We start from the raw sequence: 57,671 nt of genomic DNA on the forward strand, positions 1-57,671 counted from the left end.
CCTTAAAAGCGGTCAATGAGGTTGGCGATAGCGATATGATTTTTGATATCGGCCCCGACAGCGCAGAAGCCTTAGCGAAAATCATTGAATCTGCGGGCACTATCGTGTGGAACGGCCCAGTGGGGGTGTTCGAGTTTGACCAATTTGGTGAAGGCACTAAGCGTATCGCAAAGGCGATTGCGGATTCAAAAGCCTTCTCTATTGCTGGCGGTGGTGACACTTTAGCTGCGGTGGATAAATACGGTATTGCCGATAAGGTCTCTTATATTTCCACTGGCGGCGGCGCTTTCCTCGAGTTCCTCGAAGGTAAAGAATTACCCGCTGTGGCTATGCTTGAAAAGCGCGGTGCCTAAGCAAAGATGAATAACGCGGCGCATAAGACGCCGCGAATAAGCTAACTAGGCTGTTATAAAAGTAAAAGAATTATAAAAAACCGTCCGTCTCTCTAAGGAATTAGCGGGGGCGGGCATAAAAATCCATCCAAACGATAGCGACCTCGGTGACCAAGCGTTGCAGAATGTGACAGTCACCCTATTATTGGAGTTAAAAAATGGCGTTAATTTCCCTACGACAACTACTCGACCACGCGGCAGAACATGGATACGGTGTGCCAGCGTTTAACGTAAACAACTTAGAACAGATGCGTGCGATCATGCAGGCGGCGGAAGCGACCGACAGCCCAGTGATTGTGCAAGCCTCTGCGGGTGCGCGCAAATATGCCCGTCCTCAGTTCTTAAAATATCTGATGACCGCTGCCCTTGAGCAGTATCCCGATATCCCCGTCTGTATTCACCAAGACCACGGTACTGACCCTGATATCTGTCAGCGTTCTATTCAATTAGGCATGTCATCGGTGATGATGGACGGCTCGTTAATGGCGGATGGTAAAACTCCAGCGTCTTACGAGTACAACGTCGATGTGACTCGCAGAACAGTTGCCTTCGCCCATGCTTGTGGTGTGTCTGTTGAAGGTGAAATCGGCTGTTTAGGTAGCCTAGAAACGGGCCAAGCGGGTGAAGAAGATGGCATCGGTGCCGTGGGTACATTAAGCCACGACCAAATGCTGACTAGCCCAGAGGAAGCGGCGCGTTTCGTAGCCGATACCCATGTGGATGCCTTAGCCATCGCTATCGGTACCAGCCACGGTGCTTACAAGTTCAGCCGTAAACCTACGGGTGATGTACTGCGAATCGATCGCATCAAAGAAATCCATGCCCGCATTCCTAACACTCACTTAGTGATGCACGGTTCATCTTCAGTGCCGCAAGAATGGCTACAGATCATCAACCAATACGGTGGTCAAATTCCAGAAACCTACGGCGTGCCATTAGAAGAAATCGTTGAAGGCATCAAACACGGCGTGCGTAAAGTGAACATAGATACCGACCTACGTTTAGCGTCGACTGGCGCCGTGCGTAAATATTTGGCCGAACACCCAAGCGAGTTCGATCCACGTAAGTTCCTAAAAGCCTCTATGGATGCGATGGCAGATATCTGTACGATTCGTTACGAAGCCTTCGGTTGTGCAGGTCAAGCATCTAAGATTAAACCATTGTCTTTACAGGCAATGTATAAAGCTTACCAATCGGGTGCCTTAGATCCTAAGATCAACCTCTAAGCTTAATGATTGTCAGAAGAAGCCCGCTTTTTAGCGGGTTTTTTTATGCAAAAAATCGCTGAATTTTCATTTTTTAATCGTCAATGTTAATATTGCGCAGATTTTTTAGTGGATTAAACGGAACAGGAACGGATAAACATGAAGAAAGTACTGACCGCAGCGATATTAATGACTGCTCCTTTTATGGCGCATGCAGGTGCCGATTTTGTAAAAGGGGATAAGACATTTGCTGGTGAAGCTGAACTAGGTGCGACGTTAACCACAGGTAATACCGAAACCTCATCCTATAAGGGCCGTTTAAACTTGAAGCATGAGCTGGGAGATTGGGAAAACCAGTACCTATTAGAAGGTTTATACAAAGAAGATACGGGGGCTGTCACGGCTAAACGTTATTTTGCGGGCGCGCAGGGTAACTACAAGATGACGGAACGTAGCTACTTGTTTGCCAATGCTAACTATGAGGTTGATCCTTTCACTGGTTATGACTACACCTTATCGGGTGCTGCGGGTTATGGTCATAGACTCTATGACACCAGCAAGACCTTTTTAGATGTTGAAGTCGGTCCGGGTTATATCTATCAGCGCCTCGATTCGGAGCAAGCCCTGTTAGAAGGCACTGATTCGAATGACAGCGTCGTTGCCCATGGCGTGATCAACTTCGAAACAGAAATCACCGATACCTCTAAGTTTCAACAACGTTTTGTTGCCGACTATGGCGATAAATTAGATGCGCGTTCAGAAACCTCGTTAACGGCGAATATCATCGGTGCATTGGCGATGAAGTTTGCCATCATAGTGCGTTATAACAGTGAGCCATTGGACGATAAAAAGAGCACTGATACCGAAACCAACATGACACTGCTCTACGCATTCTAATGTGTAATGTACAAATGCGACTGATATAAAAATAAAAGCACCGAGAGGTGCTTTTTTATTAGCTATTTTTGGACTAAGTTGACTGTACCTGCATTGATTCTTTATTAGCGAGATCTGTAGTTATATAAAAATTAATGTTTTAAGCGTCTGTAGTTATCGGGTAATGCATAGAAAATTGCGTTTTATCAACATTTGCTATCCCTAAGCTATGGTAATTTTTGAATTGATTTTCCACCAAGAGATGAACTTTGATGAAATTACTGCAGTTGTTTAAAAACAGTGGAGTGGCTTTTTTAAGCTTGTTCTGCGTTGCAATATTGAGCGGATTCTCACCTGCAGCTTGGGCTGCAACAGAAGGAATTGAACGACTTAATTTAACCGCCGCAGCCGTTGGCTATATTGCCCTATGCGTGTTTGTTATTGCCTATTTATTGGTCATGGCGGAGGAGGCATTACACCTGCGTAAATCTAAGCCGGTGCTGGTGGCGGCGGGGATTATCTGGGGCATGATAGGTTTTGTGTATGTACAAAACGGAATGTCAGAGATTTCGGAAACGGCATTCAAACATAACTTGTTGGAATACGCCGAACTCTTACTCTTCTTGCTGGTGGCGATGACGTATATCAATGCCATGGAGGAGCGCAATCTATTCGATGCTATCCGTAGTTGGTTAATCGGACGGGGTTTTAGCCTGAGGACAGTGTTTTGGTTAACAGGGTTTATGGCCTTCTTCATCTCCCCCGTTGCGGATAACCTTACCACGGCACTGCTAATGTGCGCCGTGGTGATGAAGGTCGGCGCAGGGCAACGAAAGTTTATTACCCTAGCCTGTATTAACATTGTCGTTGCGGCAAACGCGGGCGGCGCCTTTAGTCCCTTTGGTGATATCACGACGTTAATGGTGTGGCAAAAGGGTCTAGTGCACTTTGGCGATTTCTTCCATTTGTTTATTCCTGCCCTTGTGAACTTTGTCCTGCCGGCGGCCATTATGAGTGTGTTTATCCCGCACTTTGTGCCTGAGCCTGAAAAAGAGCATGTTTACACTAAACATGGGGCGAAACGGATAGTGGCTTTATTCCTACTGACGATTGCGAGTGCGGTGTGTGCCCATTCCTTCCTTGGCATGCCACCCGTACTCGGCATGATGACAGGTCTAGGCTTCCTGCAATTCTTTGGTTTTTATCTGCGTAAAACCTTCGATCGTTCGGTTGCCCGTGAACGTGAAAAGGCCGAGTTAAGGCAAGACAAATTGCGTCTGCAGCAGCTTGGCAGTGTGGTGCCCTTCGATGTCTTTAGCCGAATTTCTCGCGCCGAGTGGGATACCCTACTGTTCTTTTACGGTGTGGTGTTGTGTGTGGGCGGCCTTGGCTTTATGGGGTATTTGAGCTTAGTGTCTGAGGCCATGTATTCGCACTGGGATGTGACCTATGCCAACATCGCCGTGGGCCTATTGTCATCGGTTATTGATAACATTCCCGTGATGTTTGCTGTGCTGACCATGAATCCCGATATGGCCTTAGGCCAATGGCTATTAGTGACATTGACTGCGGGAGTCGGGGGCAGTTTGTTGTCTATCGGCAGTGCAGCTGGGGTGGCACTGATGGGCCAAGCCCGTGGGATCTATACCTTCGGAGCACATTTACGCTGGACACCTGTCATCGCCCTAGGTTATATCGCGAGCATTTGGATCCATATGTGGATAAATTCGGCGATGTTTTAGGATTAATGGATCAAAAATAGAGGCATCCTAAGGATGCCTCTATTGATATTAAGCTCCGCTGAGCAGGGTTATTGGGGTAACACTTGGATTAAATCTAGGTCGTTACTCGCTTTAGCACCGTAGATTTGAATCGCGACCTTAACTTGGGCGACTGAGCCGCTTGGATCCTGCTGCTGCCAATCTAGGGCGGCTATTTCAAACTGATATTGACCTTCGGAAACTTCGGTTAACTTGCCACCGCATTCCTGCAGGCTATGGCATCGATAGTTTTGCGTCACATGCCAGCGTTTCCATGCCTTTGGATTGGTAGAGGTTTTATTCTTATCGGGAAAACCGAAATAGTAAATGTCATAATCTTTTGCCGCCGTGATGGCGTTTTTTTCGGCATCGGTTAATGCAAATACTAAGGTGCCCGTGTTGGGGTCAAACTGCTCCAGCGTTAGATTGATTTGCGCCGCCTCATCGATAGCCACAGTGTTTTCAACTGGGGGAGGCGGTGGTGGAGGCGTCACATCCTCGGATTGATTATCGTCGCCGCCACAGGCAGCAAGGGTCAGCGTCGCTAAGGTTAACGTGAGTAATGGGTATTTCATCACCGCCTCCTTAATTGAAATGTCCAGTATGGCAAGTCGTACATTCCATGTCCGTTTTCACGCTCGCCGCCGAACCTAAGGTGCTGGTGCTACCATGGCAAGTTTGACAATCCTGGGCCTCGGGGGAAGGTTTGCTGCCCAATAATCCCGCGATATTCTCACCCTGATAAGCGCGGTTGAGCAGATCAACGAGGTAATAGGTCATAGAGGCCGATAGGCGATAGCAGCGTTCTCCTTTGCTAGCGAAGGGCAGTCCAGATGCCTTTGACCAGTTACTGATAGAGGAATGACATAACACACTCATGGCCTTAGATGAACTGCCTACTAGGGCGGTTTTTTCTGCGGTTGAGCCGATACCGCTCACAAACTCAGGGGAGGAAAGCGGCAAAGTGGTGTTTTCATAGTAGCGGAAGGTATTTGCAATCACGGCGTTATTCTGGCCATTAATATCATCTAAGATATTGACCAACATACCGATAGCATTGAGGTTGCCGCAGAGGGTGCCCTGGCCTGTCACCCCTGCAAAACCGTAACCCGCTAATGCCGTTGGTATACTGCTAAATTTGTCGGCATCGGCACTATTAGATTGCGCTAGCATAGTGATAACGGAGTGAAACACTTGATGCATGCAGCCGCCGCCCGTTTCATAGGCGAGTTTGGCTGTGGCCATAGGATCGAGTGGTACGTATTTGAGTTTTTCACCTAGTGCGAGTTGATACTGTCCATCCGCAGTTGTGGCTGCGAAGGCCGAAGTCCCCATCAGGGTTGCGCCAGCGGCGGCGGTGCTAATACCAATAATGCGGCTAAGTGCTTGGCGTCGATTAATGCTCATTTTATCTATCCTCTCTTGGTCATTATTTTTATTTATCAAACGGTAAACTTAAGTTGATGGACTAGATTCTAGGGGGGAGGGGGATAAATATTGTGATTTGAGGCGGGGGATATACGCTTGACTGTTTGGTATCAACAAAGCGTAAAAACAATCGATTTATAGGATTAAACGATTGTCATATCAGTTATTCATGCGATTAAAGTGTGATTTATGTCCTGCAATTTATGGTATTTGTGTAGATTTATGCTCTATCTCCGTTTCCTTTAAGACCATTTATTCCTGTGAGCTTACGCAGATTTTCACTTGTTTTTAGGCTCTAGGGTGCCGCATCACGAAATTTAACTAATTGCGTCCTTGGGTTAGCAAGATCACAGTAATTATTAGTAATCTTGCATAGATTCCCATCAGTGTGTTGTCAGTTTGAGGAAAGGGATATGCAGTTGGGCGGTTGCTGGTTTGATCGTGAGCGAGGCTTGCTGACCGAACAGGCCCACAACGAGTCTTGGCACCTTCCCCGCGCCGAGTTGCAGGTGCTCAGTTTGTTAGTAGATCACCGAGGGAAACTTGTTTCAAAGCATGCGCTTAAAACTGGTGACGGCGAAAGTCCGCCCTTGACTGATACGTCATTGGCGCGGGCCGTGTTTATGATCCGCTCCTTTCTAGGTCCCCAATATGAAGGTCTTATTGAGACGGTGAAGGGGCAAGGCTATCTACTGCACAGTGCCCATGGGCAGCGGGTTAAGAGCTTTCATTATCTTGGACTGCAATCCTGGCCTTGGTGGAGTGTATTGCTCGTCTTTGGATTTATGCTGGCATTCACTGTTTTCTATCTCAACCGAATTGATCACAGTGTGCCGACCGAGCCGTTGATGTCGACTGAGTTGCCATTGGCCTCGGGTCAGCATGTGCGCCTGCACCTCTATGCCAATTCGAAGACCAATAATACCTTACTGTTTGAACTGGGTGAGCGTCTGGGTCAAGGGTTAATTGCCTGCGGTAGTAGTGATTGGTCTGAGGTTTACTCTTCTTTATCCCATGATAAACAAGTGCTTAACATTACCATGCGAGGTGATAAGCTTGGGCAGTCTGTCATTCGAAACCTCAAGATCAGTGACTTTAGACGGCCGAAGGAGTTTATCGATGTGAAGTGGCTGTTGGAGGTGGGGATCTGTGGCTAAATGGCTAAAATGGACGATTAATTTGACTATCCTATCGGCCTTAATTGCGGCCTGCGGGGTGATCTATCTACAGTCGGTTTCCAATAAGGCGGTGATCCTCAATTGCAGCTCTGAACTGTTCGACCGCCATGGACAACATGAGGACGATGGTAAATTTTATCTGTTAGTGGATGTGCTTATCTCGTCGGGTAACGCCCAGATTAACTATCGCTATTTTAACCTCGACGGTAGCAGTGCGGGCATGATCTTAATGCAGGGTGAAGTGCAGAGCATGGAGCCTAACAGTATGACCTATAATGTCTCGGTCAAGACTAAGACTGAATCAGAGGGGGTGGATAAGAAGGCTTGGCCTGAGCATATGAAGTACCTCTCATATATCAGCAGTTTACACTTTAGCAAATCTGGCAAGCACAATATGAGTATTGAAATACTCCACAGTGATACCAGCAAAGATTATGCCGTCGTCTTGTTTCAGCCAAGCAATACTGTCTGCGGCTGTCGAATCGTAAATAGCCGAATTTAATCAGTGTATTTAGGTTAGTTTCAGTTTAGATTATGTTTTATCTCCACAGTTTTACCGCTATGGATCCATTTAGTGAGGGGCGTAACAGGTTTTTGTGTCTAAGATCCGAGTAAAGCAAGAAGAATCCCTGTCGATTAAGTTCAGTCATCAGATGGAAAAGGGTGATAATCGCCAGCTCGACCTCTATTTCTTTCTGCCAAAGGAAATGGGCATAGGTTCCCATACCTTAAACGAAGAAGAATATTACTACAGCTCGATTGTCGGACGGCGTTCCTATTATTCCGAAGGTCTGCACTTGCCCTTAGTGCAAGGTCGATTTGCCAGTCTTAACCGGCGCACCGTCGAAGAGTTTAGATTGTACTTAAACTTATTTGCCTATCAGTTTGCGGTCGCGGTTGAAAACGATGTTAAGGAACTGGGCCAACTTACCGATGTAACCCACTTTTATTTCGCCCTCGATGAGCTGCGCGAGCAAATTACTCAGTTACTTAAAAAGTTTCGCCGCAATGAACCCGGCGATCCTAAGTGGAAATCCTACTTCGAAAATGCAGATAACTACCTGTCATGGTTTTGTGAGCAGCAATTGCTTAAAGTGCTCGCCTATGCGACGCGCAGCAGTGATTTCAATGATATTCAAGAGCGGGTGTTGACCCTCTGTCGGAATGAATGCGCCTATCGGGACGCGAACAATTACAACTCGGCTCAAACTAAGCAAGATCCTAATCGTATTTCGAATAAGATGTTGCTGCTACGCCGTTTGATCCAGCAAGGGGTGGTGCTGAAGGAAGAGTTAAAGCCGCTGGGCATTGGCCTTAAGAAATTCACCACGGGCTTGGCGACGGCCCTAGTGATGCTTGTCGTCTCGGCACTTATCATTGAGGCACAGGGCGCATTCAGTGGGTTTACGATCGCACTGGTGTTGACACTCGCGGTAATTTACGGTTTTAGGGAAATCTTTAAGGATGACGTACGCAATGCGATGTGGCGTTTTATCCAACGTGGTCGCCCCCGTTGGAGCCGTATTTTGCGGGATACGACCAGTCAGGCCGTTATTGCTAAGCAATTAGTATGGCTAGAATTTATGCGTCAGCAGGATTTACCCGATAAGGTCAGTGAGATCCTAAAGCACAGGCATAGCCAAAATAAGGTCGACGCCGAGATCCTGCATTATAAGATCGCCACTAAAGTGAATCAGAGTGAGTTCCAGGCGGGTTATTCGACTATTCAAGAACAAGTCAATTTCAGTTTTGTGCCCTTTGCCCGCTATCTAGAGCGGGGCAAGGCCAAAATTTATAAGGAAATAGAGGGCAAGATCAGCCATGAGTCCGTGGAGCGGCGCTATCAAGTGAACTTGATTTTAGTGCTGCGGGATGGGCGAGAGGCGCCGCAATATTTCCGCTATAAGATCACTATGAACCGTTCGACCATCATTGAAATTACCCAGAGTCAGTTGCCTGACTCGATAAATCCCTCAACCCCTAAGGATGATGACGAGTAAAGGCTTGACCGATATTTTGATCGTTATTCTGCTTCGCCCGCTTGAGCGCCACTTCGGCATTGCTAAGGTATTGCTCTAAGGTTTGGCCTTCCTGATAGCTGGCGATACCAATGCTAATGCCTTCCCCTAGGCCATTGCTGTTAAGCTTTTCCATGGTACTGAGGGCGAAGTGATGGGCTTGGATCGCATCCGTATCGGGCAATATCACAATCAACTTACCCAGTTGCCAATGCAAAATCTGGAAATGGGCGGGGATCTCGAGTAGTAGCTGAACTTCCACTTCCTGTTGGCGAGTCTCGAGTTGATCGATATCGCTCATATGGCTCAGCATTCCCTCTGGATTTATGTCCATAAGTAGTAGGCTGGAGTGATTGCGACTCTGGGCCGCAAGGGAAGTGAAGTAGCGTTCTAAATCCGGCAAATTGAGTAAAATAGTGCTGCGATGGGGGACAAAGCTGCGTTGCTCAGTGCCTCGAATTCGCTCGGCCGCTTGTTCTAGGGTACAGATGATATAGTCAATTTCACCATCGGCTGCCACATGTCCCTTGAGTGTTGCCTGCAAACAGTTGGAATGACGTAGGTTAGGTGAGCAGAGTATTTGCCCTTGCCACTGGCCTTGCATACTGATCTGCGCCGTAATTCTCGGCCATTGATTACCTAGATCGTTGGCGAGCAGTGAGGCTAAGTCATGGTTTAAGTCGCCGTTTAGCTGCATCAGTTGGTCGAATACGGGATTAATTTTGATGAGCTTTCCTGTTGCATCCGTCAGCGCCGTCGCCACAGTATTATCGCAGAGCAAGTCGCTTAAAAAGGCCTGTTGTCTACTGCTGATAAGCTCGCTGATATTTTCTAAGGTCACTAATAAATGTGGCAAGCCTCGGCTAATTCGTGGCGCTTGACGCACATGGGTTTTGAGCGTCGGAGCATCGATACTGCCGAGTGACAATTGGGCAGACCATTCGCCGTCTCTGTACACTTGATCCATCATTTGGGCATGGGTGACATCGTCCAAGTTGAGGGTGCGTTGCAGACTACGGTCAGTCAGTTCATCCAGTGGCACTAAGGTGAACTCGGCGGCTTTAGGATTGGCGCTAATAATACGCGCATGTTCATTGGCTAGAATAAAGCCCATATCGTTGTTAAATAAGCTATTGGCGACATCAATACTGTATTGACGAGAGCGGTGCTGTAGCCGGTACATATGGCTTAGTAAAACCACCCAAGCCGCAAGCATAGTGATGGTCAGGGCTGCAACTATCACAATATTTTGCCATTGGGAAAAACGTGCGGCTATGTCTCCATTACGGATATAGGACAATAAAAAGTATTCGCGATGCAGTTCAGGTTGAGTGGTTAACTCCACTTTGAGGTAGACAAAAGTGGCATTATCACCGTGGAATTGGCCAAAGTTACTCATGGACATTTCTCGCCAGAGTGCAGGATAACTCTGGCGTAAACTGGCGCCTAAGGTTTCGGGCATATGGGGAAGTGGGGCAAGGTTACTGACCCCCGCATAGAGTAATCCTTGGGTGTCGAGCACTAGCATGGGCGACTTATTACTCGAAAATGCGGGTTTTATAGCCTCCAACATTTGTACCATAGAATTGTAAGTAATGAGGTAACCCATTGAACTTTGATCGGGCTTTTCTAGCCAAGCCAGTTGGTACATATAGGGTTCGAGTATGCCCTCTAGGGGGACGAATTCTAGGGGGGATGTGTAAATTTCTTTACCACCTAAATTACGACTCGAACCTAACAGCGTCGGAGGTAAGGCATCTTTGCTAAAATTGGAGGCCGTTGAAAATTTATAATTCCCTTGGGGATCGAACAGGGCAATACCCAATAGCTCGGGGATATGTTGTACCAGTTCCTGCCAACTGTCTTGCAGCTTCTGCTGTTGTGATGAGGTTGGATTTTTGAGGTACTGTTTGAGTAACTCATCCTTAGCGAATAGCTGGGTCCTAAATTGCTGAAAAGCGACTTTATCCGTGATCAGTGTACCTATCGTTTGTAGTTCGCTATACCTCTGTGTTGCCCACTCTTCCTGTAGCCGACGTTCACCTAAGGTGATAATAAGATTTGTTAAAATGATCATGCCAATCACTAGCATCGACAACTGGCTTGCGACCGCCAACAGGCGCTGGTGGGACCAATGTAGCCCTTGAGTCAGGGAAAGCAGCGGAGCTAGGGGATGTATGCTTGATTTTTTCTTCAGCATGGGCCGATTTTGCGTTGGTGATCTGTTAATTTGGCTATGTTAACACGAATGAAATGTTACGACAGTGGCAAGTTGCTTGGGCAGCTTAGGGGCCTTAAGTTATTTTGGGAGTCAATCTAGGCTGTTCGGGCGGTTGGCTTCTACCCAAGCGTACCTAAAACTCTATGTTTAAACTCACAGCCATAGGCCAGCACTTGCTCGCGGCACAGATCGATATCGACACCTGCTAATCCTTCGATGGCCGAGACTTGCACTCTTTCAATATAGTGGGGCGCTAGGCTGATAAAGGCATTCACCGCCGCGTAGGAGTCCGCCAGTTTCGGGCGGCAATGTTGATTATAGGCCGTTTCGTTATCGGCATTGAGGGAAATCGATAAGCTGTCAACCCATTGGGCAAGTTCGGGCAGAATGTTGCGTCTATGGACTAAATTAGCTAATCCATCGGTATTCACGCGTACACGGCCGCCCCTGTGTTTAATTTCCTTCGCAACGGCGATCAGGGTTGGCAGATTCAGTGTGGGTTCGCCATAGCCACAGAAAACATATTCCTCAAAGTCGTCCGCGCTCCCCAGTAGCGGGATAATCTCCTCGGGTTTAGGTTGATGGGTCAGTGCCAGTTGATATTCATGGAGCTGTTTGCTGCCATTATGCTTTGGACAAAAAGTACAGCGCAGGGTACAACGCCCGGTGATATTGAGGTAACGACTTCTGCGGATATCGTAGACTAAGGTTTCAGTGGCGCAGGTTTCATTCGTGCACACTTCTTGGGTGATATGCCCATTGGGTAAGGTTTCAGTGGCTTTGAGCTGTGGCTCTTGCTTAGTCATGGCATAGTGTGAATTTGGCATACTGTAGGTTTTATTGCGCTGCAGGATAACTGGTAGTCAGTGTAACTAATGCCCTTTGGGATAACTGCCACCTAGATCGCACTCCGAGCTTAAGCCGTATCTGTACAGATCCCTAAGTTAAGCCGATAAAAAAGAGAGCCGAGGCTCTCTTTTTATTGGATCTAGTAATCCTGTTTGCAGTCTTGATCACTTAGGGTATTAAGTTTCACCCTTTGTCGTTACCCGGGAATGTCAGCGGGTGAGTGTAGCCAGGCTTAAACCCGGCACCAGACCTTAGGGGTTGGACCAACGTCCGGGCAGAGACAAGTCACCGGAAGCGATATCATAGACATTCACTACACACAGGAGTGGATTATGCAGGTTGGCATTGATTTTCAAGGCTGCGGTCACGCCGTCGTAGTTGAAATCCGTCGGGAAACCCACTTCTTTCAAGGGAACCCTGATGGCGACCGTGTTCTGCTTGAGGCTGAAATCATAGCCGGGTGAATCTATGTATATGGGGGCGCCAGGCCAGGTCTTGGGGACCTTGGGGGTTTCGCCTGCGGGAATATCCCTGACTTTTAGCCCTTTGGGGCCACAGGCCTCATCCGGGGTCAATACCACCCAATGGGCGTGCCAGTCATCCCCGTCATTGGTCAGATTGCCGTCGTTATTCTCATCATATAAGGGGGTGTCATCGAAGTCCGGATGGGCCGTCAGCGCCAGGGCGACTATGCCTTTCTTACCCTCGAAGCCTATGACTTCCGAGTCCAGAGCCGTAGGCCAGACGTAACTGAAGACATCGGCGGTGGCGAACTTCTTGCCATTGCTCTTGGGTTTATCGGCCCCGGCCATGCCTGTTACTATCTGTTCAAATACCAGATGGGTGCCGTCTTTGAATACCCGGGTATGCACCAGATCGAAAGCGGCCTGGGTATCAGATTTCTCGGTGTGAATACCGCCGGGACCGTGAGCCATGGCCTGTGAACTCCCTAAAGCTATGAGCATACTCAGCATAAGTTTTTTCATGGTTAACCTCGTTATTGGTGATAGGTTGGGGTGATAGATGTTTACTGCCGCGGCTGCAGCCAGAGTGTTGTCAGTGGCGCACTTGAGTCAAATACTTCAATATGTTCAATTAGTTGTAGTGGCACCTCGAGCAGGTCTCCGGCCGCATGCAATTGTAAATATTCTTCACCAGCGCCGGTGCGGGTGTTAACGGCCGTGCCGCTTATCTGGCTGCCGTCCATCCGCCGGACCCGAATCGGGTAGCGTCTCATACAGATGATCTCGACATGATCATGCAGATCACAGGCAATAATGGCTGGGGTCATATTGGCGTCTCAGTATGGCGTGAATTAACAGCCTTGCAGTTTGAGAATGAAATGCTCATCGGCATCGATGGCGGCCATTACCTCTGGGGTGGCGATTTCGTTATGGCAAAAATTGCAGCTCTGTTGCTGTATATCGGCGGCGTCTATGCCCTGTTGCTGTAAGAAGCGCTGAGCGTAGAAATTAGCCTGGGCCGCATTTTTCGGCTCCACCAGTACATCAAAATGCAAGTAGTGGCCGGCCTGGGTTTTTACATGTGTGTCAAATACCTGAACTTTCATTCCTGTCTCCTTGGATGGCTTGTCGTTTAGCTCAATTCAATTTTGTTTCGATTCGATACTAATTCTTTGGTGGTCGAGATAATAGTTTCGTATCGACACTATGTCAATGTATACTGCAAGAAATAGCGATAACTTTGATGAGCTGGAAATGACGCCGACTTTTTTTGATTATGTGGAACGGCTCAACAGCCTGTTACGCAGTTGGCAAAGAGATGATCTCCAAGTGTCTACCGTGCCTGCGGTGCAACTGAGTGCGCTGCGCTATCTGAGCATCTGCAATCACTACTCGGATACGGTAACCGGGGTGACAGAATATCTGGGACTGACCAAGGGCACTGTGTCTCAGTCTCTCAAGGCGTTGGAAGAGCGGCAATGGCTGGTTAAACGTTTGGATTCAAGGGATAAGCGCATAGTGCATTTAAGGCCCACACAGACAGGACTGGCGCTGGTACAGCGGCTGGCCACACTGCAGGTGCTGGAGAATGCCTTGGCGCAGTTAGGCGCCGAAGCCGAGCAACAGTTGACCGCCTTGTTGCATGAGCTGCTGACCCAGATACAGCAACAGGAGAGCCGCAAGAGTTTCGGCATCTGCAGCAGTTGCCGTTTTCATCAGCACAGGGATGGCCAGCCTTTCTGTGGCTTGACCCGAGAACCCTTGCCGGATGATGCCATCGAGTTGATTTGCCGGGAACACCAGGCTCCGGCTTAGGCTACGGTTTGAACTCTACCGAACATCGACAGCGCTGAGAGCAGACCGCAGTAATTGACTGGATAGATGAGTTTGAACTCAGTGGCAGGGATGGCCAGCCTCCGTGGGGCAGCAATGAAAAGGGCTTAAGCCGACAGCTTAAGCCCTTTCTGATCTCATCTCTATCGAGATTAACGTTCCGTTTGAGGCGGCGTCGGCTCCTCGAGAGTAGCCTCTGCCTTGGGCCGCCACCACCAATGGAAAAACCGACCCGTAGTGCGCCTTAGATCATCGAGGATAATGTAAAGCAGCGGTACTAAGATAAGAGTCACCACCGTTGAGAACAGGATACCGAAGGCGAGGGATGTGGCCATTGGGATCACAATCTGCGCCTGTAGGCTGCGTTCCAGAATGATAGGTACTAGCCCCACGAAGGTGGTCAGTGAGGTCAGGATAATCGCCCTAAAGCGATAACAGCCCGAATCCACCGCCGCCTGTTTTACCGATTGCCCTTGCTCGCGCGCTCGGTTCACAAAGTCCACTAAAATCAAGGAGTCATTCACGACTACTCCGGCCAGTGCGACAATACCGCAGAGGCTTAGGACGCTCATGGCGAGCCCTTGAACTAAGTGTCCAAATAGGGCACCGATTATCCCGAAGGGGATCACCGACATGATGATCAGCGGCTGACTGTAGGATTTGAGCGGCACCGCCATTAGGGCATAAATGGTAAACAGGGCAAAGAAGAAACCTTGCATTAACCCCACCATGGCATTCTGTTCATCCAAACTGCCGCCATCCAGTGCGGTTTGGATTTTCGGATACTTAGCCTGTAGTTGCGGCAGATAATCCTCTTGGATTTCCTGTACTACCTTCGAAGGTTCAACTTTGTTTTTGTTCGCATTGGCAATAATGGTGATCGCCCGTTTACCATCGACCCGGGTAATTGAGGCGTAGGATTCGCCCTTTTCGACTTCGGCCACGGTGGAGAAAGGCACTGATTTGCCCTGCGGCGTGCGGATCAGCATATTCTCGAGGTAGCCAACGGTACGGCGCTGCTCTAATGGATAGCGCACCATGACTTTGATTTCCTCTTTATTACGCAAAATCCTTTGTGCTTCATAACCATAAAAGCCATAACGTACTTGGCGGGCTAAATCGGACAAGGTTAAGCCTAATGCTTCGGCTTCTGGGCGGATCTTGAGACGGATTTCATGGCTGCCCGAGGAGAAGTTATCGGCAATGTCGTACACGCCCTCATAGGTGGCAAGCTTTTGTTTAAGCTCGCGGGCGGCTGCAGATAATTCTTCTAAATCGCTCGAGGTCAATCTAAAGGAAATATCACCACCACCTCCTCCGTTACCGCTGGCGTTAAAGTCGAGTTTCTTCACGGACAGTAATTCGGGGAGTTGTTCACGCCATGCGGAAGCAATGCTTTCGCCATCTACATCCCTATCTTCACCCTTAGTCAGTTCGGCAAAGATAAAGGCGGAGGTGCGGGAACTCATATTGATAAAACTATGTTTTACCACTTCGCTGCCCTTATCTTTCTCCATCTTGGCGTTCATCTTGTACAGGGCTTCTTCGATACTCTGTACGACTTTTAAGGTGTTTTGTTCCGAGCTGCCCTCATCCATCTCCAGTTGCACTTGAATAAAGTCCGACGGAATATCCGGGAAAAATACCCAGCGCACTTTACCGCTGACCACTAAGGCAATCGATAGGATCAGCACACCGATAAAGGCGGCGACCACGTTGTATCTGTGTTGGATGCAGCGCTCGAGGAAGTTACGGTAACTGTGGTGGATAAAATGCTGCACCCTATCGTTAAACTTCGCCTTGAGGCGACCAAACAAACCCGTGACTTCACCCGGTTTTTTGAACTTCATATGGGCCAAATGCGCAGGTAGGATAAATTTGGATTCCACCAGTGAAAACGCCAGACACATGATGACCACCATGCCGATAGATTTCCAGATAATGCCCATGGGGCCTGAAACCATCAACATAGGGATAAAGGCGGCGATAGTGGTCAATACCCCGAAGGTGGCGGGCATGGCGACCTTTTGCGCGCCGCGAATAACATTCTCAATCGAGTGACCATGCCGTTCGACCTCACTATAGGCACTCTCCCCAATCACAATGGCATCGTCCACCACTATCCCCAGCACTAGGATAAAGGCGAATAGAGTCAACATATTGATTGTCATGGAGAAAGGTTCGAGTGGCATGATCAGCATAGTGCCGAGGAAACACACGGGCAGGCCCATCATCACCCAAAATGCCAGTTTGAGATCGAGGAACAGTGCCAAGATCACAAATACTAGCAGGGCGCCATAAAACATGTTCGACATCATCATGTTTAAACGGCCTTTAAGATAGTGGGTCAGATCGCCCCAGGTATCGAGTTTGGCATTGGCCGGCAGCGTGGCGCGACGCTTTTCGACATACTGTTTGACTTGGTCAGCAATATCTAAGGCATTTTGATCATTGACACTCGTCACCTCAATAATGGCGGCGGGCTTGCCATTAAAGCGGGTGTATTCTAAGCGTTCTTCAAAATCGTCCTTGATGATCGCAACTTGCGGTAACATCACTCGGCTACCATCGGGGCGGGTGGTGACGACGATATTGGCAAAATCGTCACCCGTGTAGGCTTGGCCTTTAGTGCGTAGCAGAATATCGCCATCTTCAGCGCGGATTGAGCCACCGGGTAAGTCGATGGAGGAGTTTTGCACCGCAGCGGCAACCTGTGAGAAGGTTAAACCATATTCGCGCAGCTTATCCTCGGAGACTTCGATACCGATTTCATAGTCGCGTACCCCAGTCACTTTCGCCCGTGTTACCGCGGGGAGCTGAGTCAAATCATCGCGAACCGATTTAGCCAGCTCCTTCATATCATGCAGTGTCATATCACCATAGACAGACACCCAAATGACGTTGTTCTCAGGTTCAATTTTATAAATTTGCGGCTTTTCGATATTCACAGGGAAGGTGGCAATGGCATCCAACCTTAGCTTGGCTTCATCCAGTACAGTTTGAACATCGTAACCATCCTCGACTTCAACTGTGATTGAGCCTACTCCCTCACCGGCGACGGAAGTGACTTTCTTGATACCGTTGATATCTTGAATCGCCTCCTCAATCTTAATATTGATGCCCTCTTCGATTTCCTGAGGAGCCGCGCCGGGATAGGCAACGGAAATATTCAGCAGATTAAGTTCAAATGAAGGAAAAACCTCCTTATTGATCAATACGGTGCTAAATAGGCCGCCAATCAACAGTGCCCACATTAATAGGTTTGCCGCCACACTATTACGGGCAAACCAGGCTAAGATCCCTTTTTGAGTGTCCATTATTTCACTCCAGCGGCGGCAAGACTCGACTCAGGAGTATCTTCGGTGGGCGTTTGCACTGGGTTGGCGTCTTCGCCAATGACCTTCACTAACTGACCATTGGCCATATTGCTAAAGTGGGTGATGGCGACGCGCTCGCCGGTTTTCAAACTGTCTTTAATAAACACATGTTCAAGATCGCTACGCACCACATTGACATGACGCATTTCGACGATGTTTTTATCGTTAATTAAGGCGACATGCTCATTGCGTACAACATGGCGTGGCAATTTAACAATGCCATCGACGGTGCGGCCCTTAATAACGGCATTCACAAAGCTACCGTATTTGAGCGGCAAGCTACCCTGTTCTTTATGTGCACGCAGGTAAGGATCTTTAATCTCGGCAACGAGGTAAACCATACGATTATCGGCATCGATCACGCCTTCACTGCGGATAATATTGCCTACCCAAGAGTTCATTTTCCCCGCTAGCGATGCGCTTAGGGTGACTTCGGTATCTGGATTATCGACGGATTCTAGATAGGCTAAATCGTCATTTGAAATAGGTAAGCGGATCTCTGCAATGCGGGTGTCATACAGTTCGCCTAGATTAGTTCCTAAGGTAACATATTGACCTAAATCGACATTTCTAGCTTTGATTATGCCATCGAAGGGCGCGCGTATCACAGTGCGTTCAAGGTTACGCTGCGCGCGGGCTAACGCGGCCTGGGCATATTTGACGTTAGCTTGTTCTTTCTTGAGTTGGGGAATACGTAAACCGAGTTCAGGCGGTAACCCCTTGTCATAGCCTTTGAATTCGATTTTGGCGACTTCGCCGCGGGCGATTTCTTCATTGAGCGCCGCAGTGGCTTGGGCCAAGGTCGCTTCTGCTTGCATTAAATCTGCCTCGTAATCCGAAGGTTCGATTTGCGCTAATTGGTCACCTTTCCTGACTATGCCACCAGCTACAAAGTTAGGTGAAATGGTGAGCATTCTACCTTGTACTTCAGTGACAAGCTGGGTCTTATATTTGGGGGTCACTACACCGTAGGAAGGTAAATTGAGTGATACCGTTTGTTGCTCAACCTGGGTGACATCGACGATAGGTATAGGCATGTCTTCCGGTTTTTGTTCTGGTGCCTCCTTGGTTTTCATTAATAAGACTGCGCCAACTATAAATAGCAGCAGGATAAAAAAAGGAGACAATCTCCTCAGTAGGGTCTTCATCATATGATTGTTACATCCATGCTAATCGCGTAATGGGCTTAAAGTACCAGAGTCGGGCGCACCAATAAATTCATTTTTGTAAATTAAATGTGTCGAAAAGTGATGTTTTGACACATGTGCTCACTAGGTGTCGATATTTGGGCGAAATTTAGAACAGATAAATGATGAAAGGTTCACTTAGGTAATTGGAATATATTGAAATAAGATTGGATACACTTGTGGGTTTTCAGATCTAAATAGGCCGTATTTCATGCTCTATATTTTGAGGTTAGCTTTTATTTGTCCGTTAAATTAATTCATTGAGTTAAATTTAGTTAATAAAAAAGCCGCATTATTTGCGGCTTTTTACATAGAGAAAGAGTCTAGGACTTTTTCTTTCTCGCAATTTTACTGGCTTTTTTCGCCGCTTCTTTTTTACTGGTCTTTTTAGCGGCTTCCTTCGCCTTGACCTTAGCTTTTTTCTTGGTTGGCGTACGGGCTTCTTTATTTTTAGGGCGCAATTCTTCGATCACGCGGCGCTTCAAGGGTTGCTCGATATAACGCTCAATCTTACCAACGATACGCATATCGTGGGCTTCTGCCAGTGAAATCGCCGTGCCTTTAGCGCCCGCGCGGCCCGTGCGGCCAATACGATGGATATAAGTGTCGGCGGAGCGTGGCATATCAAAGTTGATAACATGGGTGATATCGTCGATATCGATACCGCGGGCGGCGACATCGGTCGCGAGTAAGACGTTGACCTCACCCTTAGTGAAACGGCTCAGGGCTTGGAAACGTTTCTTTTGTTCCATATCACCCCGCATAAAGGCGCAGGCAATACCGGCTTTAAGTAATTGACCTTCAAGACTCGAAACAATGTCGCGGGTCTTAACGAAGACGATGGCGCGCTTCACCTCTTCTTGGCGCAGCAAGTGGCACAGTAGGGCAAACTTATGCTCTTTATCGTCTGCCAGATGGATCCATTGGTGGATCTTGGCCTTTTCGCTGCGGGGGGCATCGACATCGATTTCGATAGGATCATTGAGCACTTCACGGGCAAAACGATGTACGCCACCGCCTTCTAAGGTCGCAGAAAACAACATATTTTGTTTACGGCCTTGGGCTTCGAGGGCGATAGCTTGTACGACAGATGAAAAGCCCATATCGAGCATGCGATCGGCTTCATCTATGATTAACACATCGACTTCTTCGGCGGTGAACTTACCCTTATCTAAATACTCCATCAGACGACCTGGGGTGGCGACCAGAATGTCAACATTGCCTGCTAAGGCTTCTTCCTGTGGTGCATAGGGAACGCCGCCGGTGATGATGGCGATATCTAGCCCTTGGCCCGTGGCTAAGTGGCTAGCATAACGATGAATTTGGCTGGCTAACTCACGGGTAGGTGTGAGGATCAAAATACGAGCTTGCCCAGGGAATCGACGGGGAAAGTCGATTAAATGTTGTAATGCGGGCAGTAAAAAGCTTGCGGTTTTGCCTGTGCCTGTCGGGGCGCGCGCCAGAATATCCCTTTGCTCTAGGGCATAGGGAATGGTTTCTTGCTGGATAGTGGTGGGCGAATGATGCCCCATGGCTTTAAGTGACTCTAATAAGCTAGGGTCAAGCTGGAAATCTTCAAATTGCATGCGCGGCGTCTCGACGGATAATAGCGCAGCATTATAAAGGTTATAGTCGTTAACTTAAATAACTTATCTAGATCTCCTGTGTTTATCTTCTATGCAAGTGAGGTTTCATGATGAAAGCATCAAAATAATAAATGATAAATCAATTTATTAGCGTTGATTTTATGGCGAATTAAGCCTTTCAATGGATTTGTTAAACTTAACTGCATTTATTTTAGCTGGCGGTGAGGGGGGCAACATTAGAGCTTAAGGTAAAAATCTTGGGTTAATTGCACCATGGCTCGTGTGTATTGCCCGGATATTTCGCGAATGGTGAAGTGACTCACCTTAGGTTGTATGTCTACATGAGTTGGGGTTGCAAGTAGGCATAAAACCCTATTGGCTGATTTCCCTACCACACTGATAAGGTTGACTTGTTCTACCAAACAGAGCGGCGATTGTGACAAAAGCTGATTAAAGCGCGTGAGGCTTTGGATAGGCAGAATTAAGCTAGCTTGCCCCTGTGGGGTAAGGCATAACGCTATCGCATTGAGTAGGGCGGTGAAGCTTAAGCTATCCGTATGACGGGCCATAGCACGTTGGGATTGCTGCGCCTGTGGGCCGTGCTCGAAGTAGGGCGGATTGCAGATGATATGATCGAAAACGCCTTGATACTCAGGTTGCTGGCTAAGGTTTTGGATACTGTCATTGACTAAGCTAAGCCTACCTTGCCAAGGACATTGGGCTATATTGTGCTGGCAAGCTAAAGCAGCTTTGTCATCTAACTCGACACAAATGATCTCGGCTTGGCTGCGTTGGGCTGCCATTAAACTCAGTAGGCCACTCCCCGCACCTATATCTAAAATGCGCGTCGCATTCGTTAGCGGTGCCCAGGCGCCTAAGATCACGCCATCGGTGCTGACGGCCATGCCGCAATGCATGTCATCGATATGGAATTGTTTGAAAGTAAATGCCATGGGAGATCTATTATGGGTCGAGTATGAGGTTAAAACTTGATTGATTGCCGATATTTTAAGTCTAGCTTAGCGTTTTTAGCTAACGCTTTTAAACGGTATCTTGGCCATTGCTGTATGAATGTGTGGTATGAATGCCCGAGTTGATGCCTTGGCTATTTTCTATCGACTGCTTCAGATTTTACTTAACTGAGGGTTTAATTTATTACTTTAGTAACCCTAGGTTAGCAGTTAATTAGCATTATTTTGCTTTTTTAATTGATTAAGCCTCGTTAGCTTGCATTGATGATTTAAGTCTGATATTAGTTTCGCCCCCATTTTTAATCACTTTTATGATTAACGGATAGGTAAACGAGTTTTGTGGCGAATAAAACAGCTTTAAAGCCTGTTTTAGCACTACCACTGACTATAGACTCGACAGATATCGAACATATTTACCACGGAATTGTGTAAACATAGATTTGCATTCCTGATGGGCGTTGTTTTAGCTATGGCTAATCGACACATAATCACTTAAGTTTGTCAAAAAACAATAAGACAAGATGGGGCTTTCAGTGCAAGACAATCACATGAGTATTGGGGATACATTAGGCTTAGGTTTTATGACCTTCGCATTTTTTTTGGGCGCAGGTAATTTAATATTTCCCCCCTTTGCAGGGATGTTAGCAGGTGGCAATATGCCCCTCGCCATGCTGGGTTTTTTAATCACCGCCGTAGGTTTACCTTTAGTTGGACTCATTGCTGTCGCTAAGGCTCAAGGTAAGGTTATGGCTATGCTGCCAGCATTTGCAGCAACGGCATTGGCTATTGCGATTTATATTATTATTGGCCCTGCGTTCGCCGCGCCGCGTACTGGTTTAGTGGCCTATGAGATTGGTGCTAAGCCCTTTATCAATGACACTACGGCCACATTTTTACTGGGCAGTTTAGAACTGAACCTGTCGCAACTGCTATACACTCTGTGTTTCTTCACTGTCACTATGTTGTTGGCACTGTTTCCCGGCAAGTTACTCGACAGTGTTGGTAAAGTGTTAACGCCTATCTTGTTGATATTGTTAGTTGGATTGGCAGCATCTGTGCTATTCCTGCCCGCGTCCGAAGTGGGTCAAGCCGTAGGCGATTATCAACAGCATCCGCTGACTAAAGGTATTTTGGAAGGCTATAACACTATGGATACCTTGGCGTCCTTGATGTTTGGGATGTTGATTATCGATATCCTGCGTAAAAAGGGCATAGATCAGCCTAGTGCGCAAACTAAGTATCTGATCCGCGCTGCTTTTATCGCCGCAGCCGGGCTTGCTTTTGTTTATGTTTCTTTGTTCTTTTTAGGGGCAACGGCCGGAGATATCGCTATTGGCGCTAAAAATGGCGGCGAGATCCTAACAAATTACGTCACCCATGAATTTGGTAGCTTAGGCACGGTTTTACTCTCAACTGTTGTGACCTTAGCCTGTTTAACTACGGCGGTTGGCCTAGTGAGTGCTTGCTCCGAGTTCTTCAATGAGCTGATGCCAAAATTATCCTACCGTTTGTTAGTGGTCCTGCTAAGTGCTATCTGCGCCGTGATCGCCAACGTGGGTCTTACGCAGCTTATCGCTATTAGTATTCCAGTGTTGATGACGATTTATCCTGTGGCTATTGCCCTGGTTGCCGTGACATTCCTGACCTCTCATTTTGCCAAACCGCAGTTTGCCCACCGTGCGACGCTGTCGGTGGCGCTGTTGTTTGGGATCTTCGATGGCATGAAGGTGGCGGCAAAAAGTTTAACGGGCGATGATGGTAAAGGGATTAACGCTATTGCCCAGTGGTTTATCGATAGCGTGAGTGGAATGGCGCCGAGCCTATCAATTTTGCCTTTGTACGAGGAAGGCATGGCCTGGTTACTGCCGACTCTTGTGGTTATCGTGCTTTGTTTGGTTTTAGGTCGCGGCGGCGCTAAAACAGCAACAGCTGCATAAGGGATAATCTGCCTGTCATAGTTCAATTACCTGTCATAGTTCAATTAGGTTAATATCAACGGCGTATCATTCGATTACGCCGTTTTTTATGGAGTTTTTGTGCCTAAGACATACCAGCCCGATCCGCTTATTGATATTTTTCTTGATGATCTTTGGTCGAGCAAGGGACTGAGTGACAACACCTTATCGGCCTATCGTACCGATCTGCGCCATTTTGATCGTTATCAAGCTTTGCAAGGAGTGACGCTACTCGCGGTTTCACAGGCCGATGTCAGGGCGTACTTAGCCTTTAGAGTCGAGCAGGATTTTGCGCGCACCAGTAGCGCTCGGCTGCTCAGCAGTTTACGGCGTTTCTATACCTATTTAGTGCAGACCAAACAGATTTCAGCCGATCCTATGGCCTTAGTCGAGTCGCCTAAATTAACCCGCCATTTGCCGGATTCTTTGAGTGAATCGCAGGTCGACCGTTTGTTGTCTGAGCCCAATGTGGAAGATGCGGTCGAATGTCGTGATAAGGCCATGCTGGAGCTGTTATATGCGACAGGTTTGCGGGTGAGCGAGCTTGTTGGCCTGACGATGGAACAGCTGAGCCTACGGCAGGGTTTAGTGCGAATTGTGGGTAAGGGCGGTAAAGAGCGCCTCGTGCCGCTGGGTGAATTAGCCATTACCGAGGTTGAGGGTTACATGAAGTTTGCTCGCCAAGAACTGCTCGGCAATAAACAGTCCGATGTGGTGTTTCCGTCGAAACGTGGGCAGATGATGACGCGGCAAACCTTTTGGCATCGGATTAAGTTGTATGCACTGCGGGCCGGGATTGAAACCGCATTATCGCCGCACACATTGCGCCATGCTTTTGCTACCCATTTGCTCAATCACGGTGCCGATCTGCGGGTGGTGCAATTGTTATTAGGTCATAGCGACCTGTCCACCACGCAGATTTATACCCATGTTGCGCGGGCAAGGTTGCAGGAATTGCATCAACAGCATCACCCTAGAGGCTGAAAAAGGATTTAGTTACAGCATAAATTTGCTTTCCGCGCGGCTTGTCTGTAACTTTTTGCCCCCATACGGGGTCTATTAAGTATATCGAGTTTGAACGACCTCAAAATCTCCTCGTCGAGACCCAATTTATAGGATGTCCCATGAAGTTAACCCGAGCATTATCTTTAATTTTTGCCCTTGTTGTAGCTCCTCTTGCTAATGCCGCAACAGCGACCTCGCCAGATACCGCTGCTATTAAGCAAAAACTGACGGAGATGTTGGATGTTGAAGTGATTTCTATGCAGGATTCGCCGATTGAGGGGTTGTATCAAGCCATGACCAACCGCGGCGTGCTCTATATCAGCCGTGATGGTTCAAAACTGTTCCACGGCAGTTTATATGACCTAGATAAAGGCATGAAAAACTTGACGGAAGCGGCATTAGCTGGCCCACGTTTAGCCATGATGAAACCCCTTGAAGATCATATGTTGGTTTATAAAGCTAAGGATGAAAAACACGTAGTCACAGTGTTTACCGATGTGAGTTGTGGTTATTGCCGTAAATTGCACAGCCAAATGGCCGACTACAACAAGTTGGGTATTACCGTGCGTTACTTAGCCTTCCCGCGTGCGGGCGTGCCGTCAGCCAACGCCGACGAAATGCAGGCCATCTGGTGTGCTAAGGATCCATTAAAAGCCATGACAGACGCTAAAGCTGGCCAAAAAATATCTGCCGCCACCTGTGATGCAAAAATTGCCGAGCAGTATGAGTTAGGCGCTAGTTTTGGTGTGAATGGTACGCCGGCAATCGTGTTAGAAGATGGCAATATGATCCCTGGTTATCAACCTCCTGCGGACCTATTGCGCACCTTAGAAGCGCGTCAGTAATAGTCAAAATAATCAAATTTATCCCACGAAAGGTGAGCTTAAGGCTCACCTTTTTGTTATCTTATCGCCACGATTTCATGAGAGCTTGAGTCCCTTGATCCATAAGATAGTCCGTCGCTCAACCGTCGACGATAGCCATTTACCCGCTCACCTTTCGCCGCTTTTGAAGCAGCTTTATGCCCGCCGCGGTGTCACATTTAATGAATGTGAGTTAGTGCTTAAAGGTCTGTTAAGGCCAGACACTATGAAAGGCTTAAACGAGGCGGCAAAGCTGATTGCCGATGCCATGCAGGTGAATAAGTCGATTCTGATCGTTGGCGACTTCGATGCCGATGGCGCGACCTCAACCAGCGTGTGTATGTTGGCGCTGCGGATGATGGGCGCGGTGAAGGTGGACTATTTGATCCCTAATCGCTTCGATTACGGCTACGGCTTAAGCCCTGAAATTGTTGCAGTTGCGGCATCTAAACAGGCTGAGCTACTGATCACCGTCGATAACGGTATTTCATCGATAGATGGCGTTGCCGCAGCCAAAGCCTTTGGTATGCAAGTGGTGATCACCGACCATCATTTACCCGGCCATGAGTTACCCGCTGCCGATGCGATAGTGAACCCGAATCAACCGGGTTGCCCCTTTGCCAGTAAATCGATTGCCGGTGTCGGTGTGGCCTTTTATTTGATGACGGCATTAAGGGCAGAGCTGCGGATGCGAAACTGGTATCAAACGCTCGGTATTGCCGAGCCTAATCTCGGCACGCTGCTCGATATCGTTGCCCTTGGCACCGTTGCCGATGTGGTATCGCTGGATGCCAATAATCGCATTTTAGTCGAAGCGGGTTTGCAGCGCGTGCGAGCGGGCCGCTGCCGTGTGGGGATTACCGCGCTGCTTGAAGTCGCGAAACGTAATCCTGCGCGTATTGTCGCATCCGACTTTGGTTTTGCCGTGGGCCCGAGGCTCAATGCCGCCGGCCGGCTCGATGAAATGGCGCTTGGGGTCGAAACCTTACTCTGTGAAGACATGATGCTGGCCCGGCGTATGGCAGCGGAACTTGATGGGTTAAACCAAGAGCGTCGTGAGCTGGAAGTCGGCATGCAGCAGGAAGCCTTAAAAAGCCTTGAGCAGTTAAAGCTCAACGAAGACGAGTTACCTTGGGGGATTGCGCTATTTCAAGAAGATTGGCACCAAGGCGTTATCGGGATTTTGGCCTCGCGCATTAAAGACAAATACCACAGACCCGTGATAGCTTTCGCCGATGCGGGCAATAACGAAATCAAAGGCTCGGCGCGTTCGATCAAAGGCTTGCATATGCGCGACCTACTCGAGCTGGTCAACACGCGCCACCCAGGACTGATTATCAAATTTGGCGGCCATGCGATGGCGGCGGGCTTGTCACTCAAAGCGGGCAGCTTTGCGACTTTTGCCAAGGCCTACGATGATGCGGTGCGTGAATTGCTTAAACCTGAGCTGTTAACCGGTGAGCTTTGGTCCGATGGCGAGCTGACTCCCACAGAGCTAAACCTTGAAATCGCCCAGCTACTGCGTAATGCCGGACCTTGGGGCCAAGCCTTCGAGGAACCGCTTTTTGATGGTTATTTTAACATAGTGCAGCAACGCCTCGTTGGTGAACGCCATCTTAAACTCGTGCTTGAAACCCAGTGCGGCACTCTGATGCTCGATGCGATTGCCTTTAATGTGGATTTGCATACTTGGCCCGATGCGACCATTAACCATGCTCGAATTGTCTATAAACTCGATGTGAATGAGTATCGTGGTAATTTCTCGCTGCAATTGATGGTTGAGCAAATCGAAGCCATGTAAGCCTGTATCGACAAGGAGTTCAGTTGCAACCGCTACTTTCGCGGGGGCTTTGTATTCGCTAGCTAAATTGGTGTTATTGGCGATGGCTTTTATGCTATTTATGAGTGCAAAAAAAGCCTAAGTTAAATTAATAAGTCGTGCTTACAACAATATTGGGACGAAAAATGGAATACAGAGTCAGCACAGAGCAATCGGAAATGGATTTTGAGGTTATTCATGACTTTATCAGTAACAGTTATTGGGCGCAGGGCATGCCGCCTGAACTCTTGCGAAAGGCGCTTAGCAACAATTTATGTTTTGGAGTGTTTGATGAAAATAATCAACAGCTTGCCTTTACACGCATGATTACCGATAAAGCGACCTTTGGCTACCTTGCCGATGTATTTGTCCTCGAGTCCCACCGTGGTTTAGGCTTAAGTAAGTTGATGATGACATCAATTATGGAACATCCTGATTTACAGGGATTAAGACGCATAATGCTCGCCACCCGCGATGCCCACGGACTCTATGCCCAGTTTGGTTTTAACGCGGTCGATACCCCTGAAACCTTAATGCAAATTCGTTTAGAAAATCCCTATGTTGAGCTATCCATTTTTTCCTAGACTTATTGTTTAGTCATCTGGTTACGGAATTTGTTATGTTGCATTTAATGAAACACATTCAAGTCCTTGACTCGTTAGGTTATACACCTTATCAACGTATTCTAGAGTTGACTGCCTATGGGTAACAAGGATTCTGGTTACTGGAAGTCGACTAATGCCAGAATTAACTCGTTGTTCGTTGTCAGAATCCAAATTACTGGTCGCCTCGTCTAACACTAGTATATAGGGATTTAGGTATATAGCCCTTGCCAGTAATACTCGTTGTACTTGGCCCCCTGACAATTGAACTCCCATATCGCCAATTAGTGTTTGATATCCCATGGGTAAAGCTTCTATATCATCATGTATTGACGCTAATTTACATGCCTGCTCAATTTTCAAAGGGTCATAGATATCGTCAAAAAAAGAAATGTTCTCAGCTAAAGTTCCTGATAACAAAGTATCATTTTGCATAACACTCCCAATGAGTTTTCGGTACTTTGCCAAGCCGATTTTTCTAATATCTATACCATCAAAAAGTATTTTTCCTGATGTAGGTTCTAGTAATCCTAAGATTATTTTCAATAGTGTGGTTTTTCCGCTACCGGAAACACCTGTTATTGCGATATTATCGCCAAATTTGAGTGAAAGGTTGATATTTTCAAATAAGATCTTAGATTTTAGTCCATATCTAAAGCTAATGTTTTCAAGTGTGATACAACCTACTATGTTTTCTGCTAACCCCAAGCCTTTGCGATTGGCTTCTTGTGGTTCCAATGCAATGTCAGACAACCTAGATAAGTGAATGTCGAGCATTTTAAAAGAAACAAAACTATCGATAAGACTATTAATTCTTGAGGAAAATTGTCCCTTATAGGACATAAAAGCCATCATCATCCCTATAGAGAAAATACCCTCCATCACAAAGTTAGCAGCGAAGTAAATCACACACATATTTTCAATTGCAAAGACAATAGTGTTCACGGATGAAAAGGCTAAAGACCATAGCGAGCCTTTGATCCCCAAATTAACAACATCAGCATATAGAGATAACCACTCATTTTTACGCTTATCTTCATGACCGTGTAAGCGTATAGCTTGAATTGAGCGTATACCTTCCAAGAAAAAGCTATCTTCTTTAGCTGATGCAGTAATGACCTCTTCAGCATTTCTCCTAAATGGCCGATAGAATATCCATCTCAAACATGCATAGATTAAAACGGCTAAAATGGCGATAAATGTCAATGTGGGGCTATATATGTACATCATTATCAGAGTTGTCGTGACCATTAAGCCATCAAGCACAACACTAACAAACGTAGAGGTAATAAAAGACTGAATTTCTCCTTGAGAGCCAAAGCGGCTAACAATATCACCGATATGACGCTTTTCAAACCAAGTAATAGGTAGTCGAATTAAATGAGAAAACAATCCAGAACTCCATTGTATATTTAAATGGTTCTGTATATGTAAACCAATTAAATCTCTTAAGATACTGGTGATAAGCGAAACTACAGCAAGCATAGAAAAAGCAATAAATAGCAGAATAAGCAGTTCATTGTCTTGATTGACTATCACATCATCAATCACTAGTTGCATATAATAAGGAGAGGTCAGTGAAAATAGCTGTAACAAAGCAGAAGCAATAAATACTTTAAATAGCCCTGATTTTAAACCTACACTCGCTTGCCAAAAAGGGCTTAACTTAAGGCCTGTAGTACAATTTTCTTTTTTAAAGTCTATTGCTGGAAAAAGTTCTACTACAATACCCGTATAATGCTCTTTAAATTTCTCAATCGAATACTTAATTTTACCAATTGCAGGATCGTGAATAGTTACAGATTTTTTACTGCGCTGGGTGAGGACAACAAAATGATTCAAGTCCCAATGTAATACGCAGGGTAAGCGCAATTGTTCTATCTCGTGAACACCAGCTTGTAATGGCCTAGAATCTAAGTTTATCTGCGCTGCATATTCACATAGTGTGCGTATCGACATCCCCGATTCACTGTAACCCAGTTCTTTTCTGATCGTCATTAAATCAGTTTTTCTTTGGTAAAAGCTCGATATCATGGCGAGACAAGCTAAACCACATTCACTATGTTCTGACTGGTATATGATTGGACATTTTTTTTTAGGGAAGAGAGTGAACATAAGAAACAACGACTCGAGTTAAAAAAGAGTGCCTAAAGGCACTCGATATAAGTTATTGAGCTTTTAACTTACGATCTAAATATTTACCGGTTGTACCGCCACCGCCACCGCCACCGCCACCGACACCGCCCCCATTGCCTCCCCCCCAGCTGCGCTCGCCAGAACCATTCATATAACGATGGTAAGAGGAATTATTAATGACTTCCATATTACGTTGATACTGGTCGCTGCTTGTCCATGCATCCATTGCTTTATCAACTATTTTACCAACAATGATACCTGGAATAGTACCTGAAATTATGCTTCCTACGCCACCACCGGAAACAACCTCAGTCTCTTCAATACTTAGCTCTTTCAAATCTTTAATCCTTTTTAAATAAATAAGAAATTCTCTGGTAAATTAACTTTGATTTTTATTTTGATTTAAATGTGACACCTCCTATTGCTAAAATATACGTTGAAGACTAATCCATTTTCCGTTAACATCTTTTGTTTTTAACGTACTGAATGTAAGCAATGAATACGGATACCATAAAGAAGTAAATGATAGTTTTAAAGTAAAGTAAGAATAGTATTGCCTGAATAAAGTATAGTGATTTGATTTTTGCATTATTATCGGTGCTGGTATATAACTCTGAATTGCTTGCTGTAAATATTGCTTTAATTATAAAGTGCAAAATGTAAGTGGTAGTGATTATTGCTATTGTTTGGAAAGAAAGTTCTTTCCAATAATCATTTTTAGAAAATTCGACTGTATTCTCAATAATATCAACGCTCAATCCGATTAATAAGCTGCTAATGAATACTGCTATGTATTTAAAGTTGTTTCTCATAATTTCCATCTTAAGATTAAAGTTTAAGTATCAACATCTAGAATTTTGTTGTTGGATATTAATATCCGCTAATCACAAGTATTGGTTCTAGCAACCACTCTATTAATGTTCTCTTTCCAGTATTGATATTCGCTTGTAATAACATTCCTGGAATTAAATAATTATTATTACCATAGGCATGGATGTACTGTTTCTCCAATTGAATCTTTACTTTGTAAACTGGCTCATTAAATGCCAGTTTACTTGCTGTTTCTGATGAAAATGTAATATTTCTAGATACATAAGAGACTTTTCCATGTGCGATTCCAAATTTTTGAAAAGGAAATGCATCAAATTTTATACTGACCTCTTCCTCTTCTTTAATAAAAGCAATGGCTCGAGTAGGAACAAAAACCTCAGCTTCTAGCTTGGAATCAGTCGGAATAATTGTTACTAGGTAATCACCAGAAAAGGCAAACTCACCAACATTTAATTTTATTGAAGAAATAACTCCGCTAATTGGTGCTTTTAAAACCAAATTGTTACTTTCTAAAATTGCGACTTTATTGTTAGAGAGTTTTGAGAGTTCAATATTAAAAAGGTCAATTTTTTGTTGCTTCTCAAAAGGTAATCGTGCTTTGTCATTTAAAGCATTAGCGAGGTTGGTTTCAGATTTCAATACTACAGTATTGTATTCTTGTATTCTCTGTTGAAAATCCAGTACTAAATCAAACTGTGTTTTTACTTCGCTTTGACTGGCATAATCGTCAGATTGTAACTTTTTTATATCAGTTAAACGCTCTTTAGCAAGCTGAACTCTATTTCGTAATAGTTTACCTTGAATTGCTAACTCAACTTGTTCTTGCTTTAAAAAGTTAATGATACTGTTTAACCTAGATTCTCTCTCTTTAAATAAATTATCATACTGCACTAGTTGTCCATTGACAATGTTTATTTGATTATCGAGTTCTTTAATTTTTTCTTTGTCAGAATTTAAGGAGTTCTGAAGAAACTTGTCATTTGATACAAAAAGTAATGTATCACCTTGATTCACAATATCGCCTTCCTTTACCGCTATTTGACTAACGACACCGCTTGTGTGGGAATAAACTCTAGCAAGCCCATTAGTGGGGACAAGATAGCCTTTTACCTTTTCTTTTTTTGCATAGTCACTACAAAAAAGAAAAATAAATATAGAAAGCACAAAAAGAGAAATAAAAAATAAAATAATGGAATAATGTATTGGAGTTGTTATTACAGCTTTCCCATAATATGTGGTCTTGTTTTTGTCTAAAACCTGTCTTCTAAATAACTTTGACATAGTATTTCCGTATGTACTAATGCGTGCTTAATGCTATGGTTTGATTTTATACAATACGAGTTTTATAATTCTCTAAGATTCACAATATTTCCAGAGTGTCTAGGTACTACAGTTTTTAAACAGAATCGCTCTGTTGTGATGCCATTTATACAGCTTTCTAATTTAAGTCATTGACATGTATTAGTGCAATCATTTTTATTTGTCGATTGTAGCAGGTTAAATTAATTTAAAGTTACATGCATTTATTGTGATGAAAATAAAAATCACTTGAGAAAGTTTAATGGGTATTAATTATGAAATCATTGAAACAATTTAGCTGTGAACGTATCAGGTTTGAATAGCACTTTAGTATTATTCCTTGTTTTTTGCTGTTTATTGGCTATATTTTTTGCATTCAATTAGTTTTTTGTTGTCTAATTGATTGTTGTTTGTATTGCAGCTTGGGTTTGAATGTTTCGCATCTGTGCGTTAGTTGTTTCGTTGTCGCTATATTTTGTTGTCTATTTGATTGGAGAGTTTTGGTGATTAAATTTTATTTGATTTCATTTCATATTTTTTAAGTGCCGGTGAAGATTTAAAGCGGTGATTAAGTGGATATGTTCTTAGTTTATGCTGGATTTTAAGCTAGTGAATATAGTCTCTTTTTATTTGAGTTACTTCAGTGTTTTTAACAGAGATATTTCTGCGGCTTGCCCGTTGTGAACTCACAAACTTAGGTGAGCGATTCAATTGTTTGCGCCTATTTCTGCTAAAGATTGCTTGAGTCGCACCGTGGCTTAGGCTTAAGTAAGTTGATGATGACAGCAATTATGGAACATCCAGAATTACAGGGATTAAGGCGGATAATGCTCGCCACCCGCGATGCCCATGGACTCTACGCCCAGTTTGGTTTTAACGCGGGCGATACCCCTAAAACCTTAATGCAAATTCGGCTTGAGAATCCCTACCTTTAGGCTAGATTTTATTGACGTAAATTCTATAAATATCAAGATAAGGACATCTGTTATGACAGGAAAAACTCAGCCAACGACAGTAGCCGATAGTGTAAAAGTGAAAGGCCCCGCATCTTATTTCCCTTCTATCGAGAAAACCTATGGTCAGCCGATCGCCCACTGGCTAACGCTATTGCAAGGTCTAGAAGGCAAAAAGCATATGGAAATGGTGGCTTGGCTTAAGCGTGAGCACCAACTCGGTCATGGGCATGCCAATGCGCTGGTGGCGTATTTTATTAACGAAAAAAGTCGATAGCGGTACTTAGCATGACACAATTACAATATGCCTATCTTGCCAGTTTTTCTGTTTCCTCCGCTTTTTTGAATTGGTTACTCGAAGGGCAAGTGCCTTGGGTGAGGCTGCTTTGCTTAATCTTGTTGCTTTCAACCATGGGATTTGCCTGTTTGTACCATAGTTTAAAGCGTTCGATAAACTCACAAGACTCGAAATAAATCCTCTTAAAAACAAAGAAGCCAGCTTGCGCTGGCTTCTTAGGTTATGCGGTTAATGTTTCACTATTATGCGGCTTTGGTATCGCTAATTTCTTCATCGCTGTGGCGAATGAGGTAATCAAATGCACCCAGTGATGCGGTCGCGCCGCTGCCCATGGCAATGATAATTTGCTTGAACGGTGAGTTAGTGACATCACCTGCGGCAAAAATACCTGGGACTGAGGTTTGGCCGCGCTCATCGACTACGATCTCGCCCCTTGGGGTTAAATCGATAGTGTCCTTCAACCATTCGGCATTCGGCACTAGCCCAATTTGCACAAAGATACCTGCCAGTGCGACATGGTGACTCTCGCCTGTTGCTCTGTCTGTGTAGTTCAGGCCATTAACCCGAGTACCATCGCCAGTCACTTCAGTGGTCATGGCTTGGGTAATGATTTTAATGTTACCCATAGACGCCGCTTTACGTTGCAGCACGTCGTCGGCGCGCAGCTTGCTATCAAACTCCAGTACGGTGACATGCTCAACGATATTGGCTAAATCGATTGCCGCTTCGATACCCGAGTTACCGCCGCCAATCACCGCCACGCGTTTACCTTTAAATAGCGGGCCATCGCAATGTGGGCAGTAAGCAACACCTTTGCCGCGGTATTCTTTCTCGCCTGGGACGTTCATTTCACGCCAGCGGGCACCTGTTGCCAGCAATACGGTACGGCTACGTAATTTAGCGCCGCTGGCCAGTTCAAGTTCGAACAAACCGTTAGTCGTCAATGACACGGCTTTTTGGTTGTCCATGATATCGACTTCGTAGTCTCGTACATGGGCTTCAAGGTTTGCCACTAGCTTCGGACCTTCGGTCGCTTTGACCGAAATAAAGTTCTCGATACCGACGGTTTCAGCGACTTGTCCGCCAAACTTGTCGGCAACAATACCGGTGCGAAGGCCTTTACGTGCCGCATAAATAGCGGCTGCTGCGCCCGCTGGGCCGCCACCAACGACTAAGACTTCGAATGGCGCTTTTTCATTAATTTCATCGGCCTTACGGCTTGCGGCATTGGTATCCAGTTTATTGAGGATCTCACCGATGCTGATACGGCCGGCAGCAAACACTTCGCCATTTAAGTAGACAGAAGGCACGGCCATAATGTTACGGCTCGCCACTTCGTCTTGGAACAGTGCGCCATCGATCATCACGTTAGTGATATTTGGGTTAATGGCCGCCATCATGTTCAGTGCCTGTACTACGTCTGGGCAGTTTTGGCAGGTCAGTGAGACATAGGTTTCAAAGGCATATTTGCCCGGCAGATTGCGGATCTGCTCGATAATGTCATCGCTGAGTTTGATTGGGTGTCCACCCGTGTGCAGTAAAGCCAACACGAGTGAGGTAAATTCGTGACCCATAGGCAGACCCGCAAAGCTGATTTGCGTATTAAGCTCTGGGTTAATCACTGTCATCGCCGGGGTGCGTTCGCCCTGAGTTTCTTTCAGGCTCACCAGAGAAGATAGGCTGACAATGTCTTGCGCTAAGCTTTTTAATTCTTGAGACTTTTTGCTCTCATCTGCAGACACGACAAGTTCAACTGGTCTCTTGAGGTTTTGCAGATAGGTTTGCAGTTGATTTTTTAAATTCGCATCTAACATATGATGACTCCAAATCAGTGTATAAATTGAAAAATATCGAGAAAGGCGAGGGTGCCAATCTGACTCTTGCAGGGGGAGAATCAGACTGGCGGGGTTGACGCTTTGCAGGCTAAATTAGATTTTGCCAACGAGGTCTAAAGACGGTGCTAATGTTTCGTCACCTGGTTGCCATTTTGCTGGACAAACTTCGCCATCGTGAGTTGCAACATATTGAGCAGCTTGAATTTTACGAACAAGCTCTTGAGCGCTACGGCCGATGCCTAAATCGTGAACTTCGCTGACCTTGATTTGGCCTTCTGGGTTAATCACGAAAGTACCACGCAGTGCTAAACCGTCTTCTTCAATCATCACGCCGAAGTTACGGCTGATAGTGCCTGTTGGGTCAGCCAGCATTGGGAAGTTGATCTTCTTGATGGTGTCTGACGTGTCATGCCACGCTTTGTGGGTGAAGTGTGTGTCAGTTGATACTGAGTAAACTTCAACGCCCATGCCTTGCAGTTTGGCATAGTGATCCGCCATGTCGCCTAATTCAGTTGGGCAAACAAAGGTAAAATCTGCTGGGTAGAAGAACACGACTGACCATTTACCTAACAGGTCTTGTTCTGTTACTGGAACGAACTCACCATTGTGGTAAGCAGTGGCTTTGAATGGTTTGATAGTGCTGTTGATAATTGATTGAGTCATTTTATGCTTCCATTGAGTTGATGATGGCTTAAGTTCATAACGAGGACATTTGCTTGCGTCCTGTCGATGTGAAGCATATTACCGACTCGCATAAAATTAAGATAACGGGTAAAAACTATCATCCTAATCGATTTAATCGAATCTCAATGCGATTGGGTCGGACTCAATCGGTTTTTTCACAGCTGCTGCGGGCTTGGCGTGATTGGAATTGGGTCTGGGTTTTAGCCGATGATTTTTCTATAGATGGATTGAGCTAAATTTCAGACATAAAAAAGGGATATCAGTGATATCCCTTTCATCGTAAATTCAGTTAAAACAAGATGCTGAGAACCTAGAACCTAGTTTTTCTTCGGCTGAGTTAACCAAGTGCTGAGTAAGCGCACGCCATAACCTGTGGCGCCCGCAGGCACAACGGCGGTATCGGTGGCGGTTAAGGCATTGCCCGCGATATCCAAATGTGCCCAAGGCTGTTCGCCCGCAAAGCGTTTTAAGAACATGGCCGCAGAGGAAGCGCCCGCGCTGCCTTCTTTACCTGTGTTTTTCAGATCCGCGATTGTGGATTTAAGCTCATCTGCATAGGCTTGATCTAAGGGTAGACGCCAGACCTTTTCGCCAACCTGTTGACCCGCATAGGTTAACTGTTGAACCAAGGTCTCAGAGTCGGTAAACAATCCCGCATACACGCTGCCGAGTGCGCCGACTTTTGAACCCGTTAAGGTCGCTACATCGACAATAATAGAAGGCTTATAGTTTTCTCTGGCATACCAGAGGCCATCGGCGAGCACTAGGCGACCTTCGGCATCGGTATTGAGCACTTCAACGGTGAGCCCTTGGGCGGTTTTTATTACATCCCCCGGGATCATCGCATGGCCCGAGACCATATTCTCCGCCATCGGCATAATTGCCACTAGGTTTACCGGTGCTTTTTGAATCGCCATGGCTTTTACTGTGCCCAGTACCGTGGCTGCGCCCGCCATATCCGACTTCATCCGTGCGATAGAGGTACCCGTTGCCTTAATATTATAACCGCCAGAGTCGAAGGTAATACCTTTACCCACCAAGGCGATAGGGGCTTCTTTACTGCCCGGCCAATGGGCGACCACTAACTTAGGCGGGCGCTCGCTGCCTTTGCCCACCGCCGCTAAGGCGCCCAGATGTAAACGTTCGATATCTTTGGCTTCTAATACAGTGACTTTAACGCCGAGGGACTTGAGTTTTCTCGCCTCATTGGCAAAGCTCTCGGGATACAGAATACCCGCGGGCGCATTGGTCAGATCCCGCGCTAAAAACACACCCGCTTCAACCGCTTGCAGATTCTTATGGTGTTTTTGATTAAGGCTTAAATCATCAACACCGATCTGATAGTTTTTCTCGGCGTGATCGCTAGTCTTGAATTGGGTGTAGCGGTAGCTGCGTAGCTCAATACCATGGGCCAATTCGGCACCAAATAGGGGCGTTGTTAAGCCTTGGGTTAGCACTCGGACTGTGGCTTGTGGCACAGTTTCCAGCTTGGCGGCAACATTACCACCTAAGGTGTTGATATCGCCTGGGGTTAAATTTTTAGCATCGCCAATACCGACCAAGAGCACTCGCTTCGCATCGATTTCGCTCGGCACTAAAATCTCAAGGATTTCACCTTGTTTGCCGGAAAAACTGTTATCCGCCGTGGCGAGATTTAGCTGATCTTGGGTTGATTGGGGTAAAACGTCGATCCCATAGGTAGTGGCATCTGCGCTTTGAAAGAGGACTAATGTGTCTGAATTGAGTGAGTTACGAGTGTCAAAACTAAAGGTTTCGGCGTTAGCATTGAGAGAGTTAAGGCACGCCAGAGCCATAACGCTTAACATAAATTGGTGCTTATTTTTCATTGTGACAACTCATATCATAGGAATTTGTGAAGAATAACAAAGCTCAGCCTTAGGGTTAACTAATTTAAGCCATTTGACTGAGATTAATCTTAAATCCAAGGTCCAAAGCGTGTCAGTGACCGCTCAAGGGCAAAACCCAATTGTTGCGACAAAGATTGAGCCTGACTTTTAAGTGCCGAAGTACCTAAAAGCTGTGGTGATTGGCTGGCAAAAATCACCCAATTACCGCCGCCAGTGAGGCAAGCATTCACATGGGCAAAGTGCTGTTGTAAGTCGGCTAACAACTCGCGATTTTGGCTATGTTCTTTCCAGCAGTTCAGCACTAAATAGCCGTTGGGTTTGATAAGGTGAGTACATTGCCCAAGGAAGACAGGCGAAAGCTGCCCGGTTTCAACGCCTTTGGCTGTGTAGATATCGGCAAAAATAACATCGACTTTTTTATGCTCGCCAGTAGCCAAAAAGGCGATAGCATCATCATTGATAAGATTCAGTTTTTTACCTATCGGTAGCTGAAAATAGCGCTTTGCCAGTTCGATCACCGCGGGCCTAAGCTCGACTGCCGTGAGTCTGATAGCTGCATCAAAATGGCGCAGTGAGTGAATAATTGAGCCGCCGCCTAACCCTAACACTATGGCGCTCTTGGGCTTACAAAACAGTAAAACCAACAACATGGCTTGTACATAAGTGTGCTGGGGGATATGGGGGGCAGCCTTAAGGATTTTACTCTGTTCATCATTATCCCCAAAGGACAGGATCCGTGAGTCGTCGTAGTCGAGCACGCGAATGGGACCAAGCGCATCTTGGGTTTCGTATAACAGGGTAGAATCGGCCATAGTGTGTGGTTACTCAGTTTTATTGTTGAGCTTATTTGCGGCCCTATAACTGCTCGCGCAAAAAAGTTAGAATTCAGACGGTTTCGTAAATTGAGTGACTATTATGACAAATCAAATCCTGCTTGCCTGTATTTATCTTGCAGTGTTTATCTTTTTACAGCGGGCTTTAACCCATTGGGTGAGAAAACTGGCGCAAATGAAGCAAGTGAGTGTGGCGCGCACTAGCTTAGTCACTCGTTTTATCTCCTATGTGATGTTTTTTATTACGCTGTCATTGATGGCCGTGTCCCTTGGGTTAGGTTATCAGGATGTGTCGTTATTTGTGTCATCCGCCTTTGCTGTGATGGGCGTGGCATTAGTTGCTCAGTGGTCGATATTGAGTAACCTAACCGCAGGTGTGTTGATCTTTTTCGTGTTTCCCTATCGTATCGGTGAGCGTATTCGCGTGGTCGATAAGGATGAAGATATCAGCGGCGTGATCATCGAAATCGCATTATTCCATGTGCTTATCCACCGGGATAATGGCGATACCATCACTTACCCCAATAACCTCATGCTGCAAAAAGCCGTATTAAAGCTCGCCGATCAGAGTCCACTTGCCGAGCGTAGGGCTTTGCTCGAAGGCAAAAAGAAGTTTGACCCAGAGTAATCGAAGTTATTTCCGAAAGGCTCTCTTTTGCGATGCAGTGCATTAGCCATAACGGCAAATGCTATATTGTAAAGATGAGAACTTATACTCTGTATAGGTTTATGACTGGACACACGATATACGCAATGCAACTTGGCCATTAAAAGCCTTAGTGGTCACTACTTTACTCAATTTAAATACCTCAAGCGCCTATCAAGAATTACGCACGCTGAGGGCAAAACTGCGGCAACAAAATAAACCTATTACCGGGCTTAAACTTGCCACAACGCTCCATAAATACTCTGAGCGTGGCCAAGTCTATGTGGACGCTATCAGTGAAATGATCCGTTATCACGGGTTGCAACGGGTCGATGAGGCCTATCTCACGGATACTGCCCCTTTACATCTGATAACAAAAGAGGATGCGATAAAGTAAATGATAAGGGCCACCATAGGAGTGGCCCTCTCTTTTACACTTAATCTTATATAGCTAGCATTGTCTATTTGGGAGTATGGATAGTTAAGACGTAACTAAAAGAGGTTATCGCTCAATAATTTGAGTAACGTCGTCTTGCTTGATCATCACTTCTCGCCCTTCTTCATCGTGATATATATACATGCCAGTGTCTTTATCCAGCTTAGGTTTGCTGTCTGTGGTGATCATTTTCCCATCCTTAGTGCTCATAATGTATTGTGAACTGCAGGCTGCAAGTCCCAGTATACAAGCTAGGATCAATATGACTTTATTCATCATTTCCCTCTCTTAGCCTCATTCTCACCGCGAGAATGTTCAAATAAGCCTAGTTCACCTAGATCCACTTGGGCAAGGTGATGGATGTTTTTGTTTTGCGCAAATTTTATTCGCTATCACAATACTTTGTGGAAAAATGCCACCGCATGCAGATACATTTGCAGTGCGAGTGCGGGGTCAAAGCGTTCACCTTCATCGCGCATAAAGGCGTGCTGGGCGTTGACTTCAAGCCAAGTGAAATTACGATTCAGTGCCATTAATTGTTGGTGGATTAACGCTCGACCTTCGGGGGAAACGTGGGGGTCTTGTTTGCCAAACACTAGCACTAACTCCCCTTGAATATCACCACTGCGGCTCAGTGAATCATTGCCGTAGTTGCAGGGCAAAGTATTGGAATGAATGTCCGTTGGGTAGAGGCAAAATGCTCCGAGAATCGAGGGGTTGAGTGCCGCACGGTAGGCTAAGTGACCACCGATACATACGCCCATGCTGCCTACCTTGCCGCTGCAATAGCTTTGCTGATTGGCAAAGTCGATAAGCGCTTGAGTGTCGCTATCGTGTTGCTCTAGGGATTTAGCAAATTTATCGGCATTGCCTTTATCTTTACCCGGATCATCGTAGGCCAGCACTGTGCCTATGGGATTGAGTTCATGGAATATTTCGGGCACTAGTACGACAAAACCGTGGCCAGCGAGAATAGTGGCGGCGCGGGCGATGGGGGCCGTTTGCTGAAATATCTCGGAATAGAAGATGATGCAAGGGAATGGCCCCTGTGCGTCAGGGCGGTAGATATAAGTGCGCATTTGCCCTGTAGGGGTGGTGATATCCTGAGATTCTTGAATGACTAACATATTAAGATCCCTCTATGAGGCTTCGAAGATGAAGCCTCACTTTAGCAGTCAGGGATTTATCTGTCAGTTAAAACAGCTCGTTACCCGAAAGCTCGCCAGCACGCAGGGCTTTTAGGTTATTCAGGGTAGTTTTGGCGATCGCGCTTAAGGCCTCTTCGGTGAGGAAGGCCTGATGCCCGGTAAAAATCACATTATGGCAGGCAGATAAACGGCGGAATACATCGTCTTGGATGATTTCATTGGATTTATCTTCAAAGAATAGGCCCTTCTCGTTTTCATACACATCGAGTCCGAGTGAACCGATCTGGCCGAGTTTTAAGGCTTCCATTGCATCGAAGGCGTTGAGTAAACCACCGCGACTGGTGTTGATCACCATCACGCCGGGTTTCATCTTGGCGAAGCTTTCTTTATTGAGTAAGTGATGATTATCGGCGGTTAATGGGCAATGTAAGCTAATGATATCGCTGTTGGCATAGATGGAATCCAGATCTTGGTATTCTACATTTAATGCGACAACCGCTGGATTGATAAAAGGATCGAAGGCGATGACTTTGCAGCCAAAGCCCAGTAACACTTTGATGGTGGCGACCCCGATTTTACCCGTGCCAATTACCCCCACGGTTTTGCCGAACATGTTAAAGCCGACTAAACCTTCGAGGGAGAAGTTAGCATCGCGGGTACGTTGGTAGGCTTTGTGGATTTTACGATTCAGGGTCAACATCAAGGCGACAGTATGTTCGGCAACCGACTCGGGGGAGTAGGCGGGCACGTTCACTACCTGCATCCCTAAGCGTTTAGCGGCGACTAAATCGACATTGTTAAACCCGGCGCAGCGCATGGCGATAATTTTCGTGCCACCCTTGGCGAGTTCGACCAGAACTTCTTCACAGAGGGAATCATTCACAAAGGCGCAGATGATGTCATACCCTTCGGCAAGTTTTACCGTCTGCATGCATAGGCGGTAATCGAAATACTCAATTTGTGCACCAAAATCGACATTAGTACGGTTAAAATATTCCATGTCATACTGCTTTGCGCTAAAAAATCCAATTCTCATTTTAATCACCTACCAAGTCTATTGATTACTGGCAATGAGTGTAAGTGACTCCGGGCTTTTTGTCCTCAGGCAGAGCGGCTACAGCCATTAAAAGAGTGAGCTTTGTCATCAATTGAGCATAAAAAAAGCGAGCCCCTGACGGCTCGCTTATAGGCTGCTTAATGTTAAGCGAAGGTTCTTATAGGTCGTGCTATAGGAACCAAGGGTAAATCCTTTTACCCTGTGTCGGTTTACTAGTGATCTTTAGCGTATTTCGCGGCAGAAGCACCCGCGATACGGCCGTAGGTCACGATATCGGAGATAGCGTTGCCCCCTAAGCGGTTAGCACCGTGAACACCACCAGTGACTTCACCTGCGGCATATAAGCCTTCGATTGGCTTACCGGTTTTTTCGCTCTTCACTTCGGCCTTAGTATCAATCATAACACCACCCATAGTGTGGTGAACGGCTGGTGCGATTTCTAATGCGTAGAAAGGTGCTGTGGCTAATTCACGTGGTAAGTCAGGGCGTTCAAATTGAGCATCTTTACCTGATTTCACGAAGCCATTGTATGCCGTGATGGTTTTAGCCAATTCCGCCGCTGGAATATCTAACTGTTTAGCCAGATCTTCAACGGTTTTGCCTTCTTTAACTATGTTCAAGTGTACATACCCTTCGATGGCTTTTAAGCTCTTACGGATAGAGTCATCGAATACGAGGTAAGCACTTTCACCTTTTTGCTGAAGGATTGCCGCAGACGCTTTATCACGGGTGGTGATTTCGTTCATAAAGCGGTTACCATCACGGTTCACCACGATTGCGCCGTTACCACGTACCGCTTCGGTGATCATCACCCCGCCGGCTGGTGAGTAGGTTGGGTGAGCTTGGATGTATTCTAGGTCGCGGGTTGCCGCGCCAGCCTGTAGCGCTACGTCTAAGCCATCACCAGTTGCGCCTGGGTGGTTAGTCGCCTTAAAGCCTTTTAACTTAGGATCGTATTTAGCGACACGGTCGTTGTTTTTCGCAAAGCCACCGGCTGCAATCACAACGGCATCGGCTTTGATCACGTAGTAGCCAGTGTATTCACCTTTTACTAATACACCGGTAATTTTACCGCTTGCATCTTCAAGGATTCGGACCACGCGGCTATTTAAACGGATATCAGTACCGCGTTTAACCGCGTTGTCCCATAGCACTTGTGCTACGTGGGCACCGACACCAGCACCGCCCGTTGGACGGTGACTACGGTTCACACTTGCGCCGCCCATACGACCAACGTCGGTCATATCGGCACCCATAGAAGTTAACCAATCGATAGAATCGGAAGAGTTATTCGCTAAGGTTTTAACCAGTTCAGGATCGTTAATATTACGGCCACCTTTCATGGTGTCGTCGATCATGATTTGTTTCTTGTCTTCGATACCTAACTTAGCCTGTGGCTTAGTTTCTGCAGCGTTCATACCGCCAGCAGCTAACTTAGTGTTACCGCCTGGGATAGGTTCTTTTTCAAGTAGAATCACTTTTGCGCCCGCATCACGGGCCGATACTGCAGCAGCAAGTCCTGCGCCACCTGAACCGATAATCACTACATCAGTGGTTTCTTTTACGCCAGCGGCGATGGCTTTATCTTGAGCAGCTTTGTCTGCATCGACAGGAACAAACTTGCGTTCCCACTTACCGCCAAATGGCATATCGAAGCCGAAGCTATGGCAAGCATCACAGTAGGTTACGGATTTTTCGTGGCCTTTGTGGCAGCTAGTACAGGCAATCTCACCGATCAAGTGAGACTTATGGGGTGATACTTTATCTTTAGGTGTGGCGGCGGCCATTTCTTTTAAATCGCCGTGGCAGCTAACACACTGGGCATTTTCATGGGTCAGGTTGTCGTTGCTGACACCGCCTTTGTCGGAGACATGGCAGCTATCACAGCTACCCATTTCACCGTGGAAATCGGCTAGTACTTCTGGGGCCGCATAGGCTGTACCAGCCATTGCGCCAGAGATCAGCATGGCTAGTGCTGTTTTTTGAATCTTTCTTGTGAACATGGTAGTTCCTCCGCCGTATATTCATCTACTTAATAAGGGGTATTCATCGTGGCGTGATATTTATAATTTGCATGACTCACGCGCTTTAGAGCATTCTCCGTTAATAAAGTTAGCACTATCTAAAGAGGTATATGTGTATTTAGGTCACATAAAGCATGTTGCCGTATAAATAACATAGGAAAAGTGTGTCATATGACGGAAAAGATTGGCGAAATTGAGTATAGTCACCTATTGAGTACGGTATAACTTGTGCGAGTTAACATATTTGTTTGGCGGGGACGCAATAATTAAATTATAAATTGATTTAGTGATCAGGAAGTGTATTCTGTTTTTTATATTATTGTTTTTATTTGGTTATTTTTATTTGAACAATAATGGGTAACCGTTAAGTATTCTGTATATAATCATTATTTTCCAGAATACTTATCGATTAATTATTATTATTTTTCTAAAATGTTATTGGTATTGTTTTTTAAGGTTAAATTGATGCGCGAAGAGCATATATCGGAAAAACGTTTTTGGGTACAGCGACTGAGTAAAACGATACTAAGGGCATTACATATATTGGGTGTCGTCGGTGCCGGAGGAGGGATATTACTGGCGATTGATAAAAGCCTTTGGCTTAATTATTGGTATCTCGCTATGGCGACCGGCAGCATATTAATGTTTTGGGAAATTGTGCGGGATTGGCGCTGGCTTATCCAGCTTAAGGGTGTGTTAACCTTAGTAAAATTAGGCTTGCTTGGTCTGTTTGTGCCACTGGCTAATTTTAAGCCTGAGCTATTAATCGTGATACTCTTTTTATCCGTGATTGTGTCCCATGGTCCTGCGGGACTGAGGCATTATTCTATTGTGCATCGTCGGCAAATTAATTCGAAAAAAGAAATTAAGGGCTAATTCTAATGTCCGTAACCCATGCGCCAATCGTGATCCCCGCTGCGTTAATCACTGAATTTACTTGGTCGACTCCTCGGTTCGATGGATTTAAGGTGCTCGATCTTGCCTGCGGATCAGGGCGTAATGGAGCATGGTTTTTAGCGCAGGGGGCCGAGGTGACGTTTATCGACCGGGATCTGTCTGCCATGTCGCGCATTGAGCATGCTAACGCCCGCAAATATCAATGGGATTTAGAAGCCGAGTCCGTGTCACCGTTGCCGATTGCAGAGTATGATATTGTCTTAGTGTTCAATTATCTGCATCGACCATTATTGCCGCAAATTGCCGCGAGTGTTAAGCCTAAGGGAATTATCGTCTATGAAACTTTTACTTGGCAGCAGGCTGAAATAGGTCGGCCACGTAACCCTGATTTCTTACTGACTGAAAATGAACTCAAATCAGCATTTGCTAACTGGCAACCTTTGCATTACTTTGAGGGACTATTGAGCGATCCACTCACGGGACATGCGAGCTTTAAAGCACAGCTTATCGCCCAAAAATAAAGTGTTGTCGCCTGCCTAAATTTACCGTCATAGATGCAGAGTTAGAGGCCATTGGATGTTTCCCTATCCAGAGCAGTACCGCATTGCAACGCCCCCCTTAACCACAGCGATTATGGTGGGATGGGCGCTGTTGAGTCATAGTCTGTTTGCGGACGCGAGTCCAGTGGCGTTATACCCGCTGCTGGCACTTTTCCCCCTAGTGATTGGACTGCATCTGTATTTGATATGGTTAGCGAAGGGGATGGGGCGACTCGATCAGTGTTTTTATGCCTTAGTGCATATCCCTCTGGCGTTTGTGGTTTGGACCTTCACTATCATGCATGTGAATGGCAACGCATTTTCTTAGTAAATCACAATAGCGAAATAAAAAAGCGCCCAATATTCTTGGGCGCTTTTTTATGGAACTGTGACTTTGGATCAGGCCGTGGTGTTGATATTGTGGCCCGAATTTCCAACAGGCTTTGGCGCTGCAGCAGCAATTAAATCTACCGCGATTTGGCCTTCAGCTTTTTGCTGCTCTTTGGCTAATTGGGCGACCTTAACGCCAACGGCACCATTTTCTAAATTGGGCGTGACAGCTTGGGTGTTGAGTGAAATTGACATAACTAACCTCGATAGTAAGCAGGACCCTTTTATCGGCAAACTCAAGGTTTACTTTAGTCGTTAATCTTGAGTTTGCCAATCATCCCCGCTGTTTACTGACTCGCCTTGGCTGAAAGGAATTTTCGACCGAGCACAATCACGGCGGTAATTCCCAGTGAACCTAAGATTAAGCCCAGTGCCAGTACGACATTTTGCAGCGCTGTCGGGTCAATCACTAAGGCGATCCCCATACCAAGCATCATCACCCCTGACATCAGTTTCAGCGCCTGACCCTCTTTCTCGGTCAGTTTACGTTTGCCTAGGGTCGCGCTAAAGACAATTACAATAATCGCCAGTGGAATAACATAGACAATATTGTATAAAACCAAATACATATAACGCTCTATGTCCGGTAGATTATGCATGGACAGCACGCTAGTGTAAATCATTGGGAAGCCTGCGGTGCACAGCAGTTCATAGGCATTGGCGAGTATGGCTAATACGGTCGAGCCAAGGATCAAGGCGCCCAGACTGCTGGAATTGGACAGTTTACCCATACGTTTTATCAGACTTGTGCGGTTTTCTGCCGACATGGACAGCGTGACCTCACCCTTAGTGAAGAAGTAATCCTTCACATTAATCACCCCTGCGATCAGCGCTAAAATCCCCGCCGCTAGGATGATCATACCGCCGTCACTCCCTGCGCCTAACAGCTTAAAGATATTGAGCCAGGCCGTCATAAACAGGAAGTAAATCAAGCCGGAAAAAAACACGAAGATCCCGCCAACCAATAGCATGCGTCCACGGCTCTTGGCGTTGACCATAATTGACAGTAAAAACAGCAACACGAAGAAGGCGCAGGGATTAAAGGCATCGACCCCCGCGAGCACTAAGGTCAACAGTGGCAGAGACATAGTCTCAGGTGTCACCACGCCCACCAATGGCAACTCAACGGGTTGCACTTCAGCTTGCTCAGTACCGACCAAGCTGGTGGCATCGCAGGTGCCTTCGCCAGTATCTGTGCCACAGGTGCCAAAGAGAGGGGCGTTCGTGGGCGCACTGGCCGTTGTGCTTGCAACACCTTTTGTTGGCATATCCGCTTGTGCTAACTGTCCACCAAGGGATAAGTAGCAGTTTTTCAAACGATTAACTAAAAACTCGCCTGTAACCGCCTCACTGGAATAGCCAACAACGGTCTTTTCACAGCTTGCCATAAAGGGAACTGAGCGAGCCTCAGTGGCGGTTTTAGCGGCGATATTTTGCCAAATCTCCTGTACACCCGGCGCCGACACCATATGGGATTCGAGTTCTATCCAAGGGTATTTTTGTGGCAAGGAATCGATAAAGGGGTGAGCCTCAGCACAATGTGGGCAGGTTTTAGACCAAAAGAAATAGAGTTTGATCTTAAGCTCACCCTGATCATTCACATAATGCCAAGTGGTATCTGTCGTGCTTGGCGTCTCGACATTGGCCCAGCTCGGGCTAATACAGAGTAGCGCCAACATTAGGGAACAGAGAAAAGCGTATTTCGATAGGTATTTTGTCATAGCGCCTCCCACCAACGTGGGGTTAATGGTTTAAAACAATTCTTTGACTATTACTCTACTGAATTCAATCCCTTTGATTAAATTTAGCATTAAGAAGTGTTAGTTAACTCGCTATTAGCGCTTTTTTGGGAAGTGAGGCAGGTTTATTTTAAGGGGGATTAGAGGCCAGCAACGAAAAAAGCACCCTACGGTGCTTTAAAAATACTCGTTTGACGACGTTAACTTAATGCGACGCCATTAACGCTTAGCTTCACATCTATATTGTTGCGAGTGGCATTGGAATAAGGGCACACTTGATGCGCATGGCGCACTAAGGCTTCGGCAGCTTCTTGCGGTAAAGCTAAGTTGACTTCTAAGACCACCGCTAATGCAAAACCACCCGCCTCATTGGCACCTATGCCAACCACTGCGCTGACGGGCGCTTCGGTAATATCCACTTTGCCGATTTTAGCGACATGCAAGACGGCGTTTGAGAAACAAGCGGCATAACCCGCCGCGAATAACTGCTCAGGGTTAGTCGCAAGTCCGCTGCCGCCCATGGCTTTGGGGTAGGCTAATGCAACATCGAGCAAACCATCATCCGTGCTCACTTGGCCCTGACGCCCCGCTCTTGCCGTTGCGCGTGTTTCATACAGTGTTTTCATCGTATTGACCTTCTAAGGTTAAGGATCTAGTAAAATAATTTAAATTGCACGCAATTTAATTGTGATAAACTATAATTCGATCTTTAGTGTGAATGCAAGTATATTGTGCGCAATATATTTAATTTGTCGGATTTTCCTATGGCAACAACTCAAGTTGATACCCGCGCGAACCCTATCGATATGGCCGAAAACGCCAGTGCAGATAATGCCTTATGTCTTGAAAACCAAGTGTGTTTCTCACTTTACAGCGCCGCGAATGCTATGGTGCGAGCCTATCGCCCCCTGCTAGATAAGTTAGATCTCACCTATCCGCAATATCTAGTGATGTTGGTGTTATGGGAGGAGCAGGGGATCAGCGTTAAAACCCTAGGGGATAAACTATTCCTCGATTCTGGCACTCTGACCCCGTTACTTAAACGCCTAGAATCTAAGGGATTAGTCAGCCGTGGTCGCAGTGAGCAGGATGAACGGGTGCGCGTGCTAGCCTTAACCCCTGAAGGAATTGCCCTTAAATCCCAGGCCTGTGACATTCCCCATTTGATGCGCTGCAAAGTGGGCGGAGAGGTAAATGAGCTTAAGGCATTGAAAGCGATGTGCGATAAGGCGCTTAAACAGTTACATGCTAGCCTTGATTAATGGTTTAAATACCATTTGCTTTAGGGTTAACGTGTTGACATAGTTGAACTTCATGGGCCAGTAGTCGTATTTTAGGGATAGAATGACTCCGATGGATAAGTTAACAATGCAAGTGTTATTGCGGGTAAATAAGCCATGGCTTCCTTCGATATAGCCATTATTGGCGGCGGGATCAGCGGTGTGGGGATTGCCCAATATGCGGCGGCAGCGGGCTACTCCACTCTTTTAATTGAAAGAGGGGAAATTGGCGGCCAAACCTCGGCTAATTCCAGCAAACTTATCCATGGCGGCCTGCGTTATTTAGAGACAGGGCAAATTAATCTAGTGCGTAAGTCTCTGCTTGAGCGGCGTAATTTACTCAATCTTGCACCGACCCTAGTGAAAGCCGTGCCCTTTTATATTCCGGTTTACGAGAACAGTCAGCGTAGCCCTTGGACGATACGGGCCGGACTAAGCCTATATGCAGTGTTAAGTGAATTCGATCCTTTAGGGCGATTTATCTCAGTTCCTGCGGTCCATTGGCATCGTTTAACAGGGCTTAAGCTATCGGGATTAAAGGCGGTATTTCAGTATTGGGATGCGCAGACTGACGATAAATTACTGACTCAAGCCGTGGCCCGCAGTGCACAGGCATTAGGGGCTGAGGTTTACGCCGAAGCCGACTTTCTCGGTATGGAGCATCAGTCCCATAGCTGCTCAGTGAGTTTTCAACATGCGGGCGATGTTCGACGGGTCGAGGCCAGCCTAGTGATCAATGCGGCGGGCCCTTGGGTTAATGAGGTGATCGCTAAAGTGTCGCCCCCACTGGCGGGGGTTGAACTCGACTGGGTGCAGGGCGCGCATTTGCTGTTGGATATTCCCGCCCTCGACGGCATCTTGTACTTAGAATCCTGCTTCGATAAGCGGGTCATTTTTGTGATGCCCTGGTACGGTCAAACCTTAATAGGTACGACGGAAACGGAACTGGCCTCATTGGATAAACCTCCCGAGGTGACTGAGTCCGAGGTTAACTACCTCCTCGGCATTTATCGGCATTATTTTCCGCTATCGCCCGAGATTAATGATCTTAAGGCTAAGATAGTTCAGACCTATTGCGGCGTGCGAGTCTTACCTAAACAGAGCTCCCAAGCCTTCGAGCGGCCGCGGGATATTCTTATGCAAACATCGGTTTCCCATCCGCGGCTGTTGAGTCTATATGGCGGTAAATTAACCACTTTTCGTAGCACTTCGGCCGAAGTGCTTGAATGGATTGAACAACATCTCGGTAAGCGCCCATCGATTGCCGACGTCGATTCGCTCCCCCTAGGTTGATGGCGCGGTGGCCGTACTTTGAAGTTGTGCCGTTTGGGGCGAGTTCGAGGTGATTTTTCGCCGCAAAAACGCTACAGTATGGCGCTTTTTTACTGATCCCTAGGAATTGTCGTGAGTGCTGCCATAGTGAGTGCCAAAAGCCAATGTGGTTATTTTAATTTAGGCCAATGCCAATCTTGCCTTCATATTCAAGTTCCTATGGCGCAGCAAGTGGTGGCTAAAACCCAAGAATTACAGCAACTCCTCGCGCCATTCATTTCCGATCCCTTAGATATTTTTCAAGCGCCCATCTTTGGTGATGTCAGCGGTTTTCGTAATAAAGCTAAGATGGTGGCCCTAGGCGCGGCCCACGCCCCAGTGCTTGGGATAGTCAGCCCAAGCGGAGAGGCGGTCAGCCTATGTGATTGCCTGTTATATCCGACTGATATGCAAGCCTTACTTCATCGCCTAGAGCGTTTTGTACAACAGGCGGGCATTCCGCCTTATCGTGTCGATAAAGCCAAGGGGGAATTGAAGTTTATTTTGCTGACGCGAAGCCAAGTGCGCGGTGAATATATGTTGCGCTTCGTGCTGCGTACGCTCGATGCCATCCCCCGTATCGAACGTGAATTACCGGCGCTAATGGCGGAATATCCGCAGATTAAAGTGGTATCGGTCAATATCCAGCCCATTCATATGGCGATCCTCGAAGGGGATGAAGAGATCTTCTTAACCGAAAATACCCGCCTAGAAGAGCAGTTTAATGATGTCCCCCTATTTATTCGGCCTAAGAGTTTTTTCCAAACCAACCCGCAAGTGGCGGCGCAGTTATATCAAACCGCCCGTGAGTGGGTGGCTGAGTTTTCACCTCATTCGTTATGGGATCTCTTCTGTGGTGTGGGCGGTTTCGGGCTGCACTGCGCATCCAAAGACATAAAACTCACAGGGATTGAAATCGAAGCCGAAGCCATTGCCTGCGCGCAAATGTCAGCGCAAATGATGGGGCTCGAAAATGTGCACTTTATGGCGCTCGATTCAACCGACTTTGCCAAGGGCAAAAGCGCCGCCGATAAGCCGGATTTGATCATAGTGAATCCGCCGCGACGTGGCATTGGTGAGGCACTTTGCCAGTCATTAAGTGAGTTTGCCCCAAAGGCGATCTTGTATTCCAGCTGTAACCCCAAGACCTTAGCCAAAGATCTCGCGCATATTCAAGGCTATCGGTTAACCAAAGTGCAACTGTTCGATTTATTCCCCCACACGGATCATTTCGAGGTTTTAGCTTTGTTAGTCAAGGACTGAGGGCTCGGTCTTAAAGTATTTTTGTGCTTAGGCTGTCATCCCAAATAATACACAGCGATGCGCCGCCGAGTTTCTCCGAGCGGTTAAGTTCAAGTTTGCCATAGTGCCAAGTGGCGATTTTTTTCACTATATAGAGTCCTAAACCGTAGCCGCTGTTATCGCTTTGCTGGGCGTCTCGTTCGAAAGCGGTCATCAATTTTTTGCCTATGCCCTCAAATCCCGGGCCATCGTCTTCGACGCAGAATCGATTTTTTCCTGCTTGCTGTTGAAAATACTCACCTCGAAGACTTAGCACCCGTTGTAACACCGGAACCAGAGGATACCAATAGGGCGGTGGTGGGGCCCTAGGTGGCTTAGCCATGCTGCTCGTATTGGGGGTATGGTCATTCTACAAATGGAATACTAGGATTTAGTTTTCATTAAACTTTCATTTTAGTGGCATAATCTTGCCTACTTTATGTTCCTAAAGGCAAAGCTTATGCTACAGATATTCCTGCGTTTTTTAACTCTTGGCCTGATGAGTTTCGGTGGTCCTGCGGCCCATATAGGGTATTTTCGCCAGACCTTCGTCAATGAACTCGCATGGCTTGATGATAAACGCTATGCCAGCTTTGTGGCCTTAAGCCAATTTATGCCGGGACCTGGGTCGAGCCAAGTGGGTTTTGCCATTGGTTATCATCGTGGTGGGCTTTTAGGTGCGATAGCGGCCTTTATCGGGTTTACCTTACCTTCATTTATCCTGATGTATTTGCTGGCGGTGACGACCGCAGCATGGCTTGCCAATGAGTATATGCAAGGCATAGTACATGGGTTAAAGCTGTTGGCTGTGGTCGTGGTCGCCGATGCCGTGCTTGCCATGTTTAAGCAGTTTTGTCAGCGCCATAGTGCGCGTATGCTGATGCTAGGCAGTGCGGCAATCATATTAATGGTGCCTCTTTTATGGGTACAAATTATTCTGTTAATCATTGCAGCCCTAGTCGGTGTGCGTTTTTTGAGCGCCACCGCTGACATGGATACGGCTGAACCTATTCGTTTAAATTACTTCTATTTATTGCTCTTTTTTGGCCTATTTATCGCCAGTTTCTTTATGGTGAATTTAGGCGCAGAGGGCGGCATCTTCGCTGAGTTTTACCGAGTGGGGAGTCTGGTCTTCGGTGGCGGTCATGTGGTACTGCCCCTATTGGAAACCGCCGTTGGCGATACCTTGGGGAGCGATCGTTTTTTAACGGGTTATGCTTTTGCCCAAGCCGTGCCTGGCCCCATGTTCACCTTTGCCAGCTTTCTGGGGGCGGAGATGATGCTAGATAATCCTTTTATTGGCGCTGGTATCGCAACGGCCGCGATTTTTTTACCGGGTTTTTTATTGATGTTGGTGGGTTTAAAAAGCTGGCATGCGATCGCGGCTAGACCCAAAATGGCGGGCGCACTTGCGGGGATAAATGCCAGTGTCGTCGGGTTATTGCTCGCCGCGCTCTATCAACCTGTGTTTAATCAAGCGGTGTTTTCGGCCCAAGATATGGCCTTAGTACTGCTAGGTTTTGGCGCGTTGAAACTCTTTAAGCCCCCAGTGCTTATGTTGGTCTTGGCTTTCTGTATTTTTGGCATTGGCTCGACGTTTCTAAACTAAGCCGATTCACTAAATCAATTTGCTAAGTCAATTCGCTAAAAGGTAATTTTTACAAATAATCTTGGGATTTGTTATCTACAGCGCTAAGAATGTGCACTATTTTGGCTATACTCCAACCATACTAAAAAAAAGCTATATCACCTTGGAGTTAGCAAGCATGTCGAATTTTAGCCTGCGTAATAAATTACTACTGTTATCGCTTTTCCCCCTGATTTTGACCTTGTTTGTGTTGATGTCGGTTTCCTACTATGTTGAACAAGGAGCCCTTAACGATGAGGTCATCACTTTCAAAACTAAGCTGGTTGGGGAACGTAAACAACAAATTAAAGAAGCGACCGAGATTGCCGCTGGAATCGTGCAATACCAACTGTCTCTCAAGGAAAATGGCAATGTGAATCAAGCGCTGCGGGATATTCGTTTTGGCAGTGCGGGTTATTTCTTTATCTATGACTCCCAAGGAAAGAACATTTTCCATGCCCTTATGCCCAATTTGGAAGGGCAAAATAAAATCGATATGACCGATCCCCGCGGCACTAAAATCATTGTCGGTTTGCTCGATGCGGCTAAACGTGGTGATGGTCATTTTTCCTATTTTTATCAAAAACCCAATACGAATGAACAGATTGAGAAAATCAGTTATGTGACTATGATCCCCAGCACCGACTGGATGTTAGGTACGGGGGCCTATATCGACGATATCGAGGCTGTGGTTGAGGATTACCGTCAAACGGTTACCGAGCAAATGAGAGATAAATCCTTTGGGATCCTCTTGATCGCGCTGTTACTGACAGGGGTGACGGCGTTTATCATCATGGTTGCGGCCCACCGTATGGTAGTGCCAATTAAAAATATGGCCGACAACCTCAATGATATCGCCAAGGGTGAAGGGGATTTAACTAAGCGCCTTGCCGTGAAGGGTGAAGATGAAATTGCCCAATTAGGTCAGTCCTTTAACTTGTTTGTGGATAAGCTGCAAACCATTATTGGCGATGTGGCGAGTGCGACCAATAGGGTGAAAGCTGCGGCCAATTCGATCCACGATCAGACTAAAGTCATGTCGAGCCAGCTGCTGAGCCATAACAATGAAACCGATCAAGTGGTGACTGCGATTACTGAAATGTCATCTACGGCGAGTGAGGTGGCCCAAAACACGACCCAAGTGGCAGAGGCGACTCAGGCGGCAACCGGTGATGTGGCCAACGCCCAGCGTTGTGTCGATGCTTCACTGGAGGAAATTGCCGCCCTGATGGAACAAATCAATAATGCGGCGGGCAGTATTCAATCCCTAAGTGAACAATCCCAGAAGATTAACAGCGTACTTTCGGTGATAGGCGGGATTGCAGAGCAGACAAACCTATTAGCCTTAAACGCGGCGATTGAAGCCGCCAGAGCCGGTGAACAGGGCCGAGGGTTTGCCGTAGTGGCCGATGAGGTGCGTAACTTAGCCAGCCGGACTCAGGCAAGTACCTTAGAGATCAACGAGATGTTATCGGCATTGCATAAGTTGGTATCGCAGGCGGTTAAAACCATGGACGAGAGTCAACAGAGCTGTGTGCGTTCGGTGGAGTCTTCCCGTGCGATTTCCGAAAGTCTAGGCTCGGTCACTTCGGCGGTAACGGCGATTAATGATATGAGCACCCAAATTGCCACGGCGGCGACCGAGCAAAGCTCAGTCACCGAAGAGATTAACCGCAATGTGTATGCCATCCAAGAAATCGTCAATGAGTTACTCCATTCCAGCGAAGATGCGGCAAGAGTCAGCCAAACCGTATCACAGGAAGGGATTAACCTTGGTAAGTTGGTCGGTCAGTTTAAGATTTAAGCCTCAGTTAAGTGGACTCAGTATAAAAAACGGGAGCGATTTAGGCTCCCGTTTTTTATTACCCCGCTTAAGCTTGGTTTAGCCGCCGCGATTTGCCACCTTCTCGGCTTTGACCGCACATACCTTATATTCGGGAATATAGGCAACGGGATCGAGGGCGTTGATGGTGAGTTTATTGGCCGCGGCTTCCACAAAATGGAAGGGGAGGAACAGCACCCCCACTTGGGCGCGTTTAGTCACAAAGGCATCAATCTCAATCTCACCGCGGCGGGTACTGAGCTTGATTTTATCGCCATTACTAATCCCAAGCTGCTCGGCATCATAGACTGAAATCATCACCTTAGGTGAGCCAAGCAGGTCGAGCCCCGGTGTTTTACGGGTTAAGGTGCCGGTATGGAACTGCTCCAGCAAACGCCCGGTCGAGAGGGTGAGTGGATAATCACTGCAGGGCATTTCAGCGGGCATGCGATAACCCACAGGGGTGAATAGCCCTAAACCACGGGTAAATTGGCTTTGATGCATAATAGGTGTGCCCGGATGATTTTCATCTGGGCATGGCCATTGAATGCCTTGGGGAAGATGTCCGTTAGCATCCGCGCTTAATCTTTGCCAACTGATACCCCGATACTGTGGAGTTAATAGATTGATTTCCTGCCAAATGGCTTCTTCATTGGGGTAATTCCAGTTGGCGCCCATGGTATTGGCAATGGTTTGAATAATTTGCCAATCGGCTAGCGCTTCACCCGGTGGCTGTAGCGCTTGTTCGAGCCGCTGTACACGCCGTTCGGTATTGGTAAAGTGGCCGCGCTTTTCGACAAAGGCGGCGGCGGGCAAGACCACATGGGCAAGCTCGGCGGTTTCGGTTAAGAAGATATCCTGCACGACGAGAAAGTCGATCTGGCTAAGCGCCCTTAGCACATGGGTCTGATCGGGGTCGCTCAGGACAGGATTCTCCCCCATTACATATAAGGCTTTGATTTTTCCTTTGGAAATTTCATGCATCATATGGGTCGCCGTGACACCCATCTCCCCCGATAGCGGCGTTTGCCAGTGGGCCTCGAAACGCATTCTGGCGTGAATATCGGTGACCTTTTGATAGCCAGTAAAATAGTTTGGCAGCGCCCCCATATCACAGGCGCCCTGCACATTACTCTGACCGCGTAGTGGATTGATACCGGCACCTGGCATGCCGATATTGCCGCAAAGTAGCTGCAAATTAGAGATGGCCGTGACGTTATCGTGTCCCGTGGTATGTTGGGTGATGCCCATGGCGTAATAAACCGCCGTTTTTTGCGCCGTGCCTATGGTTCGCGCGATGCGAGCAATATCCTCGGCCTTAACCCCAGTGATAAGGGCGGCACTTTCTAGGCTGTAATCCTCCTTGGCAAGCTCTGCATAGAGCGCCTCGACGCCTTCGGTGCGCTCGGCAATATAGGCTTTATCCTGCCAATCGTGACGGATAATTTCCGCCATAATGGCGTTGAGCAGCATCACATCCGTGCCTGGCCTATGGGCAACATAAAGCTCTGCACTATCGGCAATGGCGACCCGTTTGGGATCGGCAACGATCAGCCGTGCACCCTGCAAGCTGACGGCCTGTTTGATTTTTGAGGCGATAATGGGGTGGGCACTGCTCGTGTCCGAACCTAAGATAAAAATCACCTCAGAGTCTTGAATGCTAGGAATATCATTGGTCATAGCGCCGCTACCAATGCTCTGCTGTAACCCGGTGACGGTCGATGAATGGCACAGGCGGGCACAATGGTCGATATTGTTGGTACCCAGCACACTACGGACAAACTTTTGCAGCACAAAGTTATCTTCGTTGGTGGCCTTGGCCGAGGCAAGACTGGCTAAGGCATTGCTACCATGCTGCAGTTTAATATCGAGTAAATGTTTGGCCACATAGTCTATCGCCTCCTGCCAGCTACAGGGTTGCAGTTCACCATTTCGACGAATAAGTGGTGTTGTTAGGCGTTTTTCACTGTGAATAAAATCGAAACCAAAGCGACCCTTAACACACAACATCCCTTGGTTTACGACCGAGTCCTTATTGCCTTCGATATGGCGGATGCGATTGGACGTTACATCGATTTTCAGATCGAGTCTGCATCCCACGCCGCAGTAAGTGCAAATCGTCGATGCGGTTTTAAAGGGGGCAATATCCCCTTGGCGTTTGTCCCGCGCATCGACCAGTGCGCCCGTTGGACAAACCTGCACACAGTTGCCGCATTGCACGCATTGGCTGTCGGCCATCGATGCGCTAAAGCCAACCCTTGGCGCCGTGCGTTCTGGCGTCGCGGCTAGCTCCCTCGGTATGGCTTGATAAGAGTCATGGTCAAATTGAATGGCGCAGTGGCCGCTCTGCTGCTGGCACACATCAACGCATTTGCCACAGCTGATACAACGGCTGGCGTCAAATTGAATGAAAGGACTCGACTTGTCCACGCTAAAGTGGCGAGCCCCTTCGGTGCAGAGTGCTTTAGCTTCAACATGGTAGTCGGTCGCATAATCCCGCAGTTGGCAAGCGGTATTGGCTTGACAGGCGCACTCGAGGCAGCGGGCCGCCTCTTGCATGGCGGCATCGGGGGCAAAGCCTAGCTCAACTTCGCCGTAGTTAAGCAATCTTTGCACTGCGGTTAATTCGGGCATTTTCAACCGCGGTTGAGGGGCTATATGGCGATAAAGATCCGTTGTTACTTGGGGATCTGTGGTGCGGTCGAGCGCCTTAGTCGAATTAAATGCCTTGGCATGTAGCTTACAACTTAGGCCAATAGTGAGCATTTTATCTATGGCTTGTGCCGCCTTGTGTCCATCGCCAATGGCAGCAACGGCGGTGGCGGGGCCGCGTCTGGCGTCGCCGATCACAAAGAGTTTTTCAACGCCAGATGACATAGTATGTTCGCAGCCAATAAAAGTATTCCAGCGGCTGAGGGCGAGTGTGCCTTGGCTGAGTTGGCTTTGGGGATCCTGCAAAAAGCCCATATCTGGGGCCTGTGATACCGCGGCGATAACAGTATCAAAGGCTTGGGTAAAGGTTTCGCCGGTATTGACTGGCGCGCGTCTGCCCGAGGCATCGGCTTCGCCTAGGGCCATCTTGCTGAAGGTCACCGACTGGACTCTGCCATTAGCATCGCTATGGTTTTCAATCGGATTGGTTAAAAAG

General features: G+C 46.9%; 52 protein-coding genes and 1 pseudogene (1 of these 53 running past the window's edge). 26 read left to right on the plus strand and 27 right to left on the minus strand.

What is annotated here, in order from left to right:
• The 4 genes from pgk to nhaD form a co-directional block, all read left to right on the plus strand.
• A partial coding sequence (gene pgk, locus COW15_RS06110; protein WP_293630964.1) for a phosphoglycerate kinase occupies nt 1-353 on the plus strand: 353 nt, incomplete at its 5' end.
• A 197-nt stretch (nt 354-550) separates the two neighbouring features.
• On the plus strand, nt 551-1,618 hold the full coding sequence (gene fba / locus COW15_RS06115) for a class II fructose-bisphosphate aldolase (RefSeq protein WP_293630965.1): 1,068 nt from the start codon (nt 551-553) through the stop codon (nt 1,616-1,618).
• A 138-nt stretch (nt 1,619-1,756) separates the two neighbouring features.
• On the plus strand, nt 1,757-2,494 hold the full coding sequence (locus COW15_RS06120) for a DUF481 domain-containing protein (protein ID WP_293630966.1): 738 nt from the start codon (nt 1,757-1,759) through the stop codon (nt 2,492-2,494).
• Nucleotides 2,495-2,745: 251 nt separating this feature from the next.
• On the plus strand, nt 2,746-4,215 hold the full coding sequence (nhaD, locus tag COW15_RS06125) for a sodium:proton antiporter NhaD (protein ID WP_293630968.1): 1,470 nt from the start codon (nt 2,746-2,748) through the stop codon (nt 4,213-4,215).
• Nucleotides 4,216-4,283: 68 nt separating this feature from the next.
• Here the strand turns inward: nhaD and COW15_RS06130 are convergent, their stop codons facing one another.
• Nucleotides 4,284-4,808 carry a hypothetical protein gene (locus tag COW15_RS06130; RefSeq protein WP_293630970.1) on the minus strand — a complete coding sequence of 175 codons (525 nt, stop codon included), beginning with the start codon at nt 4,806-4,808 and terminating at the stop codon, nt 4,284-4,286.
• A 10-nt stretch (nt 4,809-4,818) separates the two neighbouring features.
• Nucleotides 4,819-5,640 carry a cytochrome C gene (locus COW15_RS06135; protein WP_293630972.1) on the minus strand — a complete coding sequence of 274 codons (822 nt, stop codon included), beginning with the start codon at nt 5,638-5,640 and terminating at the stop codon, nt 4,819-4,821.
• A 434-nt stretch (nt 5,641-6,074) separates the two neighbouring features.
• Between COW15_RS06135 and COW15_RS06140 the strand changes: the two genes are divergently transcribed.
• The 3 genes from COW15_RS06140 (at nt 6,075) to COW15_RS06150 (ending at nt 8,839) form a co-directional block, all read left to right on the plus strand.
• The gene (locus COW15_RS06140; protein WP_293630974.1) at nt 6,075-6,818 is read left to right on the plus strand and encodes a helix-turn-helix domain-containing protein; all 744 of its coding nucleotides are present in this window, start codon (nt 6,075-6,077) and stop codon (nt 6,816-6,818) included.
• Entirely contained in the window at nt 6,811-7,341 is a 531-nt protein-coding gene (locus COW15_RS06145; RefSeq protein WP_293630975.1) for a hypothetical protein, read from the plus strand. Before COW15_RS06140 ends, COW15_RS06145 begins: the two co-directional genes overlap by 8 nt.
• A gap of 94 nt (nt 7,342-7,435) precedes the next feature.
• Nucleotides 7,436-8,839, plus strand: a complete 1,404-nt coding sequence (locus COW15_RS06150) for a hypothetical protein (protein ID WP_293630977.1) — start codon at nt 7,436-7,438, stop codon at nt 8,837-8,839.
• Here COW15_RS06150 and COW15_RS06155 read toward each other — a convergent pair.
• The 5 genes from COW15_RS06155 to COW15_RS06175 form a co-directional block, all read right to left on the minus strand.
• A complete protein-coding gene (locus COW15_RS06155; protein WP_293630979.1) occupies nt 8,820-11,057 on the minus strand; it encodes a PAS domain-containing protein in 2,238 nt (745 codons plus the stop codon). The genes COW15_RS06150 and COW15_RS06155 overlap by 20 nt on opposite strands.
• Before the next feature lie 140 nt (nt 11,058-11,197).
• Nucleotides 11,198-11,905 (minus strand): TatD family nuclease-associated radical SAM protein, encoded by a 708-nt coding sequence (locus tag COW15_RS06160; protein ID WP_293630980.1) that lies wholly within the window; start codon nt 11,903-11,905, stop codon nt 11,198-11,200.
• 273 nt (nt 11,906-12,178) lie between these two features.
• Nucleotides 12,179-12,913, minus strand: a complete 735-nt coding sequence (locus tag COW15_RS06165; protein WP_293630982.1) for a hypothetical protein — start codon at nt 12,911-12,913, stop codon at nt 12,179-12,181.
• A 41-nt stretch (nt 12,914-12,954) separates the two neighbouring features.
• Nucleotides 12,955-13,218, minus strand: coding sequence for a Rho-binding antiterminator (locus COW15_RS06170; protein WP_293630984.1), 264 nt, complete (start codon nt 13,216-13,218; stop codon nt 12,955-12,957).
• 24 nt (nt 13,219-13,242) lie between these two features.
• Nucleotides 13,243-13,497: a DUF2024 family protein gene (locus COW15_RS06175; protein WP_293630986.1), complete on the minus strand. Its 255-nt coding sequence runs from the start codon at nt 13,495-13,497 to the stop codon at nt 13,243-13,245.
• Between the two features lie 148 nt (nt 13,498-13,645).
• Between COW15_RS06175 and COW15_RS06180 the strand changes: the two genes are divergently transcribed.
• Nucleotides 13,646-14,206 carry a MarR family winged helix-turn-helix transcriptional regulator gene (locus COW15_RS06180; RefSeq protein ID WP_293630987.1) on the plus strand — a complete coding sequence of 187 codons (561 nt, stop codon included), beginning with the start codon at nt 13,646-13,648 and terminating at the stop codon, nt 14,204-14,206.
• 170 nt (nt 14,207-14,376) lie between these two features.
• On the opposite strand, the gene COW15_RS06185 is transcribed toward COW15_RS06180, so the two are convergent.
• From COW15_RS06185 to COW15_RS06200, 4 genes are all read right to left on the minus strand, one after another.
• Nucleotides 14,377-17,541 carry an efflux RND transporter permease subunit gene (locus tag COW15_RS06185; protein ID WP_293630989.1) on the minus strand — a complete coding sequence of 1,055 codons (3,165 nt, stop codon included), beginning with the start codon at nt 17,539-17,541 and terminating at the stop codon, nt 14,377-14,379.
• The gene (locus COW15_RS06190) at nt 17,541-18,752 is read right to left on the minus strand and encodes an efflux RND transporter periplasmic adaptor subunit (RefSeq protein ID WP_293630992.1); all 1,212 of its coding nucleotides are present in this window, start codon (nt 18,750-18,752) and stop codon (nt 17,541-17,543) included. The genes COW15_RS06185 and COW15_RS06190 overlap by 1 nt, the downstream gene beginning before the upstream one ends.
• Before the next feature lie 359 nt (nt 18,753-19,111).
• Nucleotides 19,112-20,374 carry an ATP-dependent RNA helicase SrmB gene (srmB, locus tag COW15_RS06195; RefSeq protein ID WP_293630993.1) on the minus strand — a complete coding sequence of 421 codons (1,263 nt, stop codon included), beginning with the start codon at nt 20,372-20,374 and terminating at the stop codon, nt 19,112-19,114.
• Nucleotides 20,375-20,610: 236 nt separating this feature from the next.
• The gene (locus COW15_RS06200; protein WP_293630995.1) at nt 20,611-21,327 is read right to left on the minus strand and encodes an RsmD family RNA methyltransferase; all 717 of its coding nucleotides are present in this window, start codon (nt 21,325-21,327) and stop codon (nt 20,611-20,613) included.
• A gap of 539 nt (nt 21,328-21,866) precedes the next feature.
• Here COW15_RS06200 and brnQ point away from each other — a divergent pair.
• The 5 genes from brnQ to COW15_RS06225 all read left to right on the plus strand — a co-directional run bounded on the left by brnQ (nt 21,867) and on the right by COW15_RS06225 (nt 27,571).
• On the plus strand, nt 21,867-23,282 hold the full coding sequence (gene brnQ / locus COW15_RS06205) for a branched-chain amino acid transport system II carrier protein (RefSeq protein ID WP_293630997.1): 1,416 nt from the start codon (nt 21,867-21,869) through the stop codon (nt 23,280-23,282).
• Between the two features lie 99 nt (nt 23,283-23,381).
• Nucleotides 23,382-24,284, plus strand: a complete 903-nt coding sequence (xerD, locus tag COW15_RS06210) for a site-specific tyrosine recombinase XerD (protein WP_293630999.1) — start codon at nt 23,382-23,384, stop codon at nt 24,282-24,284.
• Nucleotides 24,285-24,424: 140 nt separating this feature from the next.
• Nucleotides 24,425-25,150 carry a bifunctional protein-disulfide isomerase/oxidoreductase DsbC gene (gene dsbC / locus COW15_RS06215; protein WP_293631000.1) on the plus strand — a complete coding sequence of 242 codons (726 nt, stop codon included), beginning with the start codon at nt 24,425-24,427 and terminating at the stop codon, nt 25,148-25,150.
• 94 nt (nt 25,151-25,244) lie between these two features.
• Nucleotides 25,245-26,969, plus strand: coding sequence for a single-stranded-DNA-specific exonuclease RecJ (gene recJ, locus COW15_RS06220; RefSeq protein ID WP_293631002.1), 1,725 nt, complete (start codon nt 25,245-25,247; stop codon nt 26,967-26,969).
• A gap of 164 nt (nt 26,970-27,133) precedes the next feature.
• Nucleotides 27,134-27,571 (plus strand): GNAT family N-acetyltransferase, encoded by a 438-nt coding sequence (locus tag COW15_RS06225; protein WP_293631004.1) that lies wholly within the window; start codon nt 27,134-27,136, stop codon nt 27,569-27,571.
• Between the two features lie 33 nt (nt 27,572-27,604).
• On the opposite strand, the gene COW15_RS06230 is transcribed toward COW15_RS06225, so the two are convergent.
• From COW15_RS06230 to COW15_RS06240, 3 genes are all read right to left on the minus strand, one after another.
• Nucleotides 27,605-29,704 (minus strand): peptidase domain-containing ABC transporter, encoded by a 2,100-nt coding sequence (locus COW15_RS06230; RefSeq protein ID WP_293631006.1) that lies wholly within the window; start codon nt 29,702-29,704, stop codon nt 27,605-27,607.
• 52 nt (nt 29,705-29,756) lie between these two features.
• Nucleotides 29,757-30,062 carry a hypothetical protein gene (locus tag COW15_RS06235; protein ID WP_293631008.1) on the minus strand — a complete coding sequence of 102 codons (306 nt, stop codon included), beginning with the start codon at nt 30,060-30,062 and terminating at the stop codon, nt 29,757-29,759.
• Between the two features lie 533 nt (nt 30,063-30,595).
• Complete coding sequence (locus COW15_RS06240; protein WP_293631009.1) at nt 30,596-31,837, minus strand: HlyD family efflux transporter periplasmic adaptor subunit; 1,242 nt, start codon at nt 31,835-31,837, stop codon at nt 30,596-30,598.
• A gap of 755 nt (nt 31,838-32,592) precedes the next feature.
• On the opposite strand from COW15_RS06240, the pseudogene COW15_RS06245 reads away from it, so the two are divergent.
• The 3 genes and pseudogenes from COW15_RS06245 to COW15_RS06255 form a co-directional block, all read left to right on the plus strand.
• Nucleotides 32,593-32,790 (plus strand): annotated as a pseudogene (locus COW15_RS06245) (GNAT family N-acetyltransferase); the annotation flags it as partial.
• 52 nt (nt 32,791-32,842) lie between these two features.
• The gene (locus COW15_RS06250) at nt 32,843-33,085 is read left to right on the plus strand and encodes a DUF4287 domain-containing protein (protein WP_071938503.1); all 243 of its coding nucleotides are present in this window, start codon (nt 32,843-32,845) and stop codon (nt 33,083-33,085) included.
• Nucleotides 33,086-33,096: 11 nt separating this feature from the next.
• Nucleotides 33,097-33,282, plus strand: coding sequence for a hypothetical protein (locus COW15_RS06255; RefSeq protein ID WP_293631015.1), 186 nt, complete (start codon nt 33,097-33,099; stop codon nt 33,280-33,282).
• Nucleotides 33,283-33,348: 66 nt separating this feature from the next.
• On the opposite strand, the gene ahpF is transcribed toward COW15_RS06255, so the two are convergent.
• From ahpF to COW15_RS06275, 4 genes are all read right to left on the minus strand, one after another.
• Nucleotides 33,349-34,920, minus strand: coding sequence for an alkyl hydroperoxide reductase subunit F (gene ahpF, locus COW15_RS06260; protein WP_293631017.1), 1,572 nt, complete (start codon nt 34,918-34,920; stop codon nt 33,349-33,351).
• Between the two features lie 114 nt (nt 34,921-35,034).
• Nucleotides 35,035-35,604, minus strand: a complete 570-nt coding sequence (ahpC, locus tag COW15_RS06265) for an alkyl hydroperoxide reductase subunit C (protein WP_007645108.1) — start codon at nt 35,602-35,604, stop codon at nt 35,035-35,037.
• A 338-nt stretch (nt 35,605-35,942) separates the two neighbouring features.
• Entirely contained in the window at nt 35,943-37,472 is a 1,530-nt protein-coding gene (locus COW15_RS06270; RefSeq protein ID WP_293631019.1) for a leucyl aminopeptidase, read from the minus strand.
• A gap of 89 nt (nt 37,473-37,561) precedes the next feature.
• Complete coding sequence (locus COW15_RS06275) at nt 37,562-38,305, minus strand: spermidine synthase (protein WP_293631021.1); 744 nt, start codon at nt 38,303-38,305, stop codon at nt 37,562-37,564.
• Nucleotides 38,306-38,408: 103 nt separating this feature from the next.
• Here COW15_RS06275 and COW15_RS06280 point away from each other — a divergent pair, with 103 nt between their 5' ends.
• Both COW15_RS06280 and COW15_RS06285 read left to right on the plus strand, forming a co-directional pair.
• Nucleotides 38,409-38,954 carry a mechanosensitive ion channel family protein gene (locus COW15_RS06280; protein ID WP_293631023.1) on the plus strand — a complete coding sequence of 182 codons (546 nt, stop codon included), beginning with the start codon at nt 38,409-38,411 and terminating at the stop codon, nt 38,952-38,954.
• A 151-nt stretch (nt 38,955-39,105) separates the two neighbouring features.
• Complete coding sequence (locus COW15_RS06285) at nt 39,106-39,369, plus strand: hypothetical protein (RefSeq protein WP_293631025.1); 264 nt, start codon at nt 39,106-39,108, stop codon at nt 39,367-39,369.
• Between the two features lie 105 nt (nt 39,370-39,474).
• Here COW15_RS06285 and COW15_RS06290 read toward each other — a convergent pair whose 3' ends face one another.
• The 4 genes from COW15_RS06290 to fccA all read right to left on the minus strand — a co-directional run bounded on the left by COW15_RS06290 (nt 39,475) and on the right by fccA (nt 43,616).
• Nucleotides 39,475-39,687: a YgdI/YgdR family lipoprotein gene (locus COW15_RS06290; RefSeq protein ID WP_363699929.1), complete on the minus strand. Its 213-nt coding sequence runs from the start codon at nt 39,685-39,687 to the stop codon at nt 39,475-39,477.
• 113 nt (nt 39,688-39,800) lie between these two features.
• Nucleotides 39,801-40,535: a dienelactone hydrolase family protein gene (locus COW15_RS06295; protein WP_293631027.1), complete on the minus strand. Its 735-nt coding sequence runs from the start codon at nt 40,533-40,535 to the stop codon at nt 39,801-39,803.
• A 67-nt stretch (nt 40,536-40,602) separates the two neighbouring features.
• The gene (locus COW15_RS06300; protein WP_293631029.1) at nt 40,603-41,592 is read right to left on the minus strand and encodes a 2-hydroxyacid dehydrogenase; all 990 of its coding nucleotides are present in this window, start codon (nt 41,590-41,592) and stop codon (nt 40,603-40,605) included.
• A gap of 233 nt (nt 41,593-41,825) precedes the next feature.
• The gene (gene fccA / locus COW15_RS06305; RefSeq protein ID WP_293631030.1) at nt 41,826-43,616 is read right to left on the minus strand and encodes a fumarate reductase flavoprotein subunit FccA; all 1,791 of its coding nucleotides are present in this window, start codon (nt 43,614-43,616) and stop codon (nt 41,826-41,828) included.
• 486 nt (nt 43,617-44,102) lie between these two features.
• On the opposite strand from fccA, the gene COW15_RS06310 reads away from it, so the two are divergent.
• From COW15_RS06310 to COW15_RS06320, 3 genes are read left to right on the plus strand one after another with little or no spacing between them, the layout of a single operon-like run.
• A complete protein-coding gene (locus COW15_RS06310; RefSeq protein ID WP_293631031.1) occupies nt 44,103-44,513 on the plus strand; it encodes a hypothetical protein in 411 nt (136 codons plus the stop codon).
• 5 nt (nt 44,514-44,518) lie between these two features.
• Nucleotides 44,519-45,055, plus strand: a complete 537-nt coding sequence (locus COW15_RS06315; protein ID WP_293631033.1) for a class I SAM-dependent methyltransferase — start codon at nt 44,519-44,521, stop codon at nt 45,053-45,055.
• A 55-nt stretch (nt 45,056-45,110) separates the two neighbouring features.
• A complete protein-coding gene (locus COW15_RS06320) occupies nt 45,111-45,401 on the plus strand; it encodes a hypothetical protein (RefSeq protein ID WP_007645132.1) in 291 nt (96 codons plus the stop codon).
• Between the two features lie 71 nt (nt 45,402-45,472).
• Here the strand turns inward: COW15_RS06320 and COW15_RS06325 are convergent, their stop codons facing one another.
• From COW15_RS06325 to COW15_RS06335, 3 genes are all read right to left on the minus strand, one after another.
• Nucleotides 45,473-45,658: a hypothetical protein gene (locus tag COW15_RS06325; protein WP_007645134.1), complete on the minus strand. Its 186-nt coding sequence runs from the start codon at nt 45,656-45,658 to the stop codon at nt 45,473-45,475.
• A gap of 92 nt (nt 45,659-45,750) precedes the next feature.
• Entirely contained in the window at nt 45,751-47,184 is a 1,434-nt protein-coding gene (locus COW15_RS06330) for a cytochrome C biosynthesis protein (RefSeq protein ID WP_293631037.1), read from the minus strand.
• A gap of 218 nt (nt 47,185-47,402) precedes the next feature.
• Complete coding sequence (locus COW15_RS06335) at nt 47,403-47,828, minus strand: organic hydroperoxide resistance protein (protein WP_293631039.1); 426 nt, start codon at nt 47,826-47,828, stop codon at nt 47,403-47,405.
• Between the two features lie 138 nt (nt 47,829-47,966).
• Here COW15_RS06335 and COW15_RS06340 point away from each other — a divergent pair, with 138 nt between their 5' ends.
• From COW15_RS06340 to rlmC, 3 genes are all read left to right on the plus strand, one after another.
• Nucleotides 47,967-48,464: a MarR family transcriptional regulator gene (locus tag COW15_RS06340; RefSeq protein ID WP_293631041.1), complete on the plus strand. Its 498-nt coding sequence runs from the start codon at nt 47,967-47,969 to the stop codon at nt 48,462-48,464.
• A 135-nt stretch (nt 48,465-48,599) separates the two neighbouring features.
• Nucleotides 48,600-49,775, plus strand: a complete 1,176-nt coding sequence (locus COW15_RS06345) for an FAD-dependent oxidoreductase (protein WP_293631043.1) — start codon at nt 48,600-48,602, stop codon at nt 49,773-49,775.
• A gap of 111 nt (nt 49,776-49,886) precedes the next feature.
• Nucleotides 49,887-51,056, plus strand: coding sequence for a 23S rRNA (uracil(747)-C(5))-methyltransferase RlmC (gene rlmC, locus COW15_RS06350; RefSeq protein WP_293631045.1), 1,170 nt, complete (start codon nt 49,887-49,889; stop codon nt 51,054-51,056).
• A gap of 10 nt (nt 51,057-51,066) precedes the next feature.
• On the opposite strand, the gene COW15_RS06355 is transcribed toward rlmC, so the two are convergent.
• Entirely contained in the window at nt 51,067-51,417 is a 351-nt protein-coding gene (locus tag COW15_RS06355; protein WP_293631047.1) for an ATP-binding protein, read from the minus strand.
• 117 nt (nt 51,418-51,534) lie between these two features.
• Here COW15_RS06355 and chrA point away from each other — a divergent pair, with 117 nt between their 5' ends.
• Nucleotides 51,535-52,683, plus strand: coding sequence for a chromate efflux transporter (gene chrA, locus COW15_RS06360; RefSeq protein ID WP_293631049.1), 1,149 nt, complete (start codon nt 51,535-51,537; stop codon nt 52,681-52,683).
• Between the two features lie 157 nt (nt 52,684-52,840).
• Nucleotides 52,841-54,505 (plus strand): methyl-accepting chemotaxis protein, encoded by a 1,665-nt coding sequence (locus COW15_RS06365; protein WP_293631051.1) that lies wholly within the window; start codon nt 52,841-52,843, stop codon nt 54,503-54,505.
• A gap of 78 nt (nt 54,506-54,583) precedes the next feature.
• Here COW15_RS06365 and fdhF read toward each other — a convergent pair whose 3' ends face one another.
• On the minus strand, nt 54,584-57,671 hold the 3' portion of the coding sequence (gene fdhF / locus COW15_RS06370; protein ID WP_293631053.1) for a formate dehydrogenase subunit alpha. The gene runs 1,178 nt beyond the window's last position; 3,088 of the gene's 4,266 nt are visible here — the last part of the coding sequence; its start codon lies beyond the right edge, outside the window — the gene reads right to left on this strand; its stop codon occupies nt 54,584-54,586.

It is taken from the genome of Shewanella sp. CG12_big_fil_rev_8_21_14_0_65_47_15 (genome assembly GCF_002783505.1).
Lineage (GTDB): Bacteria > Pseudomonadota > Gammaproteobacteria > Enterobacterales > Shewanellaceae > Shewanella.

What these genes read in the sequence shown, in the direction of transcription:
- fba (WP_293630965.1), top strand. Translation starts at nt 551, where the DNA reads ATGGCGTTAATTTCCCTACGACAACTACTCGACCACGCGGCAGAACAT.
- COW15_RS06120 (WP_293630966.1), top strand. Translation starts at nt 1,757, where the DNA reads ATGAAGAAAGTACTGACCGCAGCGATATTAATGACTGCTCCTTTTATG.
- nhaD (WP_293630968.1), top strand. Translation starts at nt 2,746, where the DNA reads ATGAAATTACTGCAGTTGTTTAAAAACAGTGGAGTGGCTTTTTTAAGC.
- COW15_RS06130 (WP_293630970.1), bottom strand. Translation starts at nt 4,808, where the DNA reads ATGAAATACCCATTACTCACGTTAACCTTAGCGACGCTGACCCTTGCT.
- COW15_RS06135 (WP_293630972.1), bottom strand. Translation starts at nt 5,640, where the DNA reads ATGAGCATTAATCGACGCCAAGCACTTAGCCGCATTATTGGTATTAGC.
- COW15_RS06140 (WP_293630974.1), top strand. Translation starts at nt 6,075, where the DNA reads ATGCAGTTGGGCGGTTGCTGGTTTGATCGTGAGCGAGGCTTGCTGACC.
- COW15_RS06155 (WP_293630979.1), bottom strand. Translation starts at nt 11,057, where the DNA reads ATGCTGAAGAAAAAATCAAGCATACATCCCCTAGCTCCGCTGCTTTCC.
- COW15_RS06160 (WP_293630980.1), bottom strand. Translation starts at nt 11,905, where the DNA reads ATGCCAAATTCACACTATGCCATGACTAAGCAAGAGCCACAGCTCAAA.
- COW15_RS06165 (WP_293630982.1), bottom strand. Translation starts at nt 12,913, where the DNA reads ATGAAAAAACTTATGCTGAGTATGCTCATAGCTTTAGGGAGTTCACAG.
- COW15_RS06170 (WP_293630984.1), bottom strand. Translation starts at nt 13,218, where the DNA reads ATGACCCCAGCCATTATTGCCTGTGATCTGCATGATCATGTCGAGATC.
- COW15_RS06175 (WP_293630986.1), bottom strand. Translation starts at nt 13,497, where the DNA reads ATGAAAGTTCAGGTATTTGACACACATGTAAAAACCCAGGCCGGCCAC.
- COW15_RS06180 (WP_293630987.1), top strand. Translation starts at nt 13,646, where the DNA reads ATGACGCCGACTTTTTTTGATTATGTGGAACGGCTCAACAGCCTGTTA.
- COW15_RS06185 (WP_293630989.1), bottom strand. Translation starts at nt 17,541, where the DNA reads ATGGACACTCAAAAAGGGATCTTAGCCTGGTTTGCCCGTAATAGTGTG.
- COW15_RS06190 (WP_293630992.1), bottom strand. Translation starts at nt 18,752, where the DNA reads ATGATGAAGACCCTACTGAGGAGATTGTCTCCTTTTTTTATCCTGCTG.
- srmB (WP_293630993.1), bottom strand. Translation starts at nt 20,374, where the DNA reads ATGCAATTTGAAGATTTCCAGCTTGACCCTAGCTTATTAGAGTCACTT.
- COW15_RS06200 (WP_293630995.1), bottom strand. Translation starts at nt 21,327, where the DNA reads ATGGCATTTACTTTCAAACAATTCCATATCGATGACATGCATTGCGGC.
- brnQ (WP_293630997.1), top strand. Translation starts at nt 21,867, where the DNA reads ATGGGGCTTTCAGTGCAAGACAATCACATGAGTATTGGGGATACATTA.
- dsbC (WP_293631000.1), top strand. Translation starts at nt 24,425, where the DNA reads ATGAAGTTAACCCGAGCATTATCTTTAATTTTTGCCCTTGTTGTAGCT.
- COW15_RS06225 (WP_293631004.1), top strand. Translation starts at nt 27,134, where the DNA reads ATGGAATACAGAGTCAGCACAGAGCAATCGGAAATGGATTTTGAGGTT.
- COW15_RS06230 (WP_293631006.1), bottom strand. Translation starts at nt 29,704, where the DNA reads ATGTTCACTCTCTTCCCTAAAAAAAAATGTCCAATCATATACCAGTCA.
- COW15_RS06240 (WP_293631009.1), bottom strand. Translation starts at nt 31,837, where the DNA reads ATGTCAAAGTTATTTAGAAGACAGGTTTTAGACAAAAACAAGACCACA.
- COW15_RS06250 (WP_071938503.1), top strand. Translation starts at nt 32,843, where the DNA reads ATGACAGGAAAAACTCAGCCAACGACAGTAGCCGATAGTGTAAAAGTG.
- COW15_RS06255 (WP_293631015.1), top strand. Translation starts at nt 33,097, where the DNA reads ATGACACAATTACAATATGCCTATCTTGCCAGTTTTTCTGTTTCCTCC.
- ahpF (WP_293631017.1), bottom strand. Translation starts at nt 34,920, where the DNA reads ATGTTAGATGCGAATTTAAAAAATCAACTGCAAACCTATCTGCAAAAC.
- ahpC (WP_007645108.1), bottom strand. Translation starts at nt 35,604, where the DNA reads ATGACTCAATCAATTATCAACAGCACTATCAAACCATTCAAAGCCACT.
- COW15_RS06270 (WP_293631019.1), bottom strand. Translation starts at nt 37,472, where the DNA reads ATGAAAAATAAGCACCAATTTATGTTAAGCGTTATGGCTCTGGCGTGC.
- COW15_RS06275 (WP_293631021.1), bottom strand. Translation starts at nt 38,305, where the DNA reads ATGGCCGATTCTACCCTGTTATACGAAACCCAAGATGCGCTTGGTCCC.
- COW15_RS06280 (WP_293631023.1), top strand. Translation starts at nt 38,409, where the DNA reads ATGACAAATCAAATCCTGCTTGCCTGTATTTATCTTGCAGTGTTTATC.
- COW15_RS06290 (WP_363699929.1), bottom strand. Translation starts at nt 39,687, where the DNA reads ATGATGAATAAAGTCATATTGATCCTAGCTTGTATACTGGGACTTGCA.
- COW15_RS06295 (WP_293631027.1), bottom strand. Translation starts at nt 40,535, where the DNA reads ATGTTAGTCATTCAAGAATCTCAGGATATCACCACCCCTACAGGGCAA.
- COW15_RS06300 (WP_293631029.1), bottom strand. Translation starts at nt 41,592, where the DNA reads ATGAGAATTGGATTTTTTAGCGCAAAGCAGTATGACATGGAATATTTT.
- fccA (WP_293631030.1), bottom strand. Translation starts at nt 43,616, where the DNA reads ATGTTCACAAGAAAGATTCAAAAAACAGCACTAGCCATGCTGATCTCT.
- COW15_RS06310 (WP_293631031.1), top strand. Translation starts at nt 44,103, where the DNA reads ATGCGCGAAGAGCATATATCGGAAAAACGTTTTTGGGTACAGCGACTG.
- COW15_RS06315 (WP_293631033.1), top strand. Translation starts at nt 44,519, where the DNA reads ATGTCCGTAACCCATGCGCCAATCGTGATCCCCGCTGCGTTAATCACT.
- COW15_RS06320 (WP_007645132.1), top strand. Translation starts at nt 45,111, where the DNA reads ATGTTTCCCTATCCAGAGCAGTACCGCATTGCAACGCCCCCCTTAACC.
- COW15_RS06325 (WP_007645134.1), bottom strand. Translation starts at nt 45,658, where the DNA reads ATGTCAATTTCACTCAACACCCAAGCTGTCACGCCCAATTTAGAAAAT.
- COW15_RS06330 (WP_293631037.1), bottom strand. Translation starts at nt 47,184, where the DNA reads ATGACAAAATACCTATCGAAATACGCTTTTCTCTGTTCCCTAATGTTG.
- COW15_RS06335 (WP_293631039.1), bottom strand. Translation starts at nt 47,828, where the DNA reads ATGAAAACACTGTATGAAACACGCGCAACGGCAAGAGCGGGGCGTCAG.
- COW15_RS06340 (WP_293631041.1), top strand. Translation starts at nt 47,967, where the DNA reads ATGGCAACAACTCAAGTTGATACCCGCGCGAACCCTATCGATATGGCC.
- COW15_RS06345 (WP_293631043.1), top strand. Translation starts at nt 48,600, where the DNA reads ATGGCTTCCTTCGATATAGCCATTATTGGCGGCGGGATCAGCGGTGTG.
- COW15_RS06355 (WP_293631047.1), bottom strand. Translation starts at nt 51,417, where the DNA reads ATGGCTAAGCCACCTAGGGCCCCACCACCGCCCTATTGGTATCCTCTG.
- chrA (WP_293631049.1), top strand. Translation starts at nt 51,535, where the DNA reads ATGCTACAGATATTCCTGCGTTTTTTAACTCTTGGCCTGATGAGTTTC.
- COW15_RS06365 (WP_293631051.1), top strand. Translation starts at nt 52,841, where the DNA reads ATGTCGAATTTTAGCCTGCGTAATAAATTACTACTGTTATCGCTTTTC.